Origin of the sequence: Pseudomonas sp. NFX98 (genome assembly GCF_047784845.1) — a bacterium.
GTDB lineage: Bacteria > Pseudomonadota > Gammaproteobacteria > Pseudomonadales > Pseudomonadaceae > Aquipseudomonas.
Window position 1 is genome coordinate 57,672 of sequence record NZ_JBLNNF010000013.1, and the last position, 57,671, is coordinate 115,342.

Consider the following 57,671-nt stretch of genomic DNA (forward strand, 5'->3'; position numbering starts at 1 on the left):
GCCTCGCTGGAAGCCCTGCAACAAGCCGCGCTCGATCCCGGCACCGGCACCGCAGAATGGTTGCGCGAACAAAACCTGGCGAATCGCCCGCGTCTGGCCGAAGGCCTGAAGGTTGAGGCCGGCTGGGAGCTGGCGGTGGAAACCGTGCTCGGCGCCGATCTGCAAGCGGTGCTGGTGGATGACTTCAACGATTTCGATCTGGCCGGGTTTGCCCAGGGCGATTTGCGTTTGCTGAGCCCCGCTGGCGATGGCGTGCGAGTGCCTGGCAGCCTGCTCGACAAGGTCGAGGCGAAGATCGATCTGTCGCCGTGGCTGGGCCAGGTCAAACCGGTGGAAAGCCTCGAGCAGGCATTGGCCCTGCGCGGTCAACTGGCCGTCGGTCAGAGCCTGATCAGTCGCGACGGTTACTGGGTCGGCCGGCATTTCCTGCGGGTGCGACGCGCCAGTGAAGCGGAAAGCGGCGTGCTGGCCCGGGGTCAGGAAATCCAGCAGCTGAGCCTTGAGCGCGAAGAGCGTGAAGCCGCCGTCGAAACCCTGGAAAGCCAATTGCAAAACCTGCGCGCGCAACAGCGTCAGCAGGAAAACGGTCGCGAGCATTTGCGTCGTTTGCTGCAAGACGAAGCGCGCCAGCAAGGTGAATTGAAAGCCCAGTTGTCGGCCGGCAAAGCCAAGGCCGAGCAATTGACCTTGCGCCGCACCCGTCTCGACGAAGAGCTCACCGAGCTGGACGAACAGCGCGCGCTGGAACACGAAAATATCGGCGAAGCGCGCCTGCAATTGCAGGAAGCCCTCGACAGCATGGCGCTGGACACCGAGCAACGTGAGTTGCTGCTGGCCCAGCGCGACAGTCTGCGCGAGCGCCTGGATCGGGTGCGTCAGGAGGCGCGGCAGCACAAGGATCACGCCCATCAACTGGCAGTGCGTTTGGGCTCGCTCAAGGCGCAGCACGATTCGACGCGTCAGGCGCTGGAGCGTCTGGAAATGCAGTCCGAACGCCTGACCGAAAAACGCGAGCAGTTGAGTCTCAATCTGGAAGAGGGCGAGGCGCCGCTGGAAGAACTGCGCCTGAAACTTGAAGAGCTTCTCGACAAACGCATGACCGTCGACGAAGAACTCAAGACCGCGCAAATCGCTCTGGAAGACGCCGACCGTGAACTGCGCGATGCCGAGAAACGCCGCAACCAGGCTGAGCAGCAATCGCAGCTGATCCGCGGTCAGCTCGAGCAGCAGCGAATGGAATGGCAGGCCCTGACCGTGCGCCGCAAGGCCTTGCAGGATCAGCTGCTGGAAGACGGCTACGATCTGCACGGCGTGCTCGCCACGCTGACCGCCGAGGCCAGCGAAAAAGCCGCCGAGGAAGAACTTGAGCGCATTGCCGCACGGATTGCGCGCCTCGGCGCGATCAACCTCGCGGCCATCGACGAATACCAGCAACAATCCGAGCGTAAACGTTATCTGGATGCGCAAAACGACGATCTGGTGGAAGCACTGGAGACGCTGGAAAACGTGATTCGCAAGATCGACAAGGAAACCCGTAACCGTTTCAAAGATACCTTTGATCAGATCAATGGCGGTTTACAGGCGCTTTTCCCAAAAGTTTTCGGTGGAGGCCGCGCCTATTTGGAACTGACGGGCGAAGATCTACTCGATACAGGGGTGACGATCATGGCGCAGCCGCCAGGAAAGAAGAACAGCACCATCCATTTGCTCTCCGGTGGCGAAAAAGCCCTGACCGCATTGGCACTGGTTTTTGCGATCTTCAAGTTGAACCCGGCGCCGTTCTGCATGCTCGATGAAGTTGACGCACCACTGGATGACGCTAACGTTGGACGCTACGCACGACTGGTCAAAGAGATGTCGCAGACGGTGCAGTTCATCTACATCACCCACAACAAGATCGCCATGGAAATGGCCGATCAACTGATGGGGGTGACGATGCACGAACCCGGTTGTTCGCGTCTGGTGGCAGTGGATGTCGAGGAGGCGATGGCGATGGTAGATGCCTGAGTCGGCATTTGTAGGAGAGGTATTTATAGTCTGTAGGACTTTTTTACTTGCTTCGACTTGCTGGCCAATCGACATATTCGCGTAAGCCGGGGCGGTAGACGGTGTAAAGTTGCCTTTGGTCGTGCTAGTTTAATGTCAATTTTTCGTATACGTGGGCAAAACGCCTGTCAGAACATAGAGTTGGCGCCACGTTTTAAAGCGGTTTGCAGGTTGTAAACCCCTTATTTTTCAGCATTTTTTATAGAGGCACGGGATTACATGGAAATCGGTCTGCGCGAGTGGCTGATCGTCATCGGCATTATTGTCATTGCCGGTATTCTTTTTGATGGCTGGCGCCGGATGCGCGGCGGCAAGGGAAAACTGAAATTCCGTCTTGATCGAAGTCTGTCCAACCTGCCGGACGAGGATACCAGCGCCGAGCTGTTGGGCCCGCCTCGCGTGCTGGATACGCATAAAGAGCCGCAACTGGACGAGCATGATCTGCCGTCTGTTAGCATGCCGGCACGCGAGCCTCGTGAGTCGGGCAAGCGCGGCAAACGTGGCCATGGCGAACCTTCCCAAGGCGACATGAACCTCAGCCTGGATCTGGACGGTGGCCCGAGCTTCAGCAGCCGCGACGGCGATTTCGACGAAGATGCCAAGCCTTCGCCAGCGGTCAACGACAAGGATCAGCCACAGGCCGAAGAAGTGCTGGTGATCAGCGTGATCTGCCGCGACGCGGCCGGCTTCAAAGGCCCGGCGTTGTTGCAGAACATTCTGGAAAGCGGTCTGCGTTTTGGCGAGATGGACATTTTCCACCGTCACGAAAGCATGGCGGGTAACGGCGAAGTCCTGTTCTCCATGGCCAACGCGGTCAAGCCGGGTGTTTTCGATCTGGACGACATCGACCACTTCAGCACGCCGGCCGTGAGCTTCTTCCTCGGTCTGCCAGGTCCGCGTCATCCGAAGCAAGCCTTCGACGTGATGGTTGCCGCAGCGCGCAAACTGTCGCAAGAGCTGAACGGCGAACTGAAGGACGACCAGCGCAGCGTACTGACCGCCCAAACGATCGAGCATTACCGTCAGCGCATCGTTGAGTTCGAGCGTCGTGCACTGACCCAGAAGCGCTAAGATCAAACGATCGCAGCCTCGTTGCACTCGACAGCTCCTACAGTAATCGCGAGCTGTGTAGGAGCTGTGTAGGAGCTGTCGAGTGCAACGAGGCTGCGATCTTTTGACTTCGATGAAATGTGAAACAGGAGCAGCCTCGGCTGCTCTTTTGCTTTATGAGAGAACACCCATGACTGCCGCCAAAAACCGCATTCTAGAGCTGCGCGCCGAGCTGGATCAGCACAACTATCGCTATCACGTGCTGGACGAGCCGAGCATTCCCGACGCCGAGTACGATCGGTTGTTCCACGAGCTCAAGGCGCTTGAAGCCGCCAATCCCGAACTGATCACCAGCGATTCCCCGACCCAGCGAGTGGGCAGCGCGGCGTTGTCGGCGTTCACCCAGGTGCGTCACGAAGTGCCGATGCTCAGCCTCGGCAACGCCTTCGAAGAAACCGACATGCGCGAGTTCGATCGCCGGGTGACCGAGGGCCTGGATCTGCCGGTCGGCGATCTGTTCGGTGGTGGCGCGGCGGTGGAGTACAGCTGCGAGCCGAAGCTCGATGGCCTGGCGGTCAGCTTGTTGTATCAGGATGGCGTGCTGGTGCGCGGCGCCACGCGCGGCGATGGCACCACCGGTGAAGACATCAGCGTCAACGTGCGCACCGTGCGCAACATCCCGCTCAAGTTGCACGGCACGGGTTGGCCGGCGACGCTGGAAGTGCGCGGTGAAGTGTTCATGTCCAAGGCCGGTTTCGAGCGGCTCAACGCCACGCAACTGGAAGTCGGCGGCAAGACCTTCGCCAATCCGCGCAACGCAGCGGCGGGCAGCTTGCGGCAACTGGACTCGAAGATCACCGCCAACCGGCCGCTGGAGTTTTGCTGCTACGGCATCGGCCAGATTTCGGCGGACATTGCCAATACGCACATCGGCAACTTGCAACAGCTCAAGGCCTGGGGCATGCCGATCAGCCATGAGTTGAAACTGGCCAAGGGTATCGATGAGTGCCTGGATTACTACCGTGACATCGGCGAACGCCGCAATGCGCTCCCGTACGAAATCGACGGCGTGGTGTTCAAGGTCAACAGCATCGCCTCACAGCGAGAGCTGGGTTTCCGTGCCCGCGAGCCGCGCTGGGCCATCGCCCATAAATTCCCGGCCATGGAAGAACTTACCGAGCTGCTCGACGTGGAATTCCAGGTCGGCCGCACCGGTGCGGTCACGCCTGTAGCGCGCCTGAAACCGGTGAAGGTTGCCGGTGTCACCGTGGCCAATGCCACGCTGCACAACATGGATGAAGTCGCGCGTTTGGGGCTGATGATCGGCGACACGGTGATCATTCGCCGTGCCGGCGACGTGATTCCGCAAGTGGTGCAAGTGGTTCTGGAGCGTCGTCCGGAAGATGCACGTCCCGTGCAGATCCCGGAGCAGTGCCCGGTTTGTGGCTCCCACGTCGAGCGCACGCAACTGGTCAAGCGCAGCAAGGGCCGCGAGACGGTCAGCGAAGGCGCGGTCTACCGCTGCGTCGGGCGTCTGGCCTGCGGTGCGCAACTGAAGCAGGCGATCATTCACTTCGTGTCGCGCCGTGCGATGGACATCGAAGGTTTGGGCGACAAGAGTGTCGAGCAGTTGGTGGATGAAGGACTGGTGAGTTCGCCGGCCGATCTCTATGCACTCAAGTTCGACGACATCGTCGATCTGGAAGGTTTTGCCGAGGTGTCGAGCAATAAGCTGCTCAGCGCCATCGAAGACAGCAAGAAGCCTGGGCTGGCGCGATTCATCTACGCGCTGGGGATTCCCGATGTCGGCGAAGAGACGGCCAAGGTGCTGGCGCGGTCGCTGGGTTCGCTCGAGCGGGTACAGCAAGCATTGCCGCAAGTACTGACGTACTTGCCGGATGTCGGCCTGGAAGTGGCTCACGAGATTCACAGCTTCTTTGAAGATGCGCATAATCAGAAAGTGATCGCCGATCTGCTCAAGCATGGTTTGCAGATTCAGGATCAGGGCGACTTGGGTGCCGAGTTTGCCGCGAGCACGACGTTGGGCGGTTTCCTCGACAAGCTGCACATCCCTTCGGTCGGGCCGGGCGGGGCGCAGAAACTGGCTGAGAAGTTCGGTTCGCTGCAAGGGGTCATCAGCGCTGACTGGCTGGACATGCGTCAGGCGCTGCCAGAGAAGCAGGCCAATTCGGTTCGTGAGTTTTTTGCGGTCGAGGAAAATCGCGTGCTCGCCGAAGCTGCAGAAAAGCAACTCGCCGATTTCGGCATGCACTGGCAGAGCGAGAAGAAAGTCGTCGAAGGTTTGCCGCTGGCTGGACAGACCTGGGTGCTCACCGGTTCGCTGGAGCTGATGAGTCGCGATGTGGCCAAGGAAAAACTTGAGAGCCTCGGCGCCAAAGTTGCGGGCTCTGTGTCGGCCAAGACCCATTGCGTGGTGGCGGGGCCGGGAGCTGGGTCGAAGTTGACCAAGGCCAATGAGTTGGGGTTGAAGGTGTTGGATGAAGAGGCGTTTTTGGTGTTTCTAAAGGAGCACGACATTTCGGTTTGACGCAAAAAAGATCGCAGCCTTCGGCAGCTCCTACAGGAGAGCGCGTTTCTCTGTAGGAGCTGCCGAAGGCAGCGATCTTTTGATTTTGGCCGTTTGAATCACGGGAACGATCTTCATCGGAGAATGATCTAGTCTTGGCAAGCCCCAGGGAGAGATCGCCATGTACCGTTTCTTCGAACAGCTCAGCTCGCGCATCGCCGCGCCCTTCATGGGCGAAAGTTCGCGCAACAGCAAGGTCTGGCCCTGTCGTTGCGGGCAGTCGCTATTCTTTCGCAACAGTCAGTGCCTGGCCTGTTCGGCGGCATTGGGCTATCAGCCGGAGCAGAGCCGCCTGACCTCGCTGCAACCGGGTGTGCAGGCAGGCACCTGGTTACTTGATGTCGATCCAGAGGCGGGCCTGTTTCGCCGCTGCGCCAATCTTGATTCCCCGGCGGCCTGTAACTGGTTGCTGCCCGCCAATGATCGTGACGTCTTGTGCATTGCCTGTAGCCTGAATCGCACCATCCCCGATCTATCGATAGGGGAAAATCATGAGCGCTGGCGCAAGGTGGAAACCGCCAAGCGGCGCCTGGTTGCGCAACTGGTCAGCCTGGGTTTACAGGTGATCCCCAAAACCGTCGACGAAGACGCTGGCCTGGCCTTCGATTTCATCGGCGTCGACCTCGAAGGCAAACCGCCCACCACCGGCCATGCCAACGGCTTGATCACGCTCGATATCAAAGAAGCCGACGACGCGCACCGCGAACAGGTGCGCGTGCAAATGCATGAACCCTATCGCACGTTGCTCGGGCATTTCCGTCACGAAGTCGGGCACTATTACTGGGATCGCTTGATCGCCAACAGTGATTGGCTGGACGCGTTTCGCGGTCTGTTCGGCGACGAGCGCGCCAGTTACGCCGAGGCCCTTGATCGGCATTATCAACAGGGCGCACCGCTTGATTGGCAGCAACAGTACGTCAGCGCCTACGCCACCATGCACCCGTGGGAAGACTGGGCCGAAACCTGGGCGCACTACCTGCACATGATGGACGCGGTGGACACCGCGCTCGGGTTTGGCATGAGTGCCCGGGAAATGGATTTCGACTACCAGCCGTTTCCATTGGAAACCCTCTACGATTCTCGGCATCCCGGTGGTGCGGCGTTTCTGTCGTTCGTCAACGCCTGGATCGAATTGGCCGGCATGCTCAATGAGTTGTCACGCAGCATGGGGCAACCGGATTTTTATCCCTTTGTGTTGCCGCCGGCGGTGATCGCCAAGCTGCACTTTATTCACCTGGTCATCCAGCGCGAGGGCGGCAGGGCGGATGAGGTGCTTCAGGCGCAATAGCAAGTGCTTGAACGCCTTCATATTTTTAATCGGTCTGAACGGTTGTAACTTCGTCTCAGACAGGTACAATGGCGCGGCTCGCCGTCAGGTGAGCGTCGTTATGGTGACCCCATCGGTCCCCCCGCAACGATTACCCGTGAACCTGGTCAGAGCCGGAAGGCAGCAGCCACAGCGGGAACATTGTGTGCCGGGGTGTGGCTGGTGGGGTTGCCTCCTATCTCTAAGTCCTTGAACTCTCAAGGCTTTTTCAGTTAAAAACTCGAAGTGTGACAGCGTTTAGGTACGCCTAAGTGGTGCACTGTGCTTTGATTTTACCTGCCAAAATCCCTCGCTCCAAGCTCCGAGTCTGATTGCAATCGTGGTCAACGTTGGCCTAACTGCTACGGCTACGCATGTCATGCTTTCATCTGCCTGAGGGATGGTAATCCTTTCTATGGCTTGTGCCCTGTCGCTGGATGTCTCAAGATAGTGGCATAGTGCTCTGGTTTCGACCTGCAGCTGGCGTCAGTCTGAATATCAAGGAAGGAGAAAGCGATGACATACACCGCCTCGATTCAACGTAGTGACCCTACAGCCTTTTTGTTTCTTGTGGATCAATCCGGTTCCATGGGGGACAAAATGGCAGGGGAGAGAACGAAGGCTCAGTTTGTTGCTGATGTCCTGAACCGGACTCTAATGAATCTCGTTACTCGCTGTACTAAATCAGAAGGTGTGCGTGATTACTTTGACATCGGTGTCCTTGGTTATGGGCATACTGGCGTCTCGAATGGTTTTTCTGGAGCATTGGGTGGCCAAATTCTTCATCCGATCTCCGCAATTGAGTCCAACCCTCTACTGATTGAAGATCGTACCAAGAAGGTTCCAGATGGAGCTGGTGGCTTGGTAGAGCAGACCGTTAAGTTCCCAGTATGGTTTCAGCCGGTGAGTAACGGGGGCACCCCGATGCGTGCAGCGTTAACCAGTGCTGCTGAAGCTTTGGTAGCGTGGTGCGATCAGCATCCGAACAGCTATCCACCAACTGTTTTGCATGTCACGGATGGTGAGTCAACGGATGGTAATCCTGAAGAACTCGCTACTATGCTTAGGCAAATAGGTACTAATGACGGGCAAGTACTGCTTTTAAATATCCACGTTAGTGCTAATGACTCAAGCCCTGTCAAGTTTCCGGCTTCCGAAAATGGATTGCCTGACCCCTATGCTAAGCTTCTTTTTAGTATGTCGAGTAACCTTCCAGAGCATTTAGTTAAGTTTGCGCAAGAGAAGGGGTATTCTGTAAATTCCGAATCTCGTGGATTTGTGTTTAATGCGGATGCTGCCGAAATTGTTGAGTTTTTCGATATTGGAACTCGTGCCTCGCAACTTCGGTGAGTTTAATGTTCGTAGACTTCGCTGCATCTGTCGCAAAAGATAGCGACGCTGAGTATCTGAATGAGGATAGCTACCTTTTTAGTCTTGATGGAAGGGTGGCTAGCCTTAGTGATGGGGCTTCTGAGTCATTTGATAGTAAGTCTTGGGCAGCGATACTTTGTAGTATGTCGTGCGCTGGCTTGGGCGTTTCTCCAGAATCCATTTCTCAAGCCGTCAAAGAATATGCCACTATTTATGATCCTTCAACATTGTCTTGGTCAAAGTATATGGCTTTTGAGCGAGGCAATTTTGCGACTTTGTTGTCATGTGAGTACAACAAGGAACGTTCCGAAGTGGAGTTTGTCGCGGTTGGGGACTCTGTAGTAATTATTTGTGAGAATAATGAGGTCACTAGGCGATTTCCGCTTGATGATCCTGAGCAGTTTAACGAGCGTCCGGAGTTGCTGAGCACTCGAAATGAACTAAATGGGTTTCTGAGTGATCCTTTCTTTAATACTAAGCATGTTTTGGTTTCACCGGTAAACTCTCAGACGGCTGTACTTTTGATGACGGATGCAATCGGCCATTGGTGCTACAAAGCCATAGCTGAGGGGCGAGAAGAGTGGCGCCTGTTACTTTCTATCGATTCAGTTTTGGAATTCAACGAATTTGTATTGGAGTCCCGGAAGGATAAACTAATGAACATAGATGATACTACTTTGGTCCGTTTGAGATTCTAAGGTACAGAAATGACTTATCCAAGTCTCGAACAGTATCAAGAAGCATTGCAGCATCCCAGAGTGGCGTTGCTGGATGGTGACCTGAAGAATGGAAGTATCGCCACAAGTGGGCTTGGGCTTCCAAAGGTCATGTGCGGTGGTTTTGCTCTGACATACACCATCTCAGTAGGAGCTGGAAAATATGCTGTTCGATGCTTTCATAAGAAGTCTCCTGATTTGGAGATGCGTTATAAGGCGGTAAGCTCCAAGCTGAAAGCCTTATCCTCGAATTATTTTTTGCCTTTCGAGTTTCAGCCGCAAGGGGTGCAGGTTCAGGGGGCTAAGTTTCCAATAGTCAAAATGGCTTGGGCTGCCGGAGACACCTTGGGTGAATTTGTCTCGGATAACTTCCGTAATGGCTCAGCTTTGGCGGCACTCCGTGAAAGTATAGTTAAGCTTTCGTCTTATTTAGAATCACAGTTGATCGCACATGGAGATTTGCAGCCGGGTAATCTAATGGTTAGCCAAGGCGGTAAGTTGATACAGTTGATTGACTACGATGGGATGTTCGTTCCTGAAATTAAACAATTGGGTGCGGCTGAGATTGGTCATAGAAATTTCCAACATCCTAGTCGTACAGGCGCAAATTTTAATGCGTCGCTGGATCGTTTTTCATTCATAAGTTTAGTGGTTGCCTTAAAGGCTTTGGAAAGAAACCCCAATTTATGGGATGAAAGTCAGTCTGACTGGGACTCTTTCGTCTTTAGGGCTTCTGATTTTTCTGATCCTGCTTCCTCTAAAATATTCAGGAAGTTAATTTCTGATCCTGTAAGTTCGAATGATGCAAAATCATTTGCTTCTATTTGTCTAAGCGGTTTTGATCAAGTTCCCACCCTTGCAGATTTCTTGGCGGGGAAGGGGATTCCACATCGGCAGTTTGAGATTAAAAGTAGGTCCGTGGAACCTGCTTCTTATTCGTCGCAGTATCCAGTATTAAGCGCGGCTGACTACCATGTTTTTGTAAAAAATATTGGGAACATGGTGGAGCTCGTTGGGAAGGTTGTTGAAGTCAAGCATGGAACGACTAAGAAAGGAGGCCGCTCTTACATTTTTGTAAACTTTGGTCCATGGCAGGGCAGCATTGTGAAGCTGAGTATTTGGCCTTCTGCACTGGCTAAAATGAAAAACGCTCCATCCTCTTCTTTGGTAGGGAGCTGGATTAGCGTTGTAGGGCTGGTTGAACCAGTATATGCGAGTAAAAAATATCGCTACAGTCATATCGCAATAGATATTTCCAGCCAAAATCAGATAAGGCATATTTCATCTGAAGAAGCAAGATTTAGGCTTGCGGCCAACAGTTCAAACGTTGCTGGACTTGGCAAAAATCAGGAGATAATCGAGCGCCTCCGGGTACAGAATCCCGGTCTATCGCCTGCTATACCTCCTGTCACTTCAGTCTCGAGTAGCCAGCCGTCTCATTCGACTAATGCAGCTATTTTGCAAAAAATTCAGAATTCGCAGGCCAAACAATCGCCGCCTCAGAGTGTGGTGAATCGAACGGTCGTTAATCCCCCTAATGTGACTCCACGACAATCAGTGCCACAAGGCAGTGCTTCAAACAAGAAGGCGAAGTCTGGTGGAATTCCTTGGTGGGTTTGGATTGTCGGGCTTTGGGTTTTGATCGCAATCTTCAGGCGGTAGCTAATTGTCCCATTCTTATCCTTCATACCCCTTGCTAAGAGAAAAAACTCCCGTCGCTAGAAAGCCAGCACATTTCGATACTTGTGTTGTTTTTTAGTCGGAAAAATAATCAGTTCGTCTTGCCCGAGGTGCTTAGCCAAGTGTGAGGTGGAAAAACGAATCCCGAAGCTTTTCTAAAATAAGTTAGGACGTGTTGCCCCGCATAACTTACTCAGGAGTATCGGGGCAGGAGTCACCCTCAGGCTAACGCTGCTTCTCGCTTGGAGCAGTCTGGATTGGCTGCGTTGGAGTAGCATCTCGCCACTCCGAACAAAGCCTACGCAGCGTCTGAAGGTCGGCCATGGGGTGGGCGTTCAAGTGGCTGTGGACTTGCTGGGCGAGTGAAGCGGCGAGGAATAGGGTCCTCTGCCGCTGCCGGATGTTCAGGCTCAAACGTAAAGTGTGACACCTCGGGAAGAGATGCTTGGGTAGCTTGAGATTGAGGTAATAGAGCGCCCCGCGCTTGATCATGTAAGCCATGGGTGTGACACCAAAGTGTTACAGCAAAGTGTGACAGTGCTGGCTACAGCCCGAGTTTTTACTGCCCGTGCAGGGAGTTTGCACGGTAAAGATATTGCAACCAAAAGAGCCTGAAACCCTTGCCCCGTAAGGCCCGCAACGATTGCCGAGCATGCTTGCATGCCACCTGGTCAGAGCCGGAAGGCAGCAGCCACAGCGGGAACATTGTGTGCCGGGGTGTGGCTGGTGGGGTTGCCTCCATAACGCACCGCGAGTCTTCTCTCGCGTTATCTGAATCCAATACTTTTTCTTGTGCTGCCATGGATCTTGTCCATAGCGGTTTTTTGTCGTGTCCGATTTGTTTGGCGGAAAAAAAGCAGCCTGCCGCTAACCATTTGAATCAATTGTTTATTGATGCATTTTTGCATCAGCTCGCGACATGATCGCTCACCTTGCCTTGCAAATTGTCAGGCATCTCGTAGAATCGCCGCCGGAAACGGGCATTTGATCGCCTGTTTCCAGACGTTCGATCAATACAATAGAGCCAGCATGGCGTCCGCTCACAGGGTTACGTGAGTCGTTGGGCAGCCGTGATATCCCGCGAATTGTCAGCGGTATATTGCTGCTTCACCGCCGCCAATGTTAGCGACAGCGAGTCTGACTCATGGATGAGAAGTACCGCAGGGCCGTGGATGCCGCCGCCATTTTTTCCGAGACCGATCTGACCGGCCGGATTACCCACGTCAACGACCAATTCTGTGCAGTTTCCGGCTACAGCCGTGAGGAACTGCTCGGGCAAAATCATCGATTGCTCAATTCCGGCATGCACTCCGCCGAGTTTTTCGCCGGGATGTGGCGCAGCATCGCCTTGGGCAATGTCTGGAAGGGCGAAATCTGCAATCGCGCCAAAGATGGCAGCCTGTATTGGGTCGAAAGCACTATGGTGCCGATCCTCGATGAAACCTCCGGACGAGTGGAGCGTTACTTGTCCATTCGCTTCGATATCAGCGAAAAGCGTCAACTGCTGCATTCTCTGCAATGGCGAGTGGGGCATGACGTGCTGACCGGGCTGCCTAATCGTGCGTTTCTCTCGGATTTGCTGGATCAGGCGCTGGAGTTCTCGCGCCTGGAGGACATCCCGCTGGCGGTGTGCATGCTCGACCTCGACGGTTTCAAGGCCGTCAACGATGGTTATGGGCATGCCAGCGGTGATCTTCTGCTGGTCGAAGTTGCCAAACGATTGCGCGGTATCGTGCGCGGCGAGGATGTGGTGGCGCGGCTGGCCGGTGACGAGTTCGTGCTGGTGCTGCGTTATGTTCGCGACCTGCCGGAATTGCGCGCGGCGCTGAATCGGGTGCTCGGGGCAATCTCGGCGCCATACTTGCTCAATGGCAAGGACATCCATGTGTTCGCCAGTATCGGCGTCACGCTGTTTCCCCACGACAACGAAGATGCCGAAACCCTGTTGCGCCACGCCGATCAGGCGATGTACGTGGCCAAGCAGAGCGGCCGCAAGCGTTTTCATCTGTTCGATGTCTCCCGGGATCGGGAGGTCAAGGCCACGCACCAGACCGTCGAGCAGGTGCGTCGGGCCTTGGCATGTGGCGAATTGCGCCTGCATTTCCAGCCCAAGGTCGACATGCGTCGTGGTGAAGTCGTCGGTTTCGAGGCGTTGCTGCGGTGGGAACATCCGCAAAACGGCATCGTCCCGGCGCGGGATTTTTTGCCGCTGGTCGAAGAAACCGACTTGATCATCGATATCGGTGAATGGGTGATGGATCAGGTGCTGGCGCAGCTGGATCAATGGCGGCAAGCCGGGCATGACTGGCCGGTGAGCGTCAACATCGCGGCGCGGCATTTTCAGCGGGCGGACTTTGTCGACCGGCTCAAAAACGTATTGGCGCGGCATGCCGGGGTCGCACCGCAGCGGCTTGATCTGGAAATCGTCGAGTCGGTCGCCATCGAGAATATCCAGCACGTCAGCGACTGCTTGCAGGCCTGTCAGGCGCTGGGCGTGCAGTTTTCCTTGGGGGATTTCGGCACGGGTTACTCGTCACTGAGCTATCTCAAGCGTCTGCGCACGCAAACCATCAAGATCGATAAAACCTTTGTACGCGACATTCTGCATGACGGTGACGACCTGGCCCTGACCACCGCGATCATTGGCCTGGCCCGGGCTTTTGGTCGTCAGGTGATTGCCGAGGGACTGGAAAGTGTGGAGCACGGCGAGTTATTGCTGCGCCTGGGCTGCGATGTGGCCCAAGGGTATTTCATCGCTCGACCGATGCCGTCCACAGATGTACCGGGTTGGGTGGCGGGGTTTGTCACACCGCCACAATGGCAGGCCGCGGGTTAAGGTTTGCCGCCGATGTACAACCGAATGATGTCATCGATTTCCCCGGACATTTTCATGCGCACCAACGTACGCAATATCCGTTGCACCGGCACTTTTGGGTCGTTGCGCACATAGCATCCAACGCTTTGCTCCTGCAGCACCGCAACGCTCAGCAATTGGTGTTCCGGCATCAGGCGCTGGTTAAACCAGTCCAGTGACCATTGGTTGCTGACCGCATAGCGATTGCGCCCCGCGTGAAGTTTTTCCAGCACCTGTTCCTGATTGCGGGCGTCGTCGCGCAGCAGTTGATTGGCGTCGAACAGCGGTTGCAACGTCGGGTAGCTGTAGCCGAGCACGGTACCGACGGACTGTCGGGGCAGGCTTGCCGGAACCACTGAGGTTTGGGGCGCGGGGCGGCTGACCAGCAAGTCGGGCTGGGTCCAGAGCGGGATACTCCAGATGTAATCGCCGGACTGATTCGGCAACCATGATTGCGCGGCATAACAGCGAACATCGACCTCGCCGTGTTCCATGGCGCTTTGCACTCGGCCCCGTGGCAGCACGTGAAACTGCGCAGGTACGCCGACCTGCGTCGCGAGGCTGAGCATCACGTCATACAGAATGCCCTGGGTTGGCCGGCCATGTTCAAACTGCACCATCGGCATCGCCCAACTGTCGGGCACCACGAAGCGCAACGGCGCTTCAGCGGCGGCGCCGTTCAGGCTGATCAACAGCAGTGCCCCCAAGGCCAGCCGCATAAACGCTCCGCTTCTTTGAAACAAAAAGCCCCCGAAATGCAGCTTAGCCAGATTAGACGAGCGCGCCGGATGCAATTTTGGCCTTGCTCCGCTAGCATTAGCCGCTTCTGCTTCTACCGTTGCGATGGTTTTCGATGAGTTATCAGGTTCTTGCACGTAAATGGCGTCCGCGCTCGTTCCGCGAAATGGTCGGCCAGACCCATGTGCTCAAGGCTCTGATCAATGCCTTGGACAGCCAACGGCTGCACCACGCCTACCTGTTCACCGGTACGCGCGGGGTCGGCAAGACCACCATCGCGCGAATTATCGCCAAATGCCTGAACTGTGAAACGGGTATCACTTCTTCGCCTTGCGGCGAGTGCTCGGTGTGCCGTGAGATCGATGAGGGCCGCTTCGTCGACCTGATCGAGATCGACGCCGCCAGCCGCACCAAGGTCGAAGACACCCGCGAGCTGCTCGACAACGTGCAATACGCCCCGAGCCGCGGGCGCTTCAAGGTCTACCTGATCGACGAAGTGCACATGCTCTCCAGCCATTCCTTCAATGCGCTGCTGAAAACCCTTGAAGAGCCGCCACCCTACGTCAAGTTCATCCTGGCCACCACTGATCCGCAGAAACTTCCTGCAACGATTCTCTCGCGGTGCTTGCAGTTCTCCCTGAAGAACATGACGCCGGAGCGTGTGGTCGAGCATTTGACCCACGTGTTGGGCGTCGAGAACGTGCCGTTCGAAGACGATGCACTGTGGCTGCTGGGCCGCGCCGCCGATGGTTCGATGCGTGATGCCATGAGCCTGACCGATCAGGCGATTGCCTTCGGTGAAGGCAAGGTCATGGCTGCCGATGTGCGGGCGATGCTCGGCACACTCGATCACGGGCAGGTCTATGACGTCCTGCATGCATTGATCGAAGGCGACGCCAAGGCGTTGCTCGAAGCTGTCCGTCATCTGGCCGAGCAAGGCCCGGACTGGAGCGGCGTGCTCTCGGAAATTCTCAACGTGCTGCACCGTGTCGCCATCGCCCAGGCCTTGCCGGAAGGTGTCGACAACGGCCACGGCGACCGTGACCGGGTGCTGGCACTGGCCCAGGCATTGCCGGCCGAAGACGTGCAGTTCTACTACCAGATGGGCCTGATCGGCCGCCGCGACTTGCCGCTGGCGCCGGACCCCCGTGGCGGATTTGAAATGGTGCTGCTGCGGATGCTCGCGTTCCGGCCCGCCGACACGGCGGATGCCCCGAGGCAACCGCTAAAGCCAGTGGGGATCAGCCAGGCCACGGTTGATTCCGCCAAATCAGTGGCTGCCACGCCGGTCGTTGCGCCGGTGGTCGCTGCGGCAGTTGCACCGACGCCTGTTGCGCCTGTTGTGGCTCCCGAGCCTGTGTCCGCGCCTGAACCGGTAGCACCGGTGGTTGTGCCCGAGCCGGTGGTCGAAGCGGTCGTGGTCGAAGAAGTGGTCGACCTGCCATGGAATGATCCGGTCGAGCCTGCGCCTGTTCAGCAGCCTGCGGTGGAGCCGGTGCTGGAAACCACCAGCGAACAACCCGAGTTGTCACCGATGCCGTTGCCGACGCCTGACAGCGTGGTGCCGGACGCGCCGGAGTGGGCCGCCGCGCCGATCCCGGAACCGTCCGTGGCCGAAGTCGATGCTGCCACGCCGGGTATGGACCTGGACGACGAGCCGCCGCTGGACGAAGACTACATCGAGCCGGACATGGATTCGGCCTACAGCTACCTCGATGAACTGGCCAGCGAGCATACCGCCGAACCAGCGCCTGAGCCTGAACCCGAGCCTGCCGCTGCGCCGGCCACCGGTCTGGCCCTGCAATGGCTGGAGCTGTTCCCGAAGCTGCCGATCTCCGGCATGACCGGTAGCATCGCCGCCAACTGCACATTGATCGCCGTGGATGGCGACAATTGGCTGTTGCACCTGGACCCGGCCCACAGCGCCTTGTTCAACGCGACGCAGCAGCGTCGTCTCAACGATGCGTTGAACCAGTATCACGGACGGACGCTGACCCTGACCATGGAGCTGATCAAGCCCGAGCAGGAAACCCCGGCCCAGGCGGCGTCCCGCCGGCGTGCCGACCGTCAGCGCGAGGCCGAGGAGTCGATCCACGGTGATCCGTTCATCCAGCAAATGATGCAGCAGTTCGGTGCGGTGATCCGTAACGATACTATTGAACCTGTCGAAGCCCTGGTCAGTCAGGGCTAATAACTGAAGGCGTCCGGCCGGAAGGGCCGGGCGCCGTTTAATCCAAGTACTTTTGAGGTGATTCCCATGATGAAAGGTGGCATGGCCGGCCTGATGAAGCAGGCGCAGCAGATGCAGGAAAAAATGGCCAAGATGCAGGAAGAACTGGCCAATGCCGAAGTCACCGGTCGCGCGGGTGGCGACATGGTCACCGTAGTAATGACCGGTCGTCATGACGTCAAGAGCGTGACCATCGACCCGAGCCTGGTCGAAGGCCTGAGCGAAGACGACAAGGAAATGCTCGAAGCCGTCGTTGCCGCCGCCGTCAACGACGCCGTGCGCAAGATCGAAGCCAACAGCCAGGACAAGATGGGCAGCATGACTGCCGGCATGCAACTGCCACCGGGCATGAAACTGCCGTTCTGATTCGCCTTTGGGCGACAGATGAGCTACAAAAAATGCCAGGCATTGCGCCTGGCATTTTTGTTTCTGGCCGACAGATATGTGTGGCTGACATGCCGCCATCGCGGGCAAGCCCGCTCCCACAGGATTCGCGGCGCTCGCAGAACCTGTGGGAGCGGGCTTGCCCGCGATGAAGTCGCCCCGGTCCGACTGAATAAACATCGAACGCCATACCGCCACAAAGGTCTGCTCCCTATATCACCAACCCCATTGATCAAAGGAGACGCTGCCATGTCCGACCCCATGACCCTCAACCAACGTATCGTCCTGGTTTCACGCCCGGTGGGCGCGCCGACACCGGAGAATTTCCGCCTGGAGCGGGTCGCATTGCCCGACCTGACTGATGGTCAAGTGTTGCTCAAGACGCTTTACCTGTCGCTGGACCCCTACATGCGCGGACGCATGAGCGACGCACCGTCCTACGCCGCTCCGGTAGAAATCGGCGATGTAATGACCGGTGGCGCTGTCAGTCGCGTCGAGCGCTCGCTCAATCCCAAGTTTCAGGAAGGCGATCTGGTGGTGGGCGCCACGGGGTGGCAAAGCCACAGCATCAACGACGGTCGCAGCATCATGCCGGTCCCGTCCGGGTTGCCGAGCCCGTCGATGGCCTTGGGCGTACTCGGTATGCCGGGCATGACCGCCTACATGGGGTTGATGGACATCGGTCAGCCGAAGTCCGGTGAAACCCTGGTGGTCGCGGCGGCATCCGGTGCGGTAGGTTCGGTGGTCGGGCAAGTGGCGAAGATCAAGGGCTTACGCGTGGTCGGCGTGGCGGGCGGCGCGGACAAGTGTCGTTATGTGGTTGAAGAACTCGGCTTCGATGCCTGCATCGATCACAAGAGTTCGAGCTTCTCCGATGAGCTCGCACAGGCGTGCCCAAAGGGCATCGACATCTATTACGAAAACGTCGGCGGCAAGGTGTTCGACGCGGTGGTGCCGCTGCTCAATCCCAAGGCGCGGATTCCGTTGTGTGGCCTGATTGCTTCCTACAACGCCAGCGAAGCGCCGAGCGGCCTGGATCGCCTGCCACAACTGCAGCGCACGCTGCTGACCAAACGTGTGCGGATTCAAGGCTTCATCGTGTTCGACGACTACGGTGACCGTCAGCCGGAATTCGCCAGCGCCATGGCCCCGTGGGTGCGCGATGGCAAGGTGAAATTCCGCGAAGACGTGGTCGATGGCCTGGAGAACGCGCCGCAAGCATTCATCGGTCTGCTGGAAGGACGCAACTTCGGCAAACTGGTGGTGCGGGTCGCGTCAGCTGAATAATTGACGCTAAACAGAGGCGCGGGTATAAACCGCGTCTCGTTGTTTTGTCGGACTTTTTCCCCATGAGCTTCAGCCCTTTGATTCGCCAACTGATCGATGCCCTGCGAGTTTTGCCAGGCGTGGGTCAGAAAACCGCCCAGCGCATGGCGTTGCAGTTGCTCGAACGTGATCGCAGCGGCGGCTCGCGACTGGCGCTGGCCCTGAGCCAGGCCATGGAAGGGGTCGGCCACTGCCGTTTGTGCCGCACGCTGACCGAAGATGACCTCTGCCCGCAATGCGCCGATAACCGCCGCGACGACACCTTGTTGTGCGTGGTGGAAGGCCCTATGGATGTCTATGCCGTGGAGCAGACCGGGTTCCGTGGTCGTTACTTTGTGCTCAAGGGACATTTGTCACCGCTCGATGGACTGGGGCCAGAGGCCATCGGTATTCCTCAGTTGATGGCGCGGATCGAGGAGGCGGGTACGTTCGCGGAAGTCATCCTCGCCACCAACCCGACCGTGGAAGGCGAAGCGACGGCGCATTACATCGCCCAGCTGCTCAGCAGCAAAGGCTTGATCGCTTCGCGCATCGCTCATGGCGTGCCGTTGGGCGGGGAGTTGGAGTTGGTGGATGGCGGGACTTTGGCGCATTCGTTTGCGGGGCGTAAGCCGATTTCGTTGTAACGGCAAAAGATCGCAGCCTTCGGCAGCTCCTACAGAAAAGCATCAATCCCTGTAGGAGTTGCCGAAGGCTGCGATCTTTTAATCTTGTAAACCAAGCAAGCGCTCGGTTAACTTCGCTGAACCCTTCAGTGGAGTTCGCCGATGCCTGCCTTTCAGGAATACTTCGATCCCAGCCACCAATTGGTCCGTGACAGCGTCAGACGTTTCGTCGAGCGCGAGATACTTCCGGACATCGACCAGTGGGAAGAAGCCGAAAGCTTTCCCCGTGAGCTCTATCTGAAGGCCGGCGCAGCTGGGATTCTTGGCATCGGCTATCCCGAAGCGCTCGGTGGCAGTCACGAAGGCGACTTGTTCGCCAAGGTCGCCGCCAGTGAAGAGTTGATGCGTTGTGGCTCCGGAGGCCTCGTGGCGGGGCTAGGGTCGCTGGATATCGGCTTGCCGCCGATTCTCAAGTGGGCCAGGCGTGAAGTCCGTGATCGAGTAGTGCCGCAGGTGCTGTCCGGCGAGAAAATCAGCGCCCTGGCCATCACCGAACCCGGCGGCGGTTCCGACGTCGCCAACCTGCAAACCCGCGCAGTACGTGACGGCGATTTTTACCGGGTCAGCGGCAGTAAAACCTTTATCACCAGCGGCGTCCGTGCGGATTACTACACCGTTGCGGTGCGCACCGGCGAGCCGGGTTTCGCCGGCGTCAGCCTGTTGTTGATCGAGAAGGGTATGCCCGGCTTCACCGTGGGGCGGCAGCTGAAGAAAATGGGCTGGTGGGCGTCGGACACCGCCGAACTGTTCTTCGACGATTGCCGGGTGCCTGTAGGAAATTTGATTGGCGGCGAGAACATGGGCTTCGCCTGCATCATGGGTAACTTCCAGAGCGAGCGTTTGGCATTGGCCCTGATGGCCAACATGACCGCGCAACTGGCACTGGAGGAAAGCCTGAAATGGGCGCGGGCACGTGAAGCTTTCGGCAAACCGATCGGCAAGTTTCAGGTGATCAAGCACCGACTCGCCGAGATGGCCACGCAACTTGAGGTTTCCCGGGAGTTCACCTACCGCCAGGCGGCGAAAATGGCCGCAGGACAGAGTGTTATCAAGGAGATATCCATGGCCAAGAATTTCGCCACGGACACGGCGGATCGGATCGTTAACGACGCAGTGCAGATATTGGGCGGTTTGGGTTATATGCGCGAAAGCCTGGTGGAGCGGCTGTATCGGGATAACCGGATTCTGTCGATCGGCGGGGGGACGCGGGAAGTGATGAATGAAATCATCAGCAAGCAGATGGGGCTTTAGAAGCAAAAGATCGCAGCCTTCGGCAGCTCCTACATTGGAATGCGTGCTCCTGTAGGAGCTGCCGAAGGCTGCGATCTTTTGATGTTTGTTACTTATCGGTCAACGCAAACTGCGTCAGGCAGAACGTCGGAATGCCCATGTCTTGCAGACGCTGCGAACCACCCAGCTCCGGCAGGTCGATGATCGCCGCCGCTTCATGAACCCTTGCACCCATACGACGAATCAGGTTCGCCGCCGCGATCAGCGTGCCACCCGTGGCGATCAGGTCATCGAACATCACCACCGAATCACCTTCGCACAGGCTGTCGGCGTGCACTTCGAGGAAGGCTTCGCCGTATTCGGTCGCATAACCTTCAGCGAGGACATCGGCCGGCAGTTTGCCTTGCTTGCGGAACAACACCAGCGGCTTGTTCAGCTGATAAGCCAGTACTGAACCGATCAGGAAGCCACGGGCATCCATCGCGCCGATGTGGGTGAAATCGGCCTCGACGTAACGGTGGGCAAAGCTGTCCATCACCAGGCGCAGGGCGGTGGGCGACTGGAACAGCGGGGTGATGTCGCGAAAGATCACGCCCGGCTTGGGAAAGTCGATCACGGGGCGGATGAGGGATTTGATGTCGAAGGAATCGAAGACCATCGTCGTGGTGTCCTGGCAGGGCTGCAAACGACGCATTATAACGGCGGCTGAACCGTTTCGCTCAGCCGCAACAGCTTGTTTCAGCTTTCCAGGGAACCACCGGCCAGGGCGCAGAGCTGGATCGGGTCAAGGATGCGGATTTCCTTGCCTTCGGCGGCGATCAGTTCGTTCTGCTGGAAGCGCGTGAACACCCGCGACACGGTTTCCACCGCCAGGCCCAGGTAGTTGCCGATTTCGTTGCGCGACATACTCAGGCGGAACTGGTTGGCCGAGAAACCCCGGGCGCGGAAACGCGCGGACAGGTTGACCAGGAAAGTCGCGATGCGCTCGTCGGCGGTTTTCTTCGACAGCAGCAACATCATCTGTTGATCGTCGCGGATCTCGCGGCTCATGACGCGCATCAATTGACGGCGCAACTGCGGCAATTGCAGGGCCAGTTCGTCGAGGCGCTCGAACGGAATTTCACACACCGAGGTGGTTTCCAGCGCTTGTGCCGACACCGGGTGCTTTTCGGTGTCCATGCCCGACAGCCCGACCAGTTCGCTCGGCAGGTGGAAACCGGTGAGCTGTTCTTCACCGGCATCGCTCAGGTTGAAGGTCTTGAGCGCGCCGGAGCGGACCGCGTAAACCGAGTCGAACGTGTCGCCCTGGCGGAACAGAAACTCACCCTTTTTCAATGGGCGGCCACGTTTGACGATCTCGTCCAGCGCGTCCATGTCTTCCAGATTCAGCGAAAGTGGCAAACACAGCGGGGCCAGGCTGCAATCCTTGCAATGGGCCTGGTTATGAGAGCGCAATTTTACTGGCTCGGACATTTCTTCAATCCTTGTGGGAAAACACACATAAGACGTAAGGGTAACCCAGCGGAGGACATTGAGGCCAGTACACGGCGCTTTTGTCGCAGGCCCTAGATCACCCGGGAAAAGCGTTGGCGGGTGTGTTGTTCCAGATACGCATCGAACACCATGCACACCGAGCGCACCAGCAAACGTCCGGCAGGCAACACGATGATTTTGTCGCGATCCAGCTCAATCAGGCCGTCCTTGGCCATGCGCTGCAACTGCGGCCAAAGTTCGCCGAAATAGCCTTGAAAATCGATGTTGAAGGCCTGTTCGATCACAGCGAACTCCAGGCTGAAGTTGCAGATCATTTGTTGAATCACCGCACGGCGCACGCGGTCATCGGTGTTGCACAGCAGGCCGCGGCTGGTGGCCAGTTGCGAAGAGGCCAGCGCGTTCTGGTATTGATTCAGGTCGCTGCTGTTCTGGCAGTACAAGTCACCGATCTGGCTGATCGCTGAAACGCCGAGCCCGATCAGATCGCAATGGCCGTGGGTGGTGTAGCCCTGGAAATTGCGTTGCAGGGTCGACTCTTCCTGGGCAATCGCCAGTTCATCGTCGGGCAGGGCAAAGTGGTCCATGCCGATGTAGCGGTAACCGGCAGCGGTCAGTTGTTCGATGGTGCGCTGGAGCATTTCCAGTTTCTGCGCCGGCGTCGGCAGCTCGTTGCTGTTGATCCGCCGTTGCGGCATGAAGCGTTCCGGCAGATGCGCGTAGTTGAACACCGAGAGCCGGTCTGGTTGCAGGTTGATGACTTCCTCGACGGTGCGGGCGAAGTTCTCCGGCGTTTGTTTTGGCAAGCCGTAGATCAGATCGATATTGATCGAGCGAAATTGCAGGGTCCGAGCGGCATCGATCACCGCACGAGTTTGTTCCAGGCTTTGCAGGCGATTGACCGCACGCTGCACGGCCGGGTCGAGGTCTTGCAGGCCGATACTGACCCGATTGAAACCCAGTTCTCGCAGCAGGCCCATGGTCGACCAGTCTGCCTCGCGGGGGTCGATTTCGATGCCATAGTCACCGGAGTCATCGTCGAGCAGGTTGAAGTGTCTGCGCAGGTGCGCCATCAACTGGCGCAGTTCGTCATGGCTGAGAAAGGTCGGCGTGCCGCCGCCGAAGTGCAGTTGTTCGACTTTTTGCGCGGGGTCGAGGTGGCAGGCGATCAGCTGGATTTCCTGCTCCAGGCGCTGCAAGTAGGGCAGGGCCCGGCCACGATCCTTGGTGATGACCTTGTTGCAGGCGCAGTAGTAGCAAATGTTCGCGCAGAACGGTACGTGCACGTACAGCGACAGCGGGCGCTGCGCCTTGCGGCTGTCGCGCAGGGCATGAAACAGATCGAAGGTGCCGACCTCGCCATGGAATTGCACGGCGGTCGGATAGGAGGTGTAGCGCGGTCCCGCCAGGTCGTAACGGCGGATCAGGTCGGTGTCCCAACGAATGGCGTCGAGCATCATGCGGGCATTCCCCCGGATAGACTGGCAGTGTCGGCCAGTCTAGGGGTGGGAGTAATTTGGCATCTTGATTTGCATCAATCGGTAGGAAGATCAAAAGATCGTCCGATCGCGGCCCGAGCCTTCGGCAGCTCCTACATTCGAATGCGTACTCCTGTAGGAGCTGCCGAAGGCTGCGATCTTTTGATCTTGGCTTCAATGCCCCATCAGCCAATGCTGATGCGGCCCCGGCAAGGTCCAGATGCCAAATAGAATCACCAGCAACCCACCGGCCATGCGCACGCTGCGTTTGCGCAACAACGCGGTCACCCGTTCAGCCGCCAGACCGGTGGCGAGCAAAACCGGCCAGGTGCCGAGGCCGAACGCCAGCATCAGCAATGCGCTGTTCAGCGCATTGCCCTGACTGGCCGACCACAGCAGCGTGCTGTAAACCAGACCGCACGGCAGCCAGCCCCAGAGCGCGCCCAGCAACAGTGCGCGAGGCAGGCTCGAGACCGGCAGCAGCTTGTTGGCCATCGGCTGAATATGCCGCCACAGGCCGCGACCGAGGCTTTCGATGCGCGTCAGGCCGCTCCACCAGCCGGCCAGGTACAGGCCCATCGCGATCAGCAACAGTCCGGCGAGTACGCGCATGAACATCGCCGCCGGACTGTTGGCCACCGCCCAACCGGCCAGGCCGATCAGCAGGCCGGCGGTGGCATAGCTGAGGATTCGCCCGAGGTTATAGGCCAGCAGCAAACGAAAACGTCGGCTGCGTTGTTCCTTGGGAATCGCCAGGGTCAGCGCGCCCATCAGGCCGCCGCACATGCCCAGGCAATGGCCGCCACCGAGCAGACCGAGAATCGCCGCAGACACCAACAGTGGCGCCAATTCAAGCATGGGGCGGGGCCTTGTCGTCGGGTTTGGCCGGATGGCCGCTGGCCTCGTCGACCGCTGCGGTGTGGTTCGGGTCCTGGTCGTCGAACAGGATGCTGTGGGCCGGGCCGTCGAGGTCGTCGTACTGACCGCTGTCAACCGCCCAGAAGAAGATGTAGATGGCGATGGCCACGATCAGCAGCGCGGCCGGGATCATCACGTAGAGAGCTGGCATCTGGACTCCATGCCCGCGCGGCTCAGGCCGGCAGCGGGCGGGTTTCTGGCGTGGCGTTGGCAGCGGGCACGCTCGGCAGGCGAGTCAGGCGCAGGGCGTTCAACACCACGGTCAACGAACTGATGGACATGCCGACCGCGGCCCACACCGGCGTGATCCAGCCGAGGGCGGCGAACGGCAACATGAGGCCATTGTACAGCGCGGCCCACAGCAGATTCTCAATGATCACCCGACGAGTGCGTCGGGCCAGGCTGAAGGCTTGTACCAGCGCGTCGAGTCGATTGGACAGCAGCACGGCGTCGGCGCTGGTTTTCGCCAGATCGGTGGCCGAACCCATGGCGACGCTGATGTCGGCAGCGGCGAGCACCGGCACATCGTTGACCCCGTCGCCGAGCATCAACACCTTGCGTCCTTCCTTGTGCAACTGTTGCAGGACTTGCAGTTTGTCGTCCGGACGCAGGCCGCCCCGGGCTTCATCAATGCCGAGTTCGGCGGCAACACTGGCAACCATCGGCGAACTGTCGCCGGACAGCAGCAGCGTGCGCCAGCCGCGAGCCTTGCACGCTGCCAGCAGGGCAGGCGCGTCGGCACGCAAGCGATCATCGAGGACGAACCACGCCAATGGTCCCTGAGGATCACCGAGCAGCAGCCATTGCCCGGCTTCGTCCGGCATCGATGGCACCGCCGCGCGGCTGAGTTCGCAGACAAATACCGGGTTACCGATGCGCAAGCGTTGTTCGCCGACTACGCCTTCCAGGCCAAGACCCGGCGTGCTGTGCACTTCTTCAGCGGCCAGCGGCGCACGGCCGAATGCGCGGGCGATCGGGTGTTCGGAACGGTTTTCCAGCGCGGCGGCGAGGCTCAGGCATTCATCGCTACCCAATGCGCCGAGCGGGCGGATCGAGCGCAACGCCAGACGCCCTTCGGTGAGGGTGCCGGTCTTGTCGAAAATCACCGTGTCGATCTGGTTCAGGCCCTCCAGCACATGGCCGCGAGTCAGCAGCAAACCGAGTTTGTGCAGGGTGCCGGTGGCAGCGGTGAGGGCGGTCGGCGTCGCCAGGGACAAGGCGCACGGGCAGGTCGCGACGAGCATTGCCAGCACAATCCAGAAGGCCCGCGAAGAATCCAGCTCCCACCACAACAGGCCGATGGCGGCAGCCGCGATCAGCGACAGCAACAGGAACCATTGCGCGGCGCGGTCGGCGATTTCCGCCAGTCGCGGTTTTTCCGCTTGGGCACGGTCCAGCAGGCGGACGATGGCGGAGAGGCGGGTGTCCTGGCCGAGCGCCTGCACTTCGACGGTCAAGGCGCCTTCGACATTCAGCGTGCCCGCCGTGACGGCATCGCCTGGGGTGCGTGCTTGTGGCAGGTATTCGCCGGTCAGCAGCGATTCGTCGATGCTCGATTGGCCGTCGAGGATCTTGCCGTCAGCCGGAAGGATTGCGCCCGGATGCACCAGCACCTGATCACCGACGCGCAGCTCGCTCAGCAGGATCCGCTCGCTCTGGCCGTCAGCGCTCAGGCGCAAACACGAGGCGGGCAGCAGATTGACCAGTTGTGCGGTGGCGGCGGCCGTGCGTTCGCGGGCGCGGCGCTCCAGATAACGTCCGGCCAACAGGAATAGTGCGAACATGCCGACCGCATCGAAATACAGTTCGCCGACCCCGGTGATCGAAGTCCAGATCCCGGCGATGTAGGCACTGCCGATGGCCAGCGACACCGAAACGTCCATGGTCAGGTGACGAGTGCGCAGGTCACGCATCGCGCCTTTGAAGAACGGTGCGCAGCTGTAGAACACGATCGGGGTGGTGAGGAACAGCGCGACCCAACGCAGGATGGTGTGCAACTCGGGGCTGAGGTCGATATTGAATTCCGGCCATGTCGCCATAGTCGCCATCATCGCCTGGAACCACAGCAGCCCGGCCACGCCGAGTTGGCGCAGGGCCAGACGGTTTTCGCTGGCCAGTTGTTCGCTGGCGCGGTCGGCCTGATACGGATGCGCGGCGTAACCGATGTGGCGCAGTTCGCTGAGCACTTTGCTCAACGGCAATTGTGCGTCGGCCCAGCGCACGTGCAGGCGATGGTTGGACAGGTTCAGCCGGGCTTCGGCCACGGCCGGCAAGGTGCGCAGGTGTTTCTCGATCAGCCAGCCGCAGGCGGCACAACTGATGCCTTCCATCAACAGCGTGGTTTCGGCCAGATCGCCTTCGTGGCGGACGAAGGGCTGTTGCACGTCGGCGCGATCATACAGCGCCAGTTCATCGACCAGTTGCACCGGCAATGCTTCTGGGTTGGCCGACGCTTCACTGCGGTGCTGGTAATAGCTTTCCAGCCCGCCTGCAACGATGGCTTCGGCCACGGCCTGGCAGCCCGGGCAGCAGAACTCGCGGGACTCCCCGAACACGACGGCGGTGAAGCGACTGCCGGGCGGGACCGGCAGGGCGCAGTGGTAGCAGGGGAGTGGGGTTGTCATGAAGTGCAGTCTATATCGTCTGGAAGGGCCTCATCGCTGCAGGAGCTGACGAGTGAAACGAGGCTGCGATCTTTTTGGGAGCGCTGCAAAAGCAAGATCAAAAGATCGCAGCCTTCGGCAGCTCCTACTGGTGTTCAGCGCCTTGCAGAGGTTCATCACCGAGCAGCAGATCCTTGTCATGGTTGACCAGTTCTTCTTCGAACATGCGCCAGATATGGTCGTCCTGGGTACCCAGCAATTCGACAAAACGGCGGCCTTCGATCTTGTCGCTCAACTGACCGATGTAACGACCCTGTTCGGTTTCGCTGCGGGTCAGGACGATCTTGCGGTCCTTCTCCGGTTGGGTCGGCGAGATCAGGTTCAGTTCCAGGCTTTTCGGCTGGCTGTTGCCGCTCAGGCGCAGGTCGACTTCGCCGGTCACGTCATCCAGATGAATGCTGGCGCGCATCAGCAGGGTTTGCGCCAGCAGTTCACGGTCGAGGGAGCGGTTGATGCCTTTGCCGGCCTCGTAGTAGTTATCGTTGACCAGGTTGTCCGGGTTGTTTACCGCGATGGTCACCATCGACAAGGTCAGGGTCACCGAGCAGGCCAGGATCCCGATGATGATCCACGGCCAAAGGTGCTTGTACCAGGGACTTGCGGCAGTTGCTGCGGGCATGATCACTTCTCTCAACGATTTTGTGGGCCGATGAACCGGCTCTTGGCTTCAACGTGGATGCTGGCGTCATCGGCATCCTTGAGGATGAATTTCACCTCGTTGGTGCTCGATGGCAGGTGTTCCGGCGCCACGGACAATTCGGCGGGCTGGCTGATGATATCGCCGGCCGCGACCTTGATTTCGCGTCGGCCTTGCAGCTTGAGGTCCGGCAGGCCGGTGGCTTCGAGCACGTAGGTGTGGTCGCGCTGGTCCTTGTTCATGATCTTCAGGCTGTAGACGTTTTCGATCCGGCCCTCGGCATTCTCGCGGTACAGCACGCGGTCCTTGCTGACGTCGAAACCCACCAGTGAGCGCATGAAGAAAGCGGTCACCAGCAAACTGATCATCGCCAGCAGTACCACGGCATAGCCGATCAGGCGCGGACGCAGTTTATTGGTTTTCTGCCCGGACAGGTTGTGTTCGGTGGTGTAGCTGATCAGGCCGCGCGGGTACTCCATCTTGTCCATGATGGCGTCACAGGCATCGATGCAGGCGGCGCAGCCGATGCATTCGATTTGCAGGCCGTCGCGGATGTCGATGCCGGTCGGGCAGACCTGGACGCACATGGTGCAGTCGATGCAGTCACCCAGGCCCTGGGCCTTGTAGTCGATGCCTTTCTTGCGCGGACCACGGCCTTCGCCACGACGCGGGTCGTAGGAGACGATCAGGGTGTCCTTGTCGAACATCACGCTTTGAAAACGTGCATACGGGCACATGTAGATACACACCTGCTCGCGCAACCAACCGGCGTTGCCGTAGGTGGCGAGGGTGAAGAAACCGACCCAGAAGTAAGACCAGCCATCCGCCTCGCCGGTGAAGAATTCGATCACCAGTTCGCGGATCGGCGAGAAGTAACCGACGAAGGTCATGCCGGTGACGAAGCCGATCAACAACCACAGGGTGTGCTTGCTGAATTTGCGCAAGAACTTGTTGGCGCTCATCGGCGTCTTGTCGAGCTTGATGCGCTGGTTGCGGTCGCCTTCGGTGACTTTTTCGCACCACATGTAGATCCACGTCCACACGCTTTGCGGGCAGGTATAACCACACCAGACCCGGCCGGCGTACACCGTGATGAAGAACAGGCCGAAGGCGGCGATGATCAACATGCCGGACAGCAGGATGAAGTCCTGGGGCCAGAAGGTGGCACCGAAGATGAAGAACTTGCGCTCCGGCAGGTTCCACCAGACAGCCTGATGGCCACCCCAATTCAGCCAGACCGTACCGAAATACAGCAGGAACAATACGGCACCGCCCGCTATGCGCAGGTTGCGAAACAGACCGGTGAAGGCGCGGGTGTAGATCTTTTCTCGAGAGGCGTAGAGGTCGACGCTGTTGTTCGCGTTCTTGGCGGGTGGAGTGACGTCGTGTACCGGAATCTGGTTGCTCATCATTGCATCCCACGGCAGTGGAAAAATGCCTCGGTCAGTACGTGCCGACCGCGGTCAAAAAGAGGTGTTGCAGTGGCGCAATGATACGCCTGTCGCTCTAGCCCAAGGGTGCGACCTTTGGTCGCGTTGGGAGAACGCCGCGGATGGTGTAACGAATGTAACAAAACATGATGCAGGTCAATTGACATTCGCAGTATAGCTGCCCGGTCATGGGTCATCGACGCCAGCAGGTAATCTGTTGGCGTCGAAGCGGGCTTATTTGACCGGAACGGTATGGCTGGCGACAGGGTTGCGCCAGTCATTGCCGGCGATCACGTTGACGGTCATTTGCGTCCTGTCGGCCGAGAAACTGGCCGACAACCAACTTTGACGGGTCGCCGAGCCACTCATGAACAAGGGTGTATCACCATAGATGTAATTGCTGGTTGGGTACTTTCCGCTTTGCTGGTTTGCATCGGCGGAAAACACCGCCGTCACCCCGTAGTCTTCGAGCATCCGGGTGAACCTTATGATTTCGCGTTCCTGGACCGGCCAGTGAAATGGCTGATGCAAGTTCAGCAGAATGATTTTGCCTTGCCCCCGAGCACGCTGAAGGTCTTTTTCCAGCCAGTCCAGTGATGCGGTGATCTCGTAATCGGTTGTCTTGAAAAGTGAGCGGGTGGAAAAGTTGACGGCATAGGTCGGCTCGTTGTGCAGTTGTATCAGGTGAACATCGCCGTAATCCCGGGAATAGGCCAGGCTGCCATACCAGGTTTGCGTCAAGCCCGACGCTCTGGTGGCGAGGTCCATGGTGTCGACTTTTCCCCAGTATCGATTCTTCAGATCATCGATGCTCCCGGCGGCACACTCGGGGCAACCGGGAACATTGAAGTCATAGTCGTGATTACCCAGGCCATAGTCATAGAGGTTGTTGAGTTTGTTCTGCAAAACCGCATGGACGTAGGCACGTTCGCTGTTATGCCCGGAAGCGGTCAGGTTGCCATTGACCATGACCGGGACGGCAGTGGCTCCACCAGATTGATTCCTGAAGTCAGCGATGCTGCTGTACTGGGCGTCGATCAGCCACCTTGATCGAGCTTCTTTGTCAGCGCTGGATTCGGGCTCTCTCTTATCGGATTTTTCACTGGAGGGAAACTTCGGTTCTGAAGCAAACACCAGGTGCTGTGGTTGAAATTGGTTGGCCGTCGAATGCATGACGGGAGCGCAGGTCAGTATCAGTAAAGCCAGCAGTTTGCCGTTGTTGAAAGTATTCATGGAAATCCATTTCCGTTTGATTGACGTGGGTTGTTTCTGGGTGCGGCGTTCGCCGACACGGGTGACTTTAATTTGTAGTTTTTGTCGAGACAACCGAACGTTGAATGGGTATTGATAGGGCATGTGTCGAGGCAAAAAAAGGCCCCGCCAATTCTCATTGGCGGGGCCTTTTTTGCATCAAGCGTTTGCCCTTACTGGGCGTCCGCCGCCGGAGCCTTCTCACCGTGAGACAGGCTGTAGACGTAAGCGGCCAGCAGGTGAACCTTGTCGTTGCCCTGCATTTGCTCTTGCGCAGGCATCTGGCCCTGACGGCCGTAACGGATGGTCTGCTGCAGTTGAGCGAAGCTCGAACCGTAGATGAACGCGGCCGGGTGGGTCAGGTTTGGCGCGCCCATCGCTGGAGTACCTTTGCCTTCCGGACCGTGACAAGCCACGCAGTTGGCAGCGAACAGCTTCTGCCCGGCAACCGGGTCAGCCTTGGCGCCTTCCGGCAGTTTGCGGCCATCGAGGTTGGTCAGGATGAATGCAGCCACATCGCTGACGCCTTGCTCGCCGATCACTTCTGCCCACGCCGGCATGACCGCGTGACGGCCGCCCATGATGGTGGTCTTGATGGTTTCCGGCTCGCCGCCCCAGCGCCAGTCGGCGTCGGTGAGGTTAGGGAAGCCATAGGCGCCTTTGGCGTCGGAACCGTGGCACACCGAGCAGTTGGAGGCGAACAGACGGCCCCCCATCTTCAGAGCTTGCGGATCCTTGGCCACTTCTTCGATTGGCATGGAAGCGAACTTGGCGAAGATCGGGCCGAACTTGGCGTCCGAACGAGCCATTTCCTTTTCCCACTCGTGAACGCCGGTCCAGCCGGTCTGGCCGTTGGCGAACGCGGTCTGCTTCTCGTTATCCAGGTAGTTGTAACCCGGCAACAGGCCTTTCCAGTTACCCAGGCCCGGGTACAGCACCAGGTAGCCCAGGGCGAAGATGATGGTGCCCACGAACAGCATGAACCACCATTTCGGCAGCGGGTTGTCGTACTCCTCGATCCCGTCGAAGGAGTGCCCAACCGTCTCTTCGGTGGCCTCGCTGCGCTGGCCCTTGCGGGTCGACAGCAGCAGCCAGGTCAGGGAAAAGATCGTACCGAGACTGAGGACTGTGACGTACAGACTCCAGAATGTAGTCATTCTTTGTTACTCCTAGAAGCTTGCTCGACGTGCTTGATGGCTTCGGGATCATCCGCAAAAGGCAGCAAGGTCGCGTCTTCAAACTCCGACTTGCGCTTGGGGCTGAATACCCACAACGCCAGACCGATGAAGGCCACCATCACAACGACGGTGCCCAGGCCACGAATCATCCCGATATCCATTTAGATCACCGTTTGCTTTTGATGATGGTGCCCAGGCCCTGCAGATAGGCCACCAGCGCGTCCATTTCGGTTTTGCCCTTCACAGCATCCTTGGCACCGGCGATGTCTTCGTCGGTGTAAGGGACGCCGAGCGTGCGCAAGACTTCCATTTTCTTGGCGGTATCTTTGCCGTCGAGCTTGTTTTCCACGAGGAACGGGTAGGCCGGCATTTTCGACTCGGGCACTACGTTGCGCGGGTTGTACAAGTGCGCACGCTGCCAGTCATCGGAGTAACGACCGCCGACACGGGCCAGGTCCGGACCGGTACGCTTGGAACCCCACAGGAACGGGTGGTCCCAGACGCTTTCACCGGCGACCGAGTAGTGGCCGTAACGTTCGGTTTCAGCACGGAACGGGCGGATCATCTGCGAGTGGCAGCCGACACAACCGTTGGCGATGTAGATGTCGCGTCCTTCCAGTTCAAGGGCAGTGCGCGGCTTCATGCCTTCGACCGGCTTGTTGGTGACGTCCTGGAAAAACAGCGGAACGATCTGGGTCAGGCCGCCGACGCTGACGGCAATAACCATGAAGAAGGCCAGCAGGCCAATGTTCTTCTCGACTGCTTCATGCTTCATCAGTGAGCTCCAACTACAGCAATCTGTTCGGCGGCTTCAGCTTCTGCCGGGTTCGAGGCGCGTACGGTACGGAACACGTTGTAGGCCATGAACAGCATGCCGCTGGCGAAGAACGCACCGCCCAGGGCGCGAACGATGAAACCAGGGTGGCTGGCTTGCAGCGCTTCGACGAACGAGTAGGTGAGGGTGCCGTCATCGTTGATTGCACGCCACATCAGGCCCTGGGTGATGCCGTTGACCCACATCGAAGCGATGTACAGAACGGTACCGATGGTCGCGAGCCAGAAGTGCGTGTTGATCAGGCTGGTGCTGTGCATCTGCGCGCGACCGAACAGTTTCGGGATCATGTGGTAGATCGCGCCGATCGAGATCATCGCAACCCAGCCCAGAGCCCCGGCGTGTACGTGGCCGATGGTCCAGTCGGTGTAGTGCGAGAGCGAGTTGACGGTCTTGATCGCCATCATCGGACCTTCGAAGGTCGACATGCCGTAGAACGCCAGGGACACGACCAGGAAGCGCAGGATCGGGTCGGTACGCAGCTTATGCCAGGCGCCCGACAGGGTCATCATGCCGTTGATCATGCCGCCCCAGCTCGGAGCCAGCAGGATGATCGACATCGCCATGCCCAGGGACTGAGCCCAGTCCGGCAGCGCGGTGTAGTGCAGGTGGTGCGGACCGGCCCAGATGTACAGGGTGATCAGCGCCCAGAAGTGCACGATCGACAGGCGATAGGAGTAGATCGGACGCTCGGCCTGTTTCGGCACGAAGTAGTACATCATCCCCAGGAAGCCGGTGGTCAGGAAGAAGCCCACGGCGTTGTGGCCGTACCACCACTGGATCATCGCGTCCGTCGCGCCCGAGTAGGCGGAATAGGACTTGAAGAAGCTGACCGGCAGCGATGCGTGGTTGACGATGTGCAGCATCGCGGTCACGACGATGAAGGCACCGTAGAACCAGTTACCCACATAGATGTGCTTGGTCTTGCGCTTGACGATGGTGCCGAAGAACACCAGACCGTAGGTGACCCAGACAATGGCCAGCAGAATAGCCAGCGGCCATTCCAGCTCAGCGTATTCCTTGGTGGTGGTGTAACCCAGCGGCAAGGTAACGATGGCGCCGACGATCACCGCTTGCCAACCCCAGAAGGTGAAGGCGGCGAGGCTGTCGGAAATCAGTCGCGTTTGGCAGGTTCGCTGCACGACGTAATAGGAAGTGGCAAACAGTGCACATCCACCGAAGGCGAAAATCACCAGGTTTGTGTGCAACGGGCGCAGGCGTCCAAAGCTCGTCCATGGCAGACCGAAGTTCAATTCCGGCCAGACCAGTTGCGAGGCGATGAAGACACCGAGCCCCATGCCAAGGATCCCCCAGACCACCGTCATGATGGCGAACTGGCGGACTACCTTATAGTTATAAGCAGTCGGACTGATTGCTGTGCTCATTCTAAGGTTCCACGGTTTGGGTGTTTTATTAGGATTAAAAATCGGCCGCAAGTATGGAGAAAGCAGGGGGTCATTGCAACGCGCCATGACCTGGGTCAATGCTTTCAAATGCTGATTCTGCGGCCTTTCCATGCGCCGCGTAAGGACAAAATTGCCCGCGGGCAAAATGTCTCGGCGGACTCGATGGGCGAGGGGGTCAGGTCGGATGTAACGGGGTATGTTCAAACACAACGATCAGGTGACCGAAGGCAAGTGGCGCGACAGCCGGTATCTACCAGCCTTTGCGGCCTATCGGTCAGCCGATTCGTCGAACACATCGTTCAGCGTCGACCTGGAACCGGTGCGCGCCGGTCCGCATCGGGGGAAGCTTAGACCCGAATCAGGGGAACCGAAAGAAAGACTCAAGGAGGGTGCGACAATGGGTCGCAAAGGGCAAGGGAACTGCCGCATTGCGAAGAATGCGGCAGTAGAGCTGTCGAGATTTATTCGTTTTTGCCTTCAGCCTGTAAACGTTCGGTATTCAAACCGTGGGACAGGCTGTACACATACGCGGCCAGCAGTTGCACTTTATCGTTGCCGAGCAGTTCGTTCTGCGCCGGCATATGGCCCTGGCGACCATGACGAATCGTCTGTTCCAGCTGGGTCAGGCTGGTGCCATAGATGAAACCGGCCGGGTGCGTCAGGTTCGGCGCACCCATGGCTTCAGTGCCCTGGCCGTTTGCCCCATGACAGGCTACGCAGGTGGTGCTGAACGCTTGCTGTCCGGCTTGCAGGTCGGCACCGCTGTCGGCAGGCAATGGCAGGCTGGCCAGTTCATGACGCACATAAGCCGCCACGTTTTTCACGCCGGCCTCACCAAGAATTTCACCCCAGGCCGGCATTGCCGCCATGCGACCGCCCATGATGGTGGTCTTGATGGTGTCGGCGCTGCCGCCCCAGCGCCAGTCGCTGTCCGCCAGATTAGGGAAACCGAACGCACCCTTGGCGTCCGAGCCGTGGCACACCGAGCAGTTGGACGCGAACAGGCGACCGCCCATTTTCAATGCCTGCGGGTCTTGAGCCACTTCTTCCACCGGCATCGCGGCGAATTTGGCGAAGATCGGCCCGAACTTCGCGTCAGCCTTGTCCATCTCCTTTTCCCATTCGTGCACGCCGGTCCAGCCATTCTCATAGCCGGGCAGGATGCCTTTCCAGTTGCCCAGGCCGGGATAAAGAATCAGGTAGCCGACGGCAAACACCAACGTGCCGGCGAACAGCATGAACCACCATTGCGGCAACGGATTGTCGTACTCCTCGATGCCGTCGAAGCTGTGGCCCATGGTCTGGTCGACGCTGCCCTTGGTTTCGCCCTTGCGGGTGCCGATCAGCAGCCAGGTCAGGCCGATCAGGCTGCCGATGGTCAGTACGCAGATCCACGTACTCCAGAAGGTGGTCATGGCCGGGTACTCCTTGTTTCAGATGCTTGGGTAGTGTCGGGTTGCGGCTCATCGGCGAACGGCAGCAGGCGCGCTTCGGCGAATTCCGTTTGGCGCTTGCCACTGAACACCCACAGCGTCAGGCCGACGAAGGCCACGAACACCACGACCGTGCCGAGGCCGCGGATCATTCCAGTACTCAACTCAAAGACCATGGCTCACCTCTTGCTCTTGATCGCAGTGCCGAGCACTTGCAGGTAGGCGACCAGTGCGTCCATTTCACTCTTGCCTTTGAGGCTGGCCACTGCACCGTTGATGTCGTCGTCGGTGTACGGCACGCCCAGGGTGCGCATGGTCTTGAGCTTGGTTTCGGTGTGGCTGCTGTCGAGCGGGTTCGCCACCAGCCACGGGTAGGCGGGCATCTTCGATTCCGGCACCACGTTGCGTGGGTTGTACAAGTGCGCGCGGTGCCAGTCGTCCGAGTAACGCGCGCCGACCCGTGCCAGGTCCGGCCCGGTACGTTTCGAGCCCCAGAGAAAGGGGTGGTCCCAGACACTTTCACCGGCGACCGAGTAGTGGCCGTAGCGTTCGGTCTCGGCGCGAAACGGGCGGATCATCTGCGAGTGGCAACCGACGCAGCCTTCGCGGATATAGATGTCGCGACCTTCCAGTTGCAGCGCGGTGTAGGGCTTCATGCCTTCCACCGGTTTATTGGTCACGTCCTGGAAGAACAGCGGGACGATCTGGGTCAGGCCGCCGATGCTCACGGCGAGCACCATCAACAGCATCAGCAGGCCGACGTTTTTCTCGATTGTTTCGTGTTTCATGGCGGTCTCCTCAGGCCATCTGCGCGGCAGCGACAACGTCGGCAGGCTGCGAGGCCCGCACGGTGCGCCAAGTGTTGTAGGCCATCAGGAACATGCCGCTGAGGAAGATCGCGCCCCCCACCAGCCGCACGACGAAGCCGGGGTGGCTGGCCACCAGGGTTTCGACGAAGGAGTAGGTCAACGTGCCGTCCTCGTTCACCGCACGCCACATCAGGCCCTGGGCGATGCCGTTGACCCACATCGAGGCGATGTACAAAACGGTGCCGATGGTGGCAAGCCAGAAGTGCGCGTTGATCAGGCCGATGCTGTGCATCTGCTCGCGGCCGAAGACTTTCGGGATCATGTGGTACAGCGCGCCAATGGAAATCATCGCCACCCAGCCCAGTGCGCCGGCGTGTACGTGGCCGATGGTCCAGTCGGTGTAGTGGGAGAGGGCGTTGACGGTCTTGATCGCCATCATCGGCCCTTCGAAGGTCGACATGCCGTAGAACGCCAGCGACACGACGAGGAAGCGCAGGATCGGGTCGCTGCGCAACTTATGCCAGGCACCCGAGAGGGTCATCATGCCGTTGATCATCCCGCCCCAGCTCGGCGCCAGCAGCACCAGCGACATCACCATGCCCAGCGACTGCGCCCAGTCCGGCAGCGCGGTGTAGTGCAAGTGGTGCGGACCGGCCCAGATGTACAGCGTGATCAGCGCCCAGAAGTGCACGATCGACAGGCGATAGGAATACACCGGGCGTTCGGCCTGCTTCGGCACGAAGTAATACATCATGCCGAGGAACCCGGCGGTGAGGAAAAAGCCCACGGCGTTGTGCCCGTACCACCATTGCACCATCGCGTCGGTGGCGCCCGAATACAGCGAGTAGGACTTGGTGAAGCTGACCGGCAGTTCCAGGTTGTTGACGATGTGCAGGATCGCCACGGTGATGATGAACGCCCCGAAGAACCAGTTGCCGACGTAGATGTGCCTGGTTTTGCGCTTCATCACCGTGCCGAAGAACACGATGGCGTAGGCGACCCAGACAATGGTGATCAGAATGTCGATCGGCCATTCCAGCTCGGCGTATTCCTTGGAACTGGTGTAGCCCAGCGGCAGGCTGATGGCCGCCAGCAGGATCACCAGTTGCCAGCCCCAGAAGCAGAACGCGGCGATTTTCGGCGCAAACAGCTGGGTCTGGCAGGTGCGCTGTACCGAATAGAACGAACTGGCGAACAGCGCACAGCCGCCGAAGGCGAAGATCACCGCGTTGGTATGCAGCGGACGCAAGCGGCCGAAACTGGTCCACGGCAAATTGAAGTTGAGTTCGGGCCAGACCAACTGGGCCGCGAGAAAAACCCCGAGCCCCATGCCGACGATGCCCCACACCACCGTCATAATGGCGAATTGGCGGACCACCTTGTAGTTGTAGGCGGTACTGATAGAAGTGTTCATGGTTCCCCATCCACGGTTCAGCCGAAGTGGGTGCGCTCGCGCAAGGCAGCGCACCCTTCGGCCGGAGTTATAGGCAGACTAAAAGCGAGGCAAGCATGGACAAAGGGCACAAGGCCGGTATTGACGGGGATCAATGGGCGCAGTGTGTGCGCGATCATGGATGGCTGTGGGATGCGGCTTCAGGTAGCGCTTTGGCGACGCTGGTTCTCGCCCACGGCGCCGGCGCGCCAATGGACAGCGGCTGGATGAACGACATGGCCGCACGCCTCGCGGCACAAGGCGTCAACGTGCTGCGCTTCGAGTTTCCGTACATGGCGCAACGCCGTGTCGATGGCGGTAAACGTCCACCGAATCCGGCGCCGAAACTGCTGGAATGCTGGCGTGAGGTGTATGCCGAGGTGCGACGCCATGTCGCCGGGCGTCTGGCCATTGGCGGCAAGTCCATGGGCGGGCGGATGGCGAGTTTGCTGGCCGATGAGTTGGGCGCGGATGCGTTGGTGTGCCTGGGTTATCCGTTTTATGCCGTGGGCAAACCGGAGAAGCCGCGGGTGGAGCATCTGGCTGCTTTAAAAACCCGCACGTTGATCGTGCAGGGTGAGCGGGATGCGCTGGGCAATCGGGAGGCGGTCGAGGCTTACACATTGTCACCGAGCATCGAGGTGTTCTGGCTGGTGGCGGGGGATCATGATTTGAAGCCGCTGAAGGCTTCGGGGTTTAGCCATGAGCAGCATCTGGCGGCTGCGGCGGGGAGGGTTGCAGCGTTTTTGTGAGAAGCAAGATCAAAAGATCGCAGCCTTCGGCAGCTCCTACAGGAAATACGCCATTGTAGGAGCTGGCGCAGCCTGCGATCTTTTGACGTTGAGGTTACCGGTTAAACCGCTCCACCAACGAATACTGGGTATTCGCGGTTTTGGTCAGCTCTTCACTCAACAACGCCGAGTTCTGCGCCTGTTCCGAAGTCTGGTCAGCCAGGTGCGAGATGTTGCTGATGTTGCGGCTGATTTCCTCGGCCACCGCACTTTGCTCTTCGGTCGCGGCAGCGATCTGCGTGGTCATGTCAGTGATGTTGGCTACCGCTTCGCTGATCCCGACCAATGCCTGATCCGCTTCCAGCACCCGTGCCACACCTTCTTCGGCCTGACGATGCCCGGCTTCCATGGTCTGCACGGCAGTGCTGGCGGTTTGCTGCAGTTTGGCGATCAGGGCGTGGATCTGCCCGGTGGATTCGCTGGTGCGTTGCGCCAGTTGCCGGACTTCGTCGGCGACCACCGCAAAACCACGGCCCATCTCACCGGCGCGGGCCGCTTCGATGGCGGCGTTGAGCGCGAGCAGGTTGGTCTGGTCGGCGATGCCTTTGATCACGTCGACCACACCGCCGATTTCGTCACTGTCCTTGGCCAGTTGGGTCACGGTGAGGCCGGTTTCACCCACAACCACCGACAGGCGTTGAATCGCTTCGCGGGTTTCCCCAGCGATGTCACGACCGCGACCGGTCAGGCGATTGGCTTCCTGAGTGGCATCGGCAGTGCGCTGCACGTGGCTGGCGACTTCCTGAGTGGTAGCGGCCATCTGATTGACGGCGGTCGCCACTTGCTCGGTCTCGACGCGCTGACGTTCCAGGCCAGTGGAGCTGTTGTGCGCCAGGGCATCGGATTGCTTCGCCTGATCGGTCAGGTGTTCGGCGGTGTCCTGCAGACGGGTCAGGCAGGTTTTCAGGCGCGCTTCCTGGCTGAGGATCGACATTTCCAGACGCGCCTGGGCGCCACGGCTGTCGGTGTACATCTGCGCGATCAACGGGTCGGACGTGGTCTGCTCGGCCAGACGCAGCAAACGCTTGATGCCGCGTTGCTGCCAGCTCAGGCCCATCAGGCCCAGCGGCACCGAAAGACCGGCGGCGAGGGCGAAACCCCAATGGGAGTTCAACGAGGCGCCGATCATGAAACTCAACTGGCTGACCAGAATGAACGGCAGCCAGTCCTGCAGGACCGGCAGCCATTTATCCGTGGAAGGAATGGCCGACTTGCCCTGGTTGATGCGTTGGTAGAGCGCTTCGGCGCGGTGAATCTGTTCGGCGGTGGGTTTGACCCGCACCGACTCGTAACCGATCACCTGATTGCCTTCGAAGATCGGCGTCACATAGGCATTCACCCAATAGTGATCACCGCTCTTGCAGCGATTCTTGACAATACCCATCCATGGCAAGCCTTGTTTCAGTGTGCCCCACATGTGCGCGAACACCGCAGCCGGGACGTCAGGGTGACGCACCAGGTTGTGCGGCGCACGGATCAGTTCCTCACGAGAAAACCCGCTGATCTCGACGAAGTCGTCGTTGCAGTAGGTGATCATGCCTTTGGCATCGGTGGTGGAAATCAACCGTTGCTGGGCCGGGAAGGTCCGCTCGCGTTGTGTAATTGGCTGGTTGTTACGCATGGCTTTTTAATCCGCAAGGCTTTCAAGTGCTGTATCGGCCTCCATCGGGATTTGTTGAGAATATTTTTCGATAATCAGTGGCGCGTCGCAAAACGACCCTTGCGTCAGCGCGCCAGCATCGGATAGGTGAACAGGCCGAAGTGCAGCACGTTCAAACCGAAATGCGTGGCGATGGCCGCGGCCAGTCCGCCAAAACGGTAGGCCAGTCCGTATCCGACGCCGGCGAGGCTCGCCAGCAACACCCATTGCCAGCCAGCCCCAGCGTGCACCAGGCCGAACAACAGCGAGGCGAGCAGCAGGGCAAGGTTTTCGCCGTACGCCAGGTGCTTGAAGCATCGGCTCAGACCGCCCTGGATATAGCCGCGAAACAGCGCTTCTTCGACCAGCGTCACCAGCAGCAGATTGTTCAGCAGCCACAGCCATGCATGGTCCGGCCATTTCGGCGCCCAGCCGATGACTCCCAATAACAGCGCGCCACCCAAGGCCAACACAGCGCTCAGGGCCAGCGCCATAGGCACGGCATGTAGAAACAGTCGCAGAGAACGCCGGCCGACAATCCACGGACAGGCCAGCAACAGCCAGAAGCCGATCAGGGGTTTGTCCAGATTCAGGTGCATGGCGAACCGCACGGCATCGTCGGTGAAGCGCTGAGGCGGTATGACGCGACCGTTGTAGAACCCCGGCAGCCAGTGCATGGCCAAGTCCAGGGCGAGGAAGATGAAAAGCGCGTGGCCGAGGTAGCGACCGAACTGAAGTTGTTGTTGGCGGGCGGCGTAACCGGCGATCAGCAACAAGCCGACGGAAATCCCGGCGAGCCAGCCGAGTCGGCCATAAGTCAGGGCCATGCCGTAGCCGAGGGAGAGCAGGGCCAGAAGCGTCCATGGCAGGGCGAGCATTGTTATTCCTTGTGCATAGAAAACTGCGGATACCTCAGTCCCTGTGAGAGCCGGCCGCAACATAGAGGTGGGCGATTGTACGGGTGACTGCCCAAATAAAAACACCGCCCGAAGGCGGTGTCTTTGTCATTGCACAACTACGACGCAATCAACTGCCGCAACACGTAATGCAAAATCCCTCCCGACTTGAAGTATTCCACCTCATTGAGCGTATCGATCCGGCACAGCACCTCGATCCTTTCGCTGGTGCCGTTTTCACGATTGATGACCAGCGTCAGGTTCATCCGCGGTGTCAGTTCAACGCCGGTCAGGCCGAGAATGTCCAGGGTTTCCGTGCCTCGCAGATTCAGGCTCTTGCGGTTCTGATCGAGTTTGAACTGCAGCGGCAGTACACCCATCCCCACCAGGTTGGAACGGTGAATGCGTTCGAAGCTTTCGGCAATGACCGCTTTGACCCCCAGCAGATTGGTGCCCTTGGCCGCCCAGTCGCGGCTCGATCCGGTGCCGTATTCTTGCCCGGCGATTACCACCAGCGGCGTGCCGGCGGCTTGATAACGCATGGCCGCGTCGTAGATCGCCAGCTTCTCTCCGGTCGGGATGTAGAGGGTGTTGCCGCCTTCTTCGCCACCGAGCATTTCATTGCGAATGCGGATGTTGGCGAAGGTGCCGCGCATCATCACTTCGTGGTTACCACGGCGCGAGCCGTAGGAGTTGAAGTCTCGCGGCTCCACGCCTTTCTCACGCAGGTAGCGGCCCGCCGGGCTGTCAGCCTTGATGTTGCCGGCCGGGGAGATGTGGTCGGTGGTCACCGAATCGCCCAGCAGCGCAAGCACGCGCGCGCCACTGACGTCCTTGACCACCGGCGGCGGTCCGCCAATGTCATCGAAAAACGGCGGATGCTGGATGTAGGTTGAGTCGTCCTGCCAGACGTAGGTCGCGGCTTGCGGCACTTCGATGGCTTGCCACTGTTCATCGCCGGCAAACACTTCGGCGTACTCCTTGTGGAACATGGCGGTGTTGACTTGCTCCACGGCCTCGGCGATTTCCTGGGTGCTCGGCCAGATGTCCCGCAGGTAAACCAGGTTGCCGTTCTGGTCCTCGCCCAAGGGCTCGCGGCTGAGGTCGATGCGCACCGTGCCGGCCAGCGCATAGGCGACCACCAGCGGTGGCGACGCCAGCCAGTTGGTTTTCACCAGAGGATGAACCCGGCCTTCGAAGTTGCGATTGCCCGACAACACCGAGGCCACGGTCAGGTCGGCTTTCTGGATAGCTTTTTCGATCGGTTCCGGCAATGGGCCAGAGTTGCCGATGCAGGTGGTGCAGCCATATCCGACCAGGGCAAAACCCAGTTCATCGAGATACTTTGTCAATCCGGCAGCTTTGTAATAGTCGGTGACCACTTTCGAGCCGGGGGCCAGTGAGCTTTTCACCCAGGGTTTGCGGCTCAGGCCTTTCTCCACGGCTTTCTTCGCCACCAGGCCGGCCGCCATCATCACGCTCGGGTTGGACGTGTTGGTGCAGGAGGTAATCGCGGCGATCACCACTGCGCCGTTTTTCAGGCGAACCGTCTGACCTTCAAAGTCGTAGTCCACTTCCCCCGCCATATCGGCGTTGCCCACCGCCACACCGCCGCCACCCTCGCTTTCCAGGCGACCTTCTTCCTTGCTGGTGGGCTTCATTTGCAGGCCGAGGAAGTCGCTGAAGGCTTGCGCGACATTCGGCAGCGAAACCCGGTCTTGCGGGCGTTTCGGTCCGGCGAGGCTGGCTTCGACGCTGGCCATGTCCAGCGCCAGGCTGTCGGTGAATGCCGGTTCCTTGCCCGGCAAGCGCCACAGGCCTTGCGCCTTGCTGTAGGCCTCGACCAGTTTCACGGTTTCGATCGGGCGGCCGGACAAACGTAAATATTCCAGCGTCACGTCGTCCACCGGGAAGAAGCCGCAGGTGGCGCCATATTCCGGGGCCATGTTGGCAATGGTCGCACGGTCGGCCAGTGGCAAGTCGGCGAGGCCATCGCCGTAGAACTCGACGAATTTGCCGACCACGCCTTTCTTGCGCAGCATTTGGGTGACGGTCAGCACGAGGTCGGTGGCGGTGATGCCTTCCTTGAGTTTGCCGGTGAGTTTGAAGCCGATCACTTCCGGAATCAGCATCGACACCGGTTGACCGAGCATCGCCGCTTCCGCTTCGATCCCGCCAACGCCCCAGCCGAGGACGCCGAGGCCGTTGATCATGGTGGTGTGGGAATCGGTGCCGACCAACGTGTCCGGGAAGGCGTAGGTGCGGCCGTCCTCGTCTTTGGTCCAGACCGTGCGGCCCAGGTATTCCAGGTTCACCTGGTGGCAGATCCCGGTGCCCGGCGGCACCACGCTGAAGTTGTCGAAAGCACTCTGGCCCCAGCGCAGGAACGCATAACGTTCGCCGTTGCGTTGCATTTCGATGTCGACGTTCTGTTCGAAGGCGCTGCTGGTGGCGAACTTGTCGACCATCACCGAGTGGTCGATCACCAGATCGACCGGGGAGAGCGGGTTGATCCGCTGCGGATTGCCTCCGGCCTTGGCCATCGCCGCACGCATGGCGGCCAGATCGACCACGGCGGGCACGCCGGTAAAGTCTTGCATCAGTACCCGCGCGGGGCGGTACTGGATTTCGCGGTCGGAGCGGCGCTCCTTGAGCCAGGCAGCAATCGCCTTGAGGTCGGCGCCGGTGACGGTTTTTTCGTCTTCCCAGCGCAGCAGGTTTTCCAGCAGCACTTTCAGCGACATCGGCAACTTGTCCAGATCGCCCAGGCTCTTGGCGGCATCGGGCAGGCTGAAATAGTGGTAGGTCTTGTCGTCGACTTGCAGGGTTTTCAGAGTCTTCAGGCTATCGAGGGACGGCATTGCGATCACTCCTTGAAGTCCGCACGGCTACGGACTGAGGGGACGGGCAGAGCATTAAACCTAGCCCTGTTTTAAGTAGCTGGCTAATAACTGGACTCTATCGACAAGTCCGAGGTTCCGAAGTCGGCTATCATGCGCCGGTTTTCGTGACAGGCTTTGCTCCAGGGCAAGTCTGGGCATCGCGCAGTGGTTGAATGTCTCGCCATCTGCCCAGGAGTAAGAATGAACACCCTATTCATGCATTGCCGGCCAGGCTTCGAAGGTGAAGTCTGTTCCGAGATTTCCGACCTCGCTGCACAACTGAGCGTGGCTGGTTATGCCAAGGCCAAGGCCGCCAGTGCCTGCGCCGAGTTTGTCTGCACCGAAGAAGACGGCGCCGAACGCCTGATGCGTGGTCAGCGTTTCGAACGACTGATCTTCCCGCGCCAATGGGCCCGGGGCATTTTCATCGATCTGCCGGAAACCGACCGCATCAGCGTGATCCTCGCGCACATGGCGGATTTCCCGGTGTGCGGCAGCCTGTGGCTGGAAATGGTCGATACCAACGATGGCAAGGAACTGTCGAACTTCTGCAAGAAATTCGAAGTTCACTTGCGCAAGGCGCTGATGGCTGCCGGCAAGCTTGTCGAAGATGCTCATAAACCGCGACTTCTTCTGACCTTCAAAAGCGGTCGTGAAGTGTTTGTCGGTCTGGCGGAGTCGAACAACTCGGCGATGTGGCCGATGGGTATCCCGCGTTTGAAATTCCCCCGCGAGGCGCCGAGCCGTTCGACCTTGAAGCTGGAAGAAGCCTGGCACCACTTCATCCCGCGTGACCAGTGGGACGAACGCCTGCACAGCGACATGACCGGCGTCGACCTCGGCGCAGCGCCGGGTGGTTGGACCTGGCAACTGGTCAACCGCGGCATGCTGGTAACCGCCATTGACAACGGCCCGATGGCCGAGAGCCTGATGGACACCGGTCTGGTGCAACACTTGATGGCCGATGGTTTCACCTTCAAGCCCAAGCAGCCGGTGGACTGGATGGTCTGCGACATCGTCGAGAAACCGGCGCGCAACGCCGCGATGCTGGAAGAGTGGATCGGCGACGGGCATTGCCGCGAAGCGGTGGTCAACCTCAAGCTGCCGATGAAGCAGCGCTATGCCGAAGTGAAACGTCTGCTGGAGCGCATTGCCGATGGCTTCAAGGCTCGCGGCATCAAGGTCGAGATCGGCTGCAAGCAGCTGTACCACGATCGCGAAGAAGTGACCTGCCATCTGCGCCGGCTGGACGTGAAGAAACCCAAGTCCCGCTGATGGACTGGCCCCCTGTAGGAGCTGCCGCAGGCTGCGATCTTTTGACTTTGCTCTTGACTTCATAAAGCAGGATCAAAAGATCGCAGCCTGCGGCAGCTCCTACAAGGGGCGGTTTGTGTCGGGTAATTTGTTAAGAGCGGTGGCAATGCGCGACAATGCCGGCAAGTTTCAGGAGTTGATCATGAGTGAAATGCTTGATACGCCGGTTGACGGCACCCTCGACGCCACCGGTCTCAATTGCCCTGAGCCGGTGATGATGCTGCACCAGCATATCCGTGACCTGGCACCCGGTGGCCTGCTCAAGGTGATCGCGACCGACCCGTCGACCCGTCGCGACATCCCCAAGTTCTGCGTGTTTCTTGATCACGAACTGGTGGCACAGCACGAAGACGCCGGCACCTATCTGTACTGGATTCGCAAGAAGTCCGATTAACCGGCCGCAAAAAAAAGACCTGCAAAAGCAGGTCTTTTTTTGTTCGGTTATCCCGCTGAGCGGCTCATGCGAATCCGTTTGCGCGCACTGCGCGTCAGGCGAATCGACAGCATCAACGCTGCACAACTCAAACCGGCAATCAGCCCTTCCCACAGCCCGTTCGGACCGCTGGCCGGACCGAACCAATCGGTCAGTCCCAGCACGTAACCGACCGGCAGGCCAATGCCCCAATAGGCGAACAGCGTCAGGATCATCGTCACCCGAGTGTCTTGATAACCACGCAATGCGCCCGCGCAAATTACCTGGATGGCATCGGAAAACTGGTACAGCGCGGCATACACAATCAGCATCGAGGCAATCTGGATCACAGCCTTGTCAGGCGTGTAGATCGAAGCGATAGGTTCGCGCAGGCACAAAATGAGCGTCGCCGAAAACGCCGCAAACACCAGTGCTGCACCAAGCCCGACCTTCGCCGCGAAGCGCGCCTGCAAAGGATTGCCGGCGCCGAGTGCCTGACCGACCCGCACAGTCACCGCCATGCCCAGCGAGTACGGAATCATGAACAACAGCGAGCTGATGTTCAGGGCGATCTGATGGCCGGCCACTACCGTAGAACCGAGACTACCGATCAACAGGGCGATGACCGCGAAGATGCTGGACTCGGCGAAGACGGCGATGCCGATCGGCAGGCCAATGCTCATCAGGCGCTTTATCACGGCCCATTGCGGACGGTCGAAACGCACCAATACACGGGTGCGCGCATAGAACGGGGCCCAGAAAGTCCAGCCGGCCATGCTCAACGCCATGAACCACATCACGATGCCGCTGGCCCAGCCGCAACCAACGCCGCCCAGGGCCGGTGCGCCGAAATGGCCATAGATCAACGCATAGTTCAACGGGATGTTCAGCAGCAGGCCGCTCAAGCCAATGACCATGCTCGGACGAGTACGCCCCATGCCATCGCTGTAGCAGCGCAGCACGTAATAGAACGCCATGCCGGGAAAGCCGAAGGCGATACCGTGCAGGTAGCCCATGCTCGGTTCAATCAACTGCGGATCGACTTTCATCCAGTGCAGGATCGGTTCGGCGCTGAGCAGCAGGCCACTGCCGATCAATCCGACACACAGTGCCAGCCACAACGCCTGGCGAACCAGTGGGCCGATCTCGTCAAACTGCCTGGCGCCAAAGCGTTGGGCGACCTTGGGCGTGGTTGCCAATAAAACACCGGACATCAACAGGTAGACCGGAATCCAGATCGAGTTGCCCAGCGCTACCGAGGCCAGGTCCCGTGGGCTGACGCGGCCGGCCATCACCGCATCGACGAAGCCCATGGCCGTGGTGGCGAGTTGCGCAACCATGATCGGCATGGCCAGGCTGAGCAAGCCTTTGAGCTCCATGCGTACGGGAGTCGTCCGCGCAGGGGCCGTTGCGACGGTGTTTTCAGTTACAGGATTCAATAGCGAAACGTCCAAAAGGGTTTTGATGCACAGGCGCGCATTCTACGCGTTGACGCAGCGGTCAGGAAAAGACCAGTGTTAGGGATTTGTAATCGACCCTCTGTGGGAGCGAGCTTGCTCGCGATGGACGCAAGGATGCCTCGTTCATTCAGGCATCCCGCGTCATCGTTGACGCACATCGCGAGCAAGCTCGCTCCTACAGAGGGAAGTGTCTAGGCGCAATGTGTCATCTACGCCTACACTGCCGATCCGCCAAAGGAGCCTGCCATGCTGATTGTTGCCGACGAAAATATCCCCCTGCTTGATGCCTTCTTCGAGGGTTTCGGTGAAATCCGCCGGGTGCCGGGACGCTCCATCGACCGCGCCACCGTCGAACAGGCCGATGTATTGCTGGTGCGCTCGGTGACCAACGTCAACCGCGCCTTGCTCGAAGGCAGCAACGTGCGCTTTGTCGGTACCTGCACCATCGGCACCGATCACCTGGACCTGGATTACTTTCAACAGGCCGGCATCACCTGGTCCAGTGCGCCGGGTTGCAATGCCCGGGGCGTGGTCGACTATGTGCTCGGCAGCCTGCTGACCCTGGCGGAAATCGAAGGCGTCGACCTGACCCAGCGCACGTACGGCGTGGTCGGCGCGGGTGAGGTGGGCGGGCGACTGGTCAAGGTCCTGCAAGGGCTGGGCTGGAAAGTGCTGGTTTGCGACCCGCCACGGCAAGCCGCTGAAGGTGGCGACTTCGTCAGCCTTGAGGAGATCATCGAGCAGTGCGACGTGATCAGCCTGCACACGCCACTAACCAAGCAAGGCTCGCAGTCGACCTGGCACTTGTTCGATAAAAAGCGTTTGAACCAACTCAAATCGGGCGCCTGGTTGATCAACGCCAGTCGTGGTCCAGTGGTCAATAACGCCGCTTTGCGTGATGTGCTGTTGGAGCGCGAAGACCTGCAAGCGGTGCTCGATGTCTGGGAAGGCGAGCCTGAAGTCGATGTAGCGCTGGCCGAACTCTGCGTGCTGGCAACGCCGCACATTGCCGGCTACAGCCTCGATGGCAAGCAGCGCGGCACGGCGCAGATCTACCAGGCGTATTGCGATTTTCTCGGGCAACCTGCCCAAGTCAGCTTGAGTGATTTGTTGCCGGCGCCGTGGTTGTCGCAAGTGACCCTAAGCGCTGAAAGCGATCCGGCCTGGGCGCTGGCGATGTTGTGCCGTGGCGTGTACGACCCGCGCCGCGACGATGCGGATTTCCGCCGCAGCCTTGTAGGCAGTGTGAGCGAGCAGCGTGCGGCGTTCGATGTGTTGCGCAAGAACTATCCATCGCGACGGGAGATTGATGGGTTGCAGGTGCGGATTGATGGGGACGCGCCGGTGTTGCGGCAAATTGTGGTGGCGCTGGGTGCGACAGCAGTCTGACAAACCGCGCCGGCCCAATCGCGAGCAGGCTCGCTCCCACACTGGATCTTCATGCAACACAGATCCCTGTGGGAGCGAGCTTGCTCGCGATAGCCGCCCCACAATTTCTGGATCAGCAGACATAAAAAACCCGGCCATCATGGGCCGGGTCAATGAAGACGGTGGCTATATCACTCTTGTTCGGCAGGCTTGACCAATCGCTTTTCCAGCTCGCTGCAAGCTTGCTGGATCATGTCTTCAGTGATCGGTACTTCGCGGCCCTGTTCATCGATAATCGAGCAACCCAGAGACTGGTCTGGCTGCGTGCGGATCACTTGAATCTTGTCATCGCTGCTGTTTTGCAAGGACATGGCCTGTCTCCTCATCAGGTTGTGTGCTTACTGTAGAACCACCAGGTGACCAGGCTGTGACAACTCCCTGCGATCTCTCCTGGGCGGCAATACCAGTCCACCAGAAATACCGCGCCGTTGCCACCCGGACCTTAGACCAATAGCGTCTATGACCTAGTCTTGGTGGTCATAATTAACCTGACTCATTGTGATTTACCAAGTTCCACCCCATTGAACGATGTAGGTTGAACCTGACAATTGCTCCATCCTGGATGATGCCCATGCTCACTGTTCGTCACCGTCGCGCGATTCGCCTGGCCAGCCGTTTCATCGCGCCTTATCGCTGGCACGCTTTCGGCGCGTTGCTCGCGTTGATCGTCACGGCGGGCATCACCCTGTCCATGGGGCAGGGCATCCGGCTGCTGGTGGACCAGGGTTTCATGACCCAGTCACCGCATTTGCTCAACCAGTCCATCGGTTTGTTCATGTTGCTGGTGATTGGTCTTGCGATCGGCACGTTTGCCCGGTTTTATCTGGTTTCGTGGATCGGCGAACGCTGCGTTGCCGACATCCGCCGTCAGGTGTTCAATCATCTGATCTACCTGCATCCGGGGTTCTACGAAAACAACCGCAGCTCCGAAATCCAGTCACGGCTGACCGCCGACACCACGCTGCTGCAATCGGTGATCGGCTCTTCGCTGTCGCTGTTTTTGCGCAATTTGCTGATGGTGATCGGCGGGATCGTGCTGCTGTTTATCACCAACCCCAAACTTACCAGCATCGTGGTGGTCGCTTTGCCACTGGTGATCGCGCCGATCCTGATCTTCGGCCGGCGGGTGCGCAACCTGTCGCGCCTGAGCCAGGACCGGATCGCCGATATCGGCAGCTATGTCTCCGAAACCCTCGGCCAGATCAAGACCGTGCAGGCCTACAACCACCAGGTCCAGGACGAGCAGCGTTTTGCCGTGACGGTGGAGGAAGCATTCAACACCGCGCGCAAACGGATATTTCAGCGGGCCTGGCTGATCACCCTGGTGATCGTGCTGGTGCTGGGCGCCGTGGGCGTGATGCTTTGGGTCGGCGGCATGGATGTGATTGCCGGGCGAATTTCCGCCGGGGAGCTGGCGGCGTTTGTCTTCTACAGCCTGATCGTGGGCAGTGCGTTCGGCACCCTGAGTGAGGTGATCGGCGAATTGCAACGCGCGGCAGGCGCGGCGGAACGCATCGCCGAATTGCTGCGTTCGGAAAACATCATCCTGCCACCGACGACCAATCTGATGACGATGCCCGCGCGGGTGAAGGGCGATCTGCTGCTGCAAGACGTGCGTTTTTCCTACCCGTCACGTCCCGAAAGCTTTGCCGTCGATGGCTTGAATCTGACGGTCAGGGCCGGCGAAACCCTGGCCTTGGTCGGGCCGTCGGGTGCGGGCAAGTCGACGGTGTATGACTTGTTGCTGCGCTTCTACGACCCTGCTGAAGGCCGCATCCTGCTCGATGGCACGCCGCTGACCCAACTCGATCCGCTGGATCTGCGGCGCTGCTTCGCATTGGTTTCGCAAACCCCGGCGCTGTTTTTTGGCAGCATTGAAGAGAACATCCGCTACGGCAAGCCGGACGCGACGTTGGCCGAGGTGCAGGAAGCAGCAAAAATCGCCTACGCCCACGACTTCATCGAAGCGATGCCCAACGGTTACCAAACGCACCTGGGCGATGGCGGTCTCGGCTTGTCCGGCGGCCAGCGTCAGCGTCTGGCCATCGCCCGAGCGCTGCTGGTGGATGCGCCCATCCTGCTGCTCGACGAAGCCACCAGCGCCCTCGACGCGCAAAGCGAACACCTGATTCAGCAAGCGCTGCCAAGCCTGATGAAAAACCGCACCACCCTGGTCATCGCCCATCGGCTGGCCACGGTGAAAAACGCCGACCGTATCGCCGTGATGGATCAAGGCAAACTGGTGGCGGTGGGTACCCATCAAGAGCTGATCGCCAGCAATGCGTTGTATGCACGGTTGGCGGCGTTGCAGTTCAACACTGACAAGGCAGAACTCGACCTTCCCCTGTAGGAGCTGTCGAGTGAAACGAGGCTGCGATCTTTTGATCTTGCCCTGAAAAAAATGCCCACATCAAATGATGCGGGCATTTTTTGTTAGGGCGGCTTCAGTACGGGACTGTTACTGATCGTCGAAATACCGCTCATGCCAATCCACGATCGGCTGTGGTGCGTTGAGCTTCTGGCCGTAGATCACCGAGTACGACAAGACGTTTTGCACGTACTGGCGGGTTTCGTCGAACGGGATGCTTTCTACCCACACATCGAAACTCAGGTGATCCGCGCCGCGCAGCCATTGCCGCACGCGGCCGGGGCCGGCGTTGTAGGCGGCGGAGGCGAGGACGCGGTTGCCGTTGAACTGGCTGTGGACCTGGCTCAGGTACGCGGCGCCGAGCTGGATGTTCTTGTCCGGATCAAACAACTGCTGCGGCGAGGCATACGGAATGCTGAACTTGCGCGCGGTTTCCTTGGCGGTGGCGGGCATCAATTGCATCAGGCCGCTGGCGCCGACACTGGAGCGGGCGTCGTCCATGAAGGCGCTTTCCTGGCGGGTGATGGCGAACGCCCAGCTTGGATGCAAGCCGCGATTTTTCGCTTCACGGACTAGCGTGTTGCGGTGGGCCATTGGGAAACGAATGTCCAGATCGTCCCAATACTGCGCCTGACTGATGGTGCGAATGGCCGGGAAATACCATTTCAGGTCGTAGGCCAGTTTTGCCTGGGCGACCATTTCGTCACGGCTGAAGTGGCGGCTGACGTGATACCACTCGCGTCGGCCATCGACGATCTGCCCGCGGGCGTGGAACTCCAGAGCGCGGCGTATACCGGGGGTGTTGCGAACTTTATTGATCAGCGCCTGGCTCATCACCAGCGGTTTGTTGTTCAACGAATAGGGGGATTGCGAACGATCCGCCGCGAGAAATCCATAGAAGTCACGTTCGCGGGCGAGGCTTTTGTAGAGGGTTTGCGGTTCCGGGCTTTGCGGTTGCGCCAGCTCCAGGCTGCGGGCCTGCCAGTAGCGCCAGCGGTTGGTGGTGGCCAGATCCTGCGGCAGGCGACGGGTCAACTGATAGGCATCGTCCCAGCGGGCCAGGCGCAATAACAGGCGCAAACGCCATTCGGACACGGTGTTGTCGCGCAATTCCGGGTCGTACTTGGTCATCATCTCCAGTGCACGGCTGTCGAAACGTTTTGCGAGCGTCAGCCCGATTTCTCTGGCGATGGCGACTTTTTCATCGCGGGAGAAATGCATGCTGCTGGCGTACCCGTCCAGCAAATTCATGGCCTTGTCGGGGTCTTGGCGGGCGAGGCGACGCAGGCCGAGGCTGACGACATCGGACATTGGCTCGTCGGCCGGTGTGAAGCGCGATGGCTGATTCAACAGTTCCGGGTTCTGCGCTACATCCACCAGCAAGCGGCCGCGAGGGGCGAGGGTGGTCAGGCCGTTGGTCAGGCTGTTGGCCAGTGGGTAATTGCGCGCCTGGGCCGCGAGTTTTGTGCGTTCCCAGCGTTTCTGTTCGGTCAGCTGGCCGTCGGCGGCCCACATGCCGAACAGCGTGTCACACGCTTCCGGTTGCGATTTGCCGGTCAGCCAGAGCTTGTTGGCGTTGGCGTAACCGTCAGACTTGAGGTTGTGGCTGATCTGGTACTGCGCATTCAGGCAGTCCAGTTCGGTGAAATTCATTTTTGGATCGTAATACTTGACGAACGTTGCCCAGTCGCCGCGCTCGGCCAGCCAGCGCAACCAGCGCAGTTTCATCCAGTTGGCTTGTGGCAGGTCTCCATGTTCAGCGAGGAATTTTTCGATTTCGGCATTGCTTGCGGTTTTCAGGCGCGCGGTCAGCTCGTCATACGCCAGGTACGGTTCCAGCGGATAATCGGCCAAGGCCTGGCTGTAACGGAAGTAAGGACCGCTATCGCCCTTGGCCAGGGCGCGCTTGGCTTCATCGTAGTACTGGCGTTGGGTGGACAGGTCCACCGCTTGGGCGGTTTGAACGGCAGCGGCAGAGAGTAAAAAACAGGACAAAAGCTTGAAGAGGCGACTGCGCATGAGACGTCCGGGCATAAAAAACATGACAAGTGCGGGCGATGGCCACACTGAATTATCCGTAGCTTAGCCTTTTGCCAGCAGCAGGCGAAAGCTTTGCTGACCTGTCTGCATCAGTTCGCAACATTTGTTGTGCAGAGTGCTTCGACAGTGAAATTGCCGGCCTTCTGAAGCCTCGATTCAGGTAGAATGCGCGCCCGGTTTTTGGAGAAGCTCATGACCCTGCTCAAATTCAGCGATGTGTCCCTTGCTTTCGGCGCTATGCCGTTGTTGGACAAGGTGTCCTGGCAGATCGCCCGTGGAGAGCGGGTGTGCATCATCGGCCGCAACGGCACTGGCAAGTCCAGCATGATGAAGCTCGTCAAGGGCGACCAGAAGCCCGATGACGGCTCGGTTTGGCGCGCACCCGGCCTCAAGATTGGCGAATTGCCGCAAGAATTGCCGGTAGCCGACGAGCGGACAGTGTTCGACGTAGTGGCCGAAGGCCTGGACGGTGTCGGCGCCTTGCTCGCCGAGTATCACCACCTGAGCCAGAACTGCGTCACCGACGCCGACCTGGACAAGTTGATGCACGTCCAGCACGACCTCGAAGCCCGCGATGGCTGGCGTTTGCAGACCCTGGTCGACAGCACCCTCAGCCGTTTGCAGTTGCCGGCCGACAAAACCCTCGCCGAATTGTCCGGCGGCTGGCGTCGTCGCGTCCTGCTGGCCCAGGCCCTGGTTTCCGAACCGGACCTGCTGCTGCTCGACGAGCCGACCAACCACCTGGACATCGGTGCGATCGCCTGGCTGGAAGAGGCGCTGAAGGATTTCCAGGGCGCCGTGTTGTTCATCACGCACGACCGTTCCTTCTTGCAAAACCTCGCCACCCGCATCCTCGAACTGGATCGCGGCGGCCTGATCGACTGGAACGGCGACTACGCCAGTTTCCTCGTGCACAAAGAAGCCGAACTGGCTGCCGAAGCCACCGCCAACGCGCTGTTCGACAAGCGCCTGGCCCAGGAAGAAGTGTGGATTCGCCAAGGCATCAAGGCTCGTCGTACCCGTAACGAAGGCCGCGTGCGTGCTCTGAAAGCCTTGCGCGTCGAGCGCAGCGAGCGTCGTGAGCGTACCGGCAAGGCCAACATCCAGCTGGAAACCGCCGACAAGTCCGGCAAGCAGGTGATGGTGCTCGATAACGTGAGCTTCGCTCACCCGGGCGGCCCGTTCCTGATCAAGGACTTCTCGATGGTGTTGCAGCGCGGCGACCGCATCGGTCTGCTCGGCGCCAACGGCACCGGCAAGACCACGCTGCTCAAACTGATGCTCAGCGGCCTGCAACCTTCCAGCGGCAAGGTGGAAGAGGGGACCAAGATCGACGTCGCCTACTTCGACCAGTTGCGCCATCAGCTGGATCTGGAAAAGACCGTGATCGACAACGTCGCCGAAGGTCGCGACTTCATCGATATCGACGGCCAGAGCCGCCACGTGCTGAGCTACCTCGGCGACTTCCTGTTCAGCCCGCAGCGTGCCCGCACGCCGGTCAAGGCGCTGTCCGGTGGTGAGCGTGCCCGTCTGTTGCTGGCCAAACTGTTCAGCAAGCCGGCGAACCTGCTGGTACTCGACGAACCGACCAACGACCTCGACGTTGAAACCCTCGAACTGCTGGAAGAGGTCTTGCTGACCTTCAACGGCACCGTGCTGATGGTCAGCCACGACCGGGCATTCCTCGACAACGTGGTCACCAGCACCCTGGTCTTCGAAGGCGAAGGCAAGGTTCGCGAATACGTCGGCGGTTATCAGGACTGGCTGCGTCAGGGCGGTTCGCCGCGCCTGCTGGGCGTGACCGAGAGCAAATCCGGCAAGGCCGACTTGAACTCCGCTGTGGTCAAGGCCGAGCCTGCGCCTGTTGCGGCGGCGGTCGAAGCGCCTGCGAAGAAAAAGCTCAGCTACAAGTTGCAGCGCGAGCTGGAAGCATTGCCAGGGCAGATCGAAGCCATGGAACAGCAGATCGCTGCCGTTGAAGCGCAGATGGCGGATGCCGGTTTCTACCTGCGTCCGGCTGCCGAAACCGCTGCGGTGATCGCCCAGCTGTCACAGCTGCAGGCTGAGCTTGACGTGATGGTCGAGCGTTGGGCCGAGCTGGATGCCTGATTGATCCTGCAATAAAAAAGCCCGGCTCTCAGTGATGAGCGCCGGGCTTTTCATATGGAATGCAATCTGGGGTTGCCGCAGATCCACTGTAGGAGTGAGCCTGCTCGCGATGACGGTCTGACAGTCGATAAAGATGTTGAATGTCGGATCGCCATCGCGAGCAGGCTCGCTCCTACAGTGGTCAGGTGTTATCAGCTTTTGTTTTGCAGGCGCACCGCCAGTACATCGCAAGGCGCACCGTGCAGCACGTCGTTGGCGGTGGAGCCCAGTAGCAGTGCGAGGCCGTGCCGGCCATGGCTGCCCACCACGATCAGGTCGCAGGTCTGTTCCTTGGCCAGATGGTGAATCTCCTGGCGTGGCTGGCCGTAGGTCAGGTGACTGTATTCCTTTGAGAGCTCCGGATATTTCACGATCAAGCGGTCGAGTCGCTCCTTGGCCTGGTCGAACTGCTGTTGTTGCAGTTGTGACAGGTCCATCGGCACATCGCCGCCAAAGGCCATGGCCATTGGTTCGACGATGTGCACCAGGGACAGCTTCGCACCGTTGCTCACCGACAGCTCGCGAGCCCGGTGGATTACAGGGTCGCACTCTTCGGTTAGATCTACAGCGACCAGAATATGGTTGTAGGGCATGAGGTGCTCCTCCTGAGGAATGCAATATTGGTAAGTATGGCTGGTTTCAAGCGCATTGGTTCCAAAGTGGCTCAATGCGCTCATTCAAAATCGGGAGTACAGATATGACGGTCTGGATAGTGGTGTCAATCCTGCTGGTGGTTCTCAGTCCACTGGCATGGTTGCGGCCGTCGCGCCATCAGAGTGGCCGGATGGCCCTGCGCATGGAGGCGCGACGCATCGGCTTGGCCATGCAGCTTGCGCCTCAGGAATGGCCGCACTGGCTCGGTCAGGAGCCGCCAAACCCCTGCGCGCAGTACCATCGGCCACGACGCGGCACGCAGCCTGCCTGCTGGAGTTACTGGCAGAAATCACCGGGTCTGTGGGTCAATCAGTGGCAGGAAACCTGCGAGGATCCGGCGTTGCTGAATCATTTCGAAAAATTGCCGGACAACGTCTACAAGGTCGAGGCCGACAAGCAGATGATCGCCTTGTATTGGGGCGAGAAGGGCGAAGCCGAAGTCTTGCAGCACATTGACGCCACCCTCAAGGCCCTGGCCTGAACCCCGATCCCTTGTAGGAGCGAGCCTGCTCGCGATGAGCTTGAAAACGCCACGGGGTGTCAGGATGCCCGCGTCATCGTTGACGACCATCGCGAGCAGGCTCGCTCCTACAGGGTTTTTGCAGGCAATAAAAAGCCCGACAACAACATCGGGCGGGTTGGCCAGGCAGGCCGGTAATTCGCAGTGGGCTGATCTTACGCCGGGCATTCGCCAAAAGCGTTCAAATTTTTCCTTCAGGTTCCGCCAGCGTAGCTCGTTAAACACGGGCTGCCGTGAATTAGGGCGACTTTTCTAATGATTGATCCTATGAATGGCAGCACATGCACCCGCGTGTTAGAGATCTTCGCGTTATGGGAGTGACCGCAAAGTCGCGTTGCAACCCGCATTTTGGGCGATTGACAATTGCCGGAAATTCCGTGAAGGTGGCGTACCCAAATCAAACGGGCGTATGAATTGAGCGTTTGTATTTCAGACCGCTCCTACAGAATCCCGACTATCGCGTTGGCGGGTGTGCCGGGTGGATTGGCGTAGCATTGACGATTGACGTCCTGCCAGCCATTCGCCTGCGTCCGACGTGTACTGTTCAGCTTCCATATCGTGGAGATCAGTTGATGATTTACGAAGGTAAAGCCATCACGGTTAAGGCTCTTGAAAGTGGCATCGTCGAACTGAAGTTCGACCTCAAGGGTGAGTCCGTCAACAAGTTCAACCGTCTAACCCTGAACGAACTGCGTCAGGCCGTAGACACCATCAAGGCAGATGCTTCGATCAAGGGTGTGATCGTCAGCAGTGGCAAGGACGTTTTCATCGTCGGCGCCGACATCACCGAATTTGTCGACAACTTCAAGCTGCCGGATGCAGAGCTTGTTGCTGGCAACCTCGAAGCCAACAAGATTTTCAGCGATTTCGAAGACCTCAACGTCCCGACTGTGGTTGCCATCAACGGCATCGCTTTGGGTGGCGGTCTGGAAATGTGCCTGGCGGCGGACTACCGCGTCATGTCCACAAAGGCCAAGATCGGTCTGCCGGAAGTCAAGCTGGGCATCTACCCGGGCTTCGGCGGTACCGTGCGTCTGCCGCGCCTGATCGGTGCCGACAACGCGATCGAGTGGATTGCCTCCGGCAAGGAAAACCGTCCTGAAGACGCGCTGAAAGTAGGCGCCGTCGATGCCGTGGTTGCGCCTGAGAAGTTGCAGGAAGCGGCTCTTGAGCTGATCAAGCGCGCCGTCTCCGGCGAGTTCGACTATAAGGCCAAGCGTCAACCGAAGCTGGAAAAGCTGAAGCTGAACGCCATCGAACAAATGATGGCTTTCGAAACCGCCAAAGGTTTCGTGGCAGGTCAAGCTGGCCCGAACTACCCGGCGCCGGTTGAAGCGATCAAGACCATCCAGAAAGCCGCAAACTTCGGTCGCGACAAGGCGCTGGAAGTTGAAGCTGCGGGTTTCGTCAAACTGGCCAAGACCTCTGCCGCGCAGAGCTTGATCGGTCTGTTCCTGAACGATCAGGAACTGAAGAAAAAGGCCAAGGCCTACGACGAAATCGCCAAGGACGTGAAGCAGGCCGCCGTACTCGGTGCCGGTATCATGGGTGGCGGTATCGCCTACCAGTCGGCCTCCAAAGGCACGCCGATCCTGATGAAGGACATCAACGAAGCCGGTATCGAGCAGGGTCTGGCCGAAGCCGCCAAACTGCTGGTTGGCCGCGTTGATAAAGGCCGCATGACCGCCGCGAAAATGGCTGAAGTGCTCAACGGCATTCGTCCAACCCTGTCCTACGGTGATTTCGGTCACGTTGACCTGGTGGTTGAAGCCGTCGTCGAGAATCCTAAGGTCAAGCAAGCAGTACTGGCTGAAGTCGAAGACAAGGTCAAAGAGGACACCATCCTCGCCTCGAACACCTCGACCATTTCCATCACCTTGCTGGCCAAAGCCCTCAAGCGTCCGGAAAACTTCGTCGGCATGCACTTCTTCAACCCGGTGCACATGATGCCGCTGGTGGAAGTGATTCGTGGCGAGAA

General features: G+C 59.1%; 46 protein-coding genes, 1 other RNA gene and 1 pseudogene (2 of these 48 cut by a window edge). 22 read left to right on the top strand and 26 right to left on the bottom strand.

From position 1 onward, the window contains the following. The 8 genes from smc to ACM110_RS18250 form a co-directional block, all read left to right on the top strand. A protein-coding gene (gene smc / locus ACM110_RS18215; RefSeq protein ID WP_416128857.1) for a chromosome segregation protein SMC crosses the window boundary here: on the top strand, positions 1-2,007 show its 3' portion. The gene continues 1,482 nt to the left of window position 1, outside the view; 2,007 of the gene's 3,489 nt are visible here — the last part of the coding sequence; its start codon lies beyond the left edge, outside the window; it ends in the stop codon at positions 2,005-2,007. A 258-nt stretch (positions 2,008-2,265) separates the two neighbouring features. Continuing rightward, a complete protein-coding gene (gene zipA / locus ACM110_RS18220; protein ID WP_416128858.1) occupies positions 2,266-3,117 on the top strand; it encodes a cell division protein ZipA in 852 nt (283 codons plus the stop codon). Positions 3,118-3,286: 169 nt separating this feature from the next. Further along, positions 3,287-5,644, top strand: a complete 2,358-nt coding sequence (ligA, locus tag ACM110_RS18225; RefSeq protein ID WP_416128859.1) for an NAD-dependent DNA ligase LigA — start codon at positions 3,287-3,289, stop codon at positions 5,642-5,644. Positions 5,645-5,804: 160 nt separating this feature from the next. After that, entirely contained in the window at positions 5,805-6,971 is a 1,167-nt protein-coding gene (locus tag ACM110_RS18230; protein ID WP_416128860.1) for a putative zinc-binding metallopeptidase, read from the top strand. Positions 6,972-7,081: 110 nt separating this feature from the next. Further along, positions 7,082-7,178, top strand: an RNA gene (gene ffs / locus ACM110_RS18235) — signal recognition particle sRNA small type. 327 nt (positions 7,179-7,505) lie between these two features. Continuing rightward, positions 7,506-8,339, top strand: coding sequence for a VWA domain-containing protein (locus ACM110_RS18240; protein ID WP_416128861.1), 834 nt, complete (start codon positions 7,506-7,508; stop codon positions 8,337-8,339). A gap of 5 nt (positions 8,340-8,344) precedes the next feature. Further along, the gene (locus ACM110_RS18245; RefSeq protein ID WP_416128862.1) at positions 8,345-9,058 is read left to right on the top strand and encodes a hypothetical protein; all 714 of its coding nucleotides are present in this window, start codon (positions 8,345-8,347) and stop codon (positions 9,056-9,058) included. Between the two features lie 9 nt (positions 9,059-9,067). Further along, positions 9,068-10,738: a protein kinase family protein gene (locus ACM110_RS18250; RefSeq protein ID WP_416128863.1), complete on the top strand. Its 1,671-nt coding sequence runs from the start codon at positions 9,068-9,070 to the stop codon at positions 10,736-10,738. A gap of 261 nt (positions 10,739-10,999) precedes the next feature. Here ACM110_RS18250 and ACM110_RS18255 read toward each other — a convergent pair. After that, positions 11,000-11,257: pseudogene (locus ACM110_RS18255) on the bottom strand (integrase); the annotation flags it as partial. A 643-nt stretch (positions 11,258-11,900) separates the two neighbouring features. Between ACM110_RS18255 and ACM110_RS18260 the strand changes: the two are divergent. Beyond that, positions 11,901-13,592 (top strand): putative bifunctional diguanylate cyclase/phosphodiesterase, encoded by a 1,692-nt coding sequence (locus ACM110_RS18260; RefSeq protein WP_416128864.1) that lies wholly within the window; start codon positions 11,901-11,903, stop codon positions 13,590-13,592. On the opposite strand, the gene ACM110_RS18265 is transcribed toward ACM110_RS18260, so the two are convergent. Continuing rightward, on the bottom strand, positions 13,589-14,329 hold the full coding sequence (locus ACM110_RS18265) for a substrate-binding periplasmic protein (RefSeq protein WP_416128865.1): 741 nt from the start codon (positions 14,327-14,329) through the stop codon (positions 13,589-13,591). The genes ACM110_RS18260 and ACM110_RS18265 overlap by 4 nt on opposite strands. 134 nt (positions 14,330-14,463) lie before the next feature. Here ACM110_RS18265 and dnaX point away from each other — a divergent pair, with 134 nt between their 5' ends. The 5 genes from dnaX to ACM110_RS18290 all read left to right on the top strand — a co-directional run bounded on the left by dnaX (position 14,464) and on the right by ACM110_RS18290 (position 20,204). Beyond that, positions 14,464-16,539, top strand: a complete 2,076-nt coding sequence (dnaX, locus tag ACM110_RS18270; protein ID WP_416128866.1) for a DNA polymerase III subunit gamma/tau — start codon at positions 14,464-14,466, stop codon at positions 16,537-16,539. Between the two features lie 66 nt (positions 16,540-16,605). Continuing rightward, a complete protein-coding gene (locus ACM110_RS18275; protein ID WP_416128867.1) occupies positions 16,606-16,944 on the top strand; it encodes a YbaB/EbfC family nucleoid-associated protein in 339 nt (112 codons plus the stop codon). A gap of 267 nt (positions 16,945-17,211) precedes the next feature. Further along, complete coding sequence (locus tag ACM110_RS18280; RefSeq protein WP_416128868.1) at positions 17,212-18,249, top strand: NADP-dependent oxidoreductase; 1,038 nt, start codon at positions 17,212-17,214, stop codon at positions 18,247-18,249. Between the two features lie 62 nt (positions 18,250-18,311). Further along, a complete protein-coding gene (recR, locus tag ACM110_RS18285) occupies positions 18,312-18,914 on the top strand; it encodes a recombination mediator RecR (protein WP_416128869.1) in 603 nt (200 codons plus the stop codon). Positions 18,915-19,055: 141 nt separating this feature from the next. Then, positions 19,056-20,204 (top strand): acyl-CoA dehydrogenase family protein, encoded by a 1,149-nt coding sequence (locus ACM110_RS18290; RefSeq protein WP_416128870.1) that lies wholly within the window; start codon positions 19,056-19,058, stop codon positions 20,202-20,204. Between the two features lie 88 nt (positions 20,205-20,292). On the opposite strand, the gene ACM110_RS18295 is transcribed toward ACM110_RS18290, so the two are convergent. From ACM110_RS18295 to ccoN (ACM110_RS18375), 17 genes are all read right to left on the bottom strand, one after another. Further along, positions 20,293-20,841, bottom strand: a complete 549-nt coding sequence (locus tag ACM110_RS18295; RefSeq protein WP_056856991.1) for an adenine phosphoribosyltransferase — start codon at positions 20,839-20,841, stop codon at positions 20,293-20,295. 80 nt (positions 20,842-20,921) lie between these two features. After that, positions 20,922-21,656, bottom strand: coding sequence for a fumarate/nitrate reduction transcriptional regulator Fnr (fnr, locus tag ACM110_RS18300; RefSeq protein ID WP_416128871.1), 735 nt, complete (start codon positions 21,654-21,656; stop codon positions 20,922-20,924). 92 nt (positions 21,657-21,748) lie between these two features. Next, a complete protein-coding gene (gene hemN / locus ACM110_RS18305; protein WP_416128970.1) occupies positions 21,749-23,131 on the bottom strand; it encodes an oxygen-independent coproporphyrinogen III oxidase in 1,383 nt (460 codons plus the stop codon). 195 nt (positions 23,132-23,326) lie between these two features. Then, positions 23,327-24,010, bottom strand: a complete 684-nt coding sequence (locus tag ACM110_RS18310; protein WP_416128872.1) for a sulfite exporter TauE/SafE family protein — start codon at positions 24,008-24,010, stop codon at positions 23,327-23,329. Beyond that, on the bottom strand, positions 24,003-24,221 hold the full coding sequence (gene ccoS, locus ACM110_RS18315; protein ID WP_059404569.1) for a cbb3-type cytochrome oxidase assembly protein CcoS: 219 nt from the start codon (positions 24,219-24,221) through the stop codon (positions 24,003-24,005). Before ccoS ends, ACM110_RS18310 begins: the two co-directional genes overlap by 8 nt. A 22-nt stretch (positions 24,222-24,243) precedes the next feature. Continuing rightward, complete coding sequence (locus ACM110_RS18320) at positions 24,244-26,694, bottom strand: heavy metal translocating P-type ATPase (RefSeq protein ID WP_416128873.1); 2,451 nt, start codon at positions 26,692-26,694, stop codon at positions 24,244-24,246. Between the two features lie 124 nt (positions 26,695-26,818). Beyond that, positions 26,819-27,352 (bottom strand): FixH family protein, encoded by a 534-nt coding sequence (locus ACM110_RS18325; protein WP_338585608.1) that lies wholly within the window; start codon positions 27,350-27,352, stop codon positions 26,819-26,821. An 11-nt stretch (positions 27,353-27,363) separates the two neighbouring features. Next, the gene (ccoG, locus tag ACM110_RS18330) at positions 27,364-28,779 is read right to left on the bottom strand and encodes a cytochrome c oxidase accessory protein CcoG (protein ID WP_416128874.1); all 1,416 of its coding nucleotides are present in this window, start codon (positions 28,777-28,779) and stop codon (positions 27,364-27,366) included. Between the two features lie 255 nt (positions 28,780-29,034). Further along, positions 29,035-30,033 carry a metallophosphoesterase family protein gene (locus tag ACM110_RS18335; protein WP_416128875.1) on the bottom strand — a complete coding sequence of 333 codons (999 nt, stop codon included), beginning with the start codon at positions 30,031-30,033 and terminating at the stop codon, positions 29,035-29,037. A 191-nt stretch (positions 30,034-30,224) separates the two neighbouring features. Beyond that, positions 30,225-31,208 (bottom strand): cytochrome-c oxidase, cbb3-type subunit III, encoded by a 984-nt coding sequence (gene ccoP, locus ACM110_RS18340; protein WP_416128876.1) that lies wholly within the window; start codon positions 31,206-31,208, stop codon positions 30,225-30,227. Beyond that, positions 31,205-31,390, bottom strand: coding sequence for a CcoQ/FixQ family Cbb3-type cytochrome c oxidase assembly chaperone (locus tag ACM110_RS18345; protein ID WP_003175465.1), 186 nt, complete (start codon positions 31,388-31,390; stop codon positions 31,205-31,207). The genes ccoP (ACM110_RS18340) and ACM110_RS18345 overlap by 4 nt, the downstream gene beginning before the upstream one ends. A gap of 5 nt (positions 31,391-31,395) precedes the next feature. Next, positions 31,396-32,004, bottom strand: coding sequence for a cytochrome-c oxidase, cbb3-type subunit II (gene ccoO / locus ACM110_RS18350; RefSeq protein ID WP_010456412.1), 609 nt, complete (start codon positions 32,002-32,004; stop codon positions 31,396-31,398). Beyond that, a complete protein-coding gene (gene ccoN / locus ACM110_RS18355; RefSeq protein ID WP_416128877.1) occupies positions 32,004-33,446 on the bottom strand; it encodes a cytochrome-c oxidase, cbb3-type subunit I in 1,443 nt (480 codons plus the stop codon). Before ccoN (ACM110_RS18355) ends, ccoO (ACM110_RS18350) begins: the two co-directional genes overlap by 1 nt. Positions 33,447-33,928: 482 nt before the next feature. Next, positions 33,929-34,882, bottom strand: coding sequence for a cytochrome-c oxidase, cbb3-type subunit III (ccoP, locus tag ACM110_RS18360; protein WP_416128878.1), 954 nt, complete (start codon positions 34,880-34,882; stop codon positions 33,929-33,931). Beyond that, positions 34,879-35,076, bottom strand: coding sequence for a cbb3-type cytochrome oxidase subunit 3 (locus tag ACM110_RS18365; RefSeq protein ID WP_416128879.1), 198 nt, complete (start codon positions 35,074-35,076; stop codon positions 34,879-34,881). The genes ccoP (ACM110_RS18360) and ACM110_RS18365 overlap by 4 nt, the downstream gene beginning before the upstream one ends. A 3-nt stretch (positions 35,077-35,079) precedes the next feature. Beyond that, complete coding sequence (gene ccoO / locus ACM110_RS18370) at positions 35,080-35,688, bottom strand: cytochrome-c oxidase, cbb3-type subunit II (protein ID WP_416128880.1); 609 nt, start codon at positions 35,686-35,688, stop codon at positions 35,080-35,082. Between the two features lie 10 nt (positions 35,689-35,698). Continuing rightward, positions 35,699-37,123, bottom strand: a complete 1,425-nt coding sequence (gene ccoN / locus ACM110_RS18375) for a cytochrome-c oxidase, cbb3-type subunit I (protein ID WP_416128881.1) — start codon at positions 37,121-37,123, stop codon at positions 35,699-35,701. Positions 37,124-37,218: 95 nt separating this feature from the next. On the opposite strand from ccoN (ACM110_RS18375), the gene ACM110_RS18380 reads away from it, so the two are divergent. Next, positions 37,219-37,893 carry an alpha/beta family hydrolase gene (locus tag ACM110_RS18380; protein ID WP_416128882.1) on the top strand — a complete coding sequence of 225 codons (675 nt, stop codon included), beginning with the start codon at positions 37,219-37,221 and terminating at the stop codon, positions 37,891-37,893. A 94-nt stretch (positions 37,894-37,987) separates the two neighbouring features. Here ACM110_RS18380 and ACM110_RS18385 read toward each other — a convergent pair whose 3' ends face one another. From ACM110_RS18385 to acnA, 3 genes are all read right to left on the bottom strand, one after another. Then, a complete protein-coding gene (locus tag ACM110_RS18385; protein WP_416128883.1) occupies positions 37,988-39,553 on the bottom strand; it encodes a methyl-accepting chemotaxis protein in 1,566 nt (521 codons plus the stop codon). 104 nt (positions 39,554-39,657) lie between these two features. Continuing rightward, positions 39,658-40,449: a CPBP family intramembrane glutamic endopeptidase gene (locus ACM110_RS18390; protein ID WP_416128884.1), complete on the bottom strand. Its 792-nt coding sequence runs from the start codon at positions 40,447-40,449 to the stop codon at positions 39,658-39,660. Positions 40,450-40,586: 137 nt separating this feature from the next. Next, on the bottom strand, positions 40,587-43,328 hold the full coding sequence (acnA, locus tag ACM110_RS18395; protein WP_416128885.1) for an aconitate hydratase AcnA: 2,742 nt from the start codon (positions 43,326-43,328) through the stop codon (positions 40,587-40,589). 222 nt (positions 43,329-43,550) lie between these two features. On the opposite strand from acnA, the gene rlmM reads away from it, so the two are divergent. After that, on the top strand, positions 43,551-44,624 hold the full coding sequence (rlmM, locus tag ACM110_RS18400; protein WP_416128886.1) for a 23S rRNA (cytidine(2498)-2'-O)-methyltransferase RlmM: 1,074 nt from the start codon (positions 43,551-43,553) through the stop codon (positions 44,622-44,624). 181 nt (positions 44,625-44,805) lie between these two features. After that, positions 44,806-45,057 carry a sulfurtransferase TusA gene (gene tusA, locus ACM110_RS18405; protein WP_338585625.1) on the top strand — a complete coding sequence of 84 codons (252 nt, stop codon included), beginning with the start codon at positions 44,806-44,808 and terminating at the stop codon, positions 45,055-45,057. 47 nt (positions 45,058-45,104) lie between these two features. Here tusA and ACM110_RS18410 read toward each other — a convergent pair whose 3' ends face one another. Beyond that, positions 45,105-46,514, bottom strand: coding sequence for an MATE family efflux transporter (locus ACM110_RS18410; RefSeq protein WP_416128887.1), 1,410 nt, complete (start codon positions 46,512-46,514; stop codon positions 45,105-45,107). Between the two features lie 267 nt (positions 46,515-46,781). Between ACM110_RS18410 and pdxB the strand changes: the two genes are divergently transcribed. Continuing rightward, the gene (gene pdxB, locus ACM110_RS18415; RefSeq protein ID WP_416128888.1) at positions 46,782-47,924 is read left to right on the top strand and encodes a 4-phosphoerythronate dehydrogenase PdxB; all 1,143 of its coding nucleotides are present in this window, start codon (positions 46,782-46,784) and stop codon (positions 47,922-47,924) included. 170 nt (positions 47,925-48,094) lie between these two features. On the opposite strand, the gene ACM110_RS18420 is transcribed toward pdxB, so the two are convergent. Then, entirely contained in the window at positions 48,095-48,274 is a 180-nt protein-coding gene (locus ACM110_RS18420; protein WP_150701097.1) for a PA1571 family protein, read from the bottom strand. Positions 48,275-48,534: 260 nt separating this feature from the next. Here ACM110_RS18420 and ACM110_RS18425 point away from each other — a divergent pair, with 260 nt between their 5' ends. Next, a complete protein-coding gene (locus ACM110_RS18425) occupies positions 48,535-50,313 on the top strand; it encodes an ABC transporter transmembrane domain-containing protein (RefSeq protein ID WP_416128889.1) in 1,779 nt (592 codons plus the stop codon). A gap of 108 nt (positions 50,314-50,421) precedes the next feature. Here the strand turns inward: ACM110_RS18425 and ACM110_RS18430 are convergent, their stop codons facing one another. Beyond that, positions 50,422-52,350, bottom strand: a complete 1,929-nt coding sequence (locus tag ACM110_RS18430) for a transglycosylase SLT domain-containing protein (RefSeq protein ID WP_416128890.1) — start codon at positions 52,348-52,350, stop codon at positions 50,422-50,424. Between the two features lie 213 nt (positions 52,351-52,563). On the opposite strand from ACM110_RS18430, the gene ACM110_RS18435 reads away from it, so the two are divergent. Next, on the top strand, positions 52,564-54,480 hold the full coding sequence (locus ACM110_RS18435) for an ATP-binding cassette domain-containing protein (RefSeq protein WP_416128891.1): 1,917 nt from the start codon (positions 52,564-52,566) through the stop codon (positions 54,478-54,480). Positions 54,481-54,671: 191 nt separating this feature from the next. Here the strand turns inward: ACM110_RS18435 and ACM110_RS18440 are convergent, their stop codons facing one another. After that, the gene (locus ACM110_RS18440; protein ID WP_008028495.1) at positions 54,672-55,112 is read right to left on the bottom strand and encodes a universal stress protein; all 441 of its coding nucleotides are present in this window, start codon (positions 55,110-55,112) and stop codon (positions 54,672-54,674) included. A 104-nt stretch (positions 55,113-55,216) separates the two neighbouring features. Between ACM110_RS18440 and ACM110_RS18445 the strand changes: the two genes are divergently transcribed. Both ACM110_RS18445 and fadB read left to right on the top strand, forming a co-directional pair. Further along, the gene (locus ACM110_RS18445) at positions 55,217-55,654 is read left to right on the top strand and encodes a hypothetical protein (RefSeq protein WP_416128892.1); all 438 of its coding nucleotides are present in this window, start codon (positions 55,217-55,219) and stop codon (positions 55,652-55,654) included. A gap of 611 nt (positions 55,655-56,265) precedes the next feature. Next, a protein-coding gene (gene fadB, locus ACM110_RS18450; protein ID WP_338585634.1) for a fatty acid oxidation complex subunit alpha FadB crosses the window boundary here: on the top strand, positions 56,266-57,671 show its 5' portion. Its footprint extends 742 nt past the window's final position; only the first 1,406 of its 2,148 coding nucleotides appear in the window; it begins with the start codon at positions 56,266-56,268; the stop codon falls past the right edge of the window.

Excerpts from the sequence above, each read along its gene's own strand:
- zipA (WP_416128858.1), top strand. The coding sequence starts at position 2,266 with ATGGAAATCGGTCTGCGCGAGTGGCTGATCGTCATCGGCATTATTGTC.
- ligA (WP_416128859.1), top strand. The coding sequence starts at position 3,287 with ATGACTGCCGCCAAAAACCGCATTCTAGAGCTGCGCGCCGAGCTGGAT.
- ACM110_RS18230 (WP_416128860.1), top strand. The coding sequence starts at position 5,805 with ATGTACCGTTTCTTCGAACAGCTCAGCTCGCGCATCGCCGCGCCCTTC.
- ACM110_RS18240 (WP_416128861.1), top strand. The coding sequence starts at position 7,506 with ATGACATACACCGCCTCGATTCAACGTAGTGACCCTACAGCCTTTTTG.
- ACM110_RS18245 (WP_416128862.1), top strand. The coding sequence starts at position 8,345 with ATGTTCGTAGACTTCGCTGCATCTGTCGCAAAAGATAGCGACGCTGAG.
- ACM110_RS18250 (WP_416128863.1), top strand. The coding sequence starts at position 9,068 with ATGACTTATCCAAGTCTCGAACAGTATCAAGAAGCATTGCAGCATCCC.
- ACM110_RS18260 (WP_416128864.1), top strand. The coding sequence starts at position 11,901 with ATGGATGAGAAGTACCGCAGGGCCGTGGATGCCGCCGCCATTTTTTCC.
- ACM110_RS18265 (WP_416128865.1), bottom strand. The coding sequence starts at position 14,329 with ATGCGGCTGGCCTTGGGGGCACTGCTGTTGATCAGCCTGAACGGCGCC.
- dnaX (WP_416128866.1), top strand. The coding sequence starts at position 14,464 with ATGAGTTATCAGGTTCTTGCACGTAAATGGCGTCCGCGCTCGTTCCGC.
- ACM110_RS18275 (WP_416128867.1), top strand. The coding sequence starts at position 16,606 with ATGATGAAAGGTGGCATGGCCGGCCTGATGAAGCAGGCGCAGCAGATG.
- ACM110_RS18280 (WP_416128868.1), top strand. The coding sequence starts at position 17,212 with ATGTCCGACCCCATGACCCTCAACCAACGTATCGTCCTGGTTTCACGC.
- recR (WP_416128869.1), top strand. The coding sequence starts at position 18,312 with ATGAGCTTCAGCCCTTTGATTCGCCAACTGATCGATGCCCTGCGAGTT.
- ACM110_RS18290 (WP_416128870.1), top strand. The coding sequence starts at position 19,056 with ATGCCTGCCTTTCAGGAATACTTCGATCCCAGCCACCAATTGGTCCGT.
- ACM110_RS18295 (WP_056856991.1), bottom strand. The coding sequence starts at position 20,841 with ATGGTCTTCGATTCCTTCGACATCAAATCCCTCATCCGCCCCGTGATC.
- fnr (WP_416128871.1), bottom strand. The coding sequence starts at position 21,656 with ATGTCCGAGCCAGTAAAATTGCGCTCTCATAACCAGGCCCATTGCAAG.
- hemN (WP_416128970.1), bottom strand. The coding sequence starts at position 23,131 with ATGCTCGACGCCATTCGTTGGGACACCGACCTGATCCGCCGTTACGAC.
- ACM110_RS18310 (WP_416128872.1), bottom strand. The coding sequence starts at position 24,010 with ATGCTTGAATTGGCGCCACTGTTGGTGTCTGCGGCGATTCTCGGTCTG.
- ccoS (WP_059404569.1), bottom strand. The coding sequence starts at position 24,221 with ATGCCAGCTCTCTACGTGATGATCCCGGCCGCGCTGCTGATCGTGGCC.
- ACM110_RS18320 (WP_416128873.1), bottom strand. The coding sequence starts at position 26,694 with ATGACAACCCCACTCCCCTGCTACCACTGCGCCCTGCCGGTCCCGCCC.
- ACM110_RS18325 (WP_338585608.1), bottom strand. The coding sequence starts at position 27,352 with ATGCCCGCAGCAACTGCCGCAAGTCCCTGGTACAAGCACCTTTGGCCG.
- ccoG (WP_416128874.1), bottom strand. The coding sequence starts at position 28,779 with ATGAGCAACCAGATTCCGGTACACGACGTCACTCCACCCGCCAAGAAC.
- ACM110_RS18335 (WP_416128875.1), bottom strand. The coding sequence starts at position 30,033 with ATGAATACTTTCAACAACGGCAAACTGCTGGCTTTACTGATACTGACC.
- ccoP (WP_416128876.1), bottom strand. The coding sequence starts at position 31,208 with ATGACTACATTCTGGAGTCTGTACGTCACAGTCCTCAGTCTCGGTACG.
- ACM110_RS18345 (WP_003175465.1), bottom strand. The coding sequence starts at position 31,390 with ATGGATATCGGGATGATTCGTGGCCTGGGCACCGTCGTTGTGATGGTG.
- ccoO (WP_010456412.1), bottom strand. The coding sequence starts at position 32,004 with ATGAAGCATGAAGCAGTCGAGAAGAACATTGGCCTGCTGGCCTTCTTC.
- ccoN (WP_416128877.1), bottom strand. The coding sequence starts at position 33,446 with ATGAGCACAGCAATCAGTCCGACTGCTTATAACTATAAGGTAGTCCGC.
- ccoP (WP_416128878.1), bottom strand. The coding sequence starts at position 34,882 with ATGACCACCTTCTGGAGTACGTGGATCTGCGTACTGACCATCGGCAGC.
- ACM110_RS18365 (WP_416128879.1), bottom strand. The coding sequence starts at position 35,076 with ATGGTCTTTGAGTTGAGTACTGGAATGATCCGCGGCCTCGGCACGGTC.
- ccoO (WP_416128880.1), bottom strand. The coding sequence starts at position 35,688 with ATGAAACACGAAACAATCGAGAAAAACGTCGGCCTGCTGATGCTGTTG.
- ccoN (WP_416128881.1), bottom strand. The coding sequence starts at position 37,123 with ATGAACACTTCTATCAGTACCGCCTACAACTACAAGGTGGTCCGCCAA.
- ACM110_RS18380 (WP_416128882.1), top strand. The coding sequence starts at position 37,219 with ATGGACAAAGGGCACAAGGCCGGTATTGACGGGGATCAATGGGCGCAG.
- ACM110_RS18385 (WP_416128883.1), bottom strand. The coding sequence starts at position 39,553 with ATGCGTAACAACCAGCCAATTACACAACGCGAGCGGACCTTCCCGGCC.
- ACM110_RS18390 (WP_416128884.1), bottom strand. The coding sequence starts at position 40,449 with ATGCTCGCCCTGCCATGGACGCTTCTGGCCCTGCTCTCCCTCGGCTAC.
- acnA (WP_416128885.1), bottom strand. The coding sequence starts at position 43,328 with ATGCCGTCCCTCGATAGCCTGAAGACTCTGAAAACCCTGCAAGTCGAC.
- rlmM (WP_416128886.1), top strand. The coding sequence starts at position 43,551 with ATGAACACCCTATTCATGCATTGCCGGCCAGGCTTCGAAGGTGAAGTC.
- tusA (WP_338585625.1), top strand. The coding sequence starts at position 44,806 with ATGAGTGAAATGCTTGATACGCCGGTTGACGGCACCCTCGACGCCACC.
- pdxB (WP_416128888.1), top strand. The coding sequence starts at position 46,782 with ATGCTGATTGTTGCCGACGAAAATATCCCCCTGCTTGATGCCTTCTTC.
- ACM110_RS18420 (WP_150701097.1), bottom strand. The coding sequence starts at position 48,274 with ATGTCCTTGCAAAACAGCAGCGATGACAAGATTCAAGTGATCCGCACG.
- ACM110_RS18425 (WP_416128889.1), top strand. The coding sequence starts at position 48,535 with ATGCTCACTGTTCGTCACCGTCGCGCGATTCGCCTGGCCAGCCGTTTC.
- ACM110_RS18430 (WP_416128890.1), bottom strand. The coding sequence starts at position 52,350 with ATGCGCAGTCGCCTCTTCAAGCTTTTGTCCTGTTTTTTACTCTCTGCC.
- ACM110_RS18435 (WP_416128891.1), top strand. The coding sequence starts at position 52,564 with ATGACCCTGCTCAAATTCAGCGATGTGTCCCTTGCTTTCGGCGCTATG.
- ACM110_RS18440 (WP_008028495.1), bottom strand. The coding sequence starts at position 55,112 with ATGCCCTACAACCATATTCTGGTCGCTGTAGATCTAACCGAAGAGTGC.
- ACM110_RS18445 (WP_416128892.1), top strand. The coding sequence starts at position 55,217 with ATGACGGTCTGGATAGTGGTGTCAATCCTGCTGGTGGTTCTCAGTCCA.